A 56,431-nucleotide genomic window follows, 5' to 3' on the forward strand; every position below is an offset into this window, starting at 1 on the left:
TCGCCGCCGGTGGCCGCCACCCGCCGGGCGGTTCCGGCGACCTCGTCGGAGGCGCCGGTGACATCCTGCATGACGGCGCGCAGCTCGGCCGCCGCGGTGTTGAGCGCGCGACCGGCCTCACCGATCTCGTCGCGGCCCCGGTCGTCGATGCGAACCGTGAGATCCCGGCCGGCGAGCCGGGTCAGCGCCCCGGTCAGCGCGGCCATCCGCCGCGAGATCGGCGACGCCTGGAGGTACGCCGCGGCCGCACCCGCCAGCGCCAGCAGCACAGCGGCGATCACGAACGACGTCAGCATCGCGCTGCGCCCGTCCCGGACCGCGGTGACCGCGGCCGCGGCGTCGGCGTCGTAACCGCCCACGGTCACCGCCCACTGGTACGGCGGATAGAAGCCGACCGTGGTGGTGGTGTCCCCGGCCGGCGCCCCGGACGCACCGGGCAGCCGGTACATCGCCTGCCAGGTGCCGCCGTCGGCGAGCTCGGGAGCCTTGGTGACGATCTCCTCGACGTATTTCGTGCCGTCGGCGTCGGTCGCGTCCAGAACGGTCTGCCCGGCCATGCCCTCGATGTTGGAGGCGACGATCCGCCCGCGGTCGGCGGCGGCCGTGCTGAACACGCTCACCCAGCCGTTCGTCTGGATCTTCTGCTCGCTGATCGTGCCGGTCAGCGTGGCCAGCGCGTCGGCCTGCGGCACACCGACGAAGAGCGCGCCGATCACCGCTCCACCGGCGCTCTTGATCGGCTGGTAGACGGTGATGTACGGCGTGCCGACGACCGCCGCGACACCCCGGTACGTCTTCCCGGCCGTGATCGCCGCGGCCACCGCGTTCGCCTTGCCGTCGGCGGTCGCCGGGATGTACGTGCCGATCGCCCGGGTGCCCTTCGCGGACTTCACCGTCGTGCCCACCCGCAGCAGGTCACCGGCCGCGTTCATGCGCTGGAAGACGGTGACCGTGGCGCCGGACAGGTCCCGGGCGTCGTCGACGAAGGGAGTGGTCTGTTTCAGGTCGGTGTTCTGTCCCAGCCACGTGCCGCCGATCTCCACCCGCGGCAGGCTGACCGTCGTGGCCTCCTGGGTGACCTGGTTGGTGGCGGTCCAGGTGACCCGCCGGCCGGACATCCGCATCCCGCCGCTGCGGTCCAGGAAGGCCGCCGCGCTGGTCATGCTCTTGTCGACGCCCTGCTGCACCTCGTCGGCGACGGTACGCACCAGCGCGCTCACGTCGGCGGCGCTCTGTGCCAGGGACGCCTGGTTCTGGCGCAGCACCTCGCGTTCGGTGTTGTCGGCGAATCGTCCGCTCTGCCACGCACCGACCGCGACCAGCACGATCGCCGTGACGAGGACGCTGCCCAGACCGAGCAGGAGCAGTTTGTGCCTGATCCGGAATCCCACCCCTGGATCATCGCGCCGCCACCACCGTGCCGCCCGCTCGTTGCCGTTTTCAATGGGTACGTCGAGCAACGAGGTGGGGACGATGGGCAAGATCGTGGCGGTGGAGTACATGACTCTCGACGGCGTCTTCGAGGAGCCGGTCTGGAGCGGGCCGTACTTCAACGAGGAGCTCGGCGCCTGGCAGACCTACAACCTGGGTGAGGCCGACGCGCTGCTGCTCGGCCGGGTCACCTATGAGGGGATGAAGTCGGTCTGGCCGGAGATGGCCGCCGAGACCGGTGAGTTCGGCGCGAAGATGAACGAGATGCCCAAGCACGTCGCGACCACGACGCTCACCGAGCCGGAGTGGAACGCCACCTTCATCGAGGGCGACGTCGCCGAGGCGGTGGAGAAGCTCAAGACCGGCTCCGAGACCCTGCTGATCAACGGCAGCGCGACCCTCGTCAATTACCTGGCCAGGCACAACCTGATCGACGAGTACCGGGTGATGATCTTCCCGGTGGTGGTCGGCGAGGGCCGGAAACTCTGGGAGCCGGGCACGAGGCTCGCGCTGTCGCACACCGGCAGCTGGCGGTCGGCCACCGGCGTCGAGGTGATCACCTACGTTCCGGCGTGACCGTCCCGGCGTGACCTGCTCCCGGGAGGGGCGTCGTGTGACGCCCCTCCCGGAGAGGCCTGCTACGAGTCGCCGCCGGTCTCGCCCACCGGTGCGGCGTTGACGTCGTCGATCGCGTACTTCTTGGCCGCCTCGGCCGGCACATGCGCCGGAATCTGGCCCCGCAGTGCCAGCTCACGCAGCGTCGCCACGGTCACCGACTCGCCGTCCACGTGGAAGTGGCGGCGCAGCGCGTGCCGGGTGTCGCTCATGCCGAAGCCGTCGGTGCCCAGCGAGGTGTAGCCGTTCGGCACCCAGCGGCTGATCAGGTCGGGAACCGCCCGCATCCAGTCGCTGACCGCGACCGACGGGCCCTCGGTGGCCTCCAGCTTCTGCTGGATGTACGGCTTGCGCGGCGCGTCGCTCGGGTGGAGCAGGTTGTGCTCCTCCGCCAGGATCGCGTCGCGGCGCAGCTCGGTCCACGAGGTGACCGACCAGACGTCGGCGCTCACGCCCCAGTCCTGGGCGAGCAGCTCCTGCGCCTTGAGCGCCCACCGCATGCCGGTGCCGGAGGCGAGCAGCTGCGCCTTCGGACCGTCCTTCTGCGGGCTCTCGCTGAACCGGTAGATGCCCTTGAGCAGGCCCTCGGTGTCGAGGCCCTCCGGCTCGGCGGGCTGGATCGCCGGCTCGTTGTAGATGGTGAGGTAGTAGAAGATGTTCTCCTGCTTCTCGCCGTACATCCGGTGCAGGCCGTGCTCCATGATGTGTGCGATCTCGAACCCGAACGCCGGGTCGTAGGAGACCACCGCCGGGTTCGTCGCGGCGATCAGCAGCGAGTGACCGTCCTCGTGCTGCAGGCCCTCACCGTTGAGCGTGGTCCGCCCGGCGGTGGCGCCCAGCAGGAAGCCGCGGGTCATCTGGTCGGCGGCCGCCCACAGCTCGTCGGCGGTCCGCTGGAACCCGAACATCGAGTAGAAGATGTACAGCGGGATCATCGGCTCGTCGTGCGTCGCGTACGACGTACCGGCCGCGATGAAGCTCGCCGTGGAACCCGCCTCGTTGATGCCCTCGTGCAGGATCTGGCCGTCCGTCGACTCCTTGTAGGACAGGAACAGCTCCCGGTCCACCGAGGTGTAGGTCTGGCCGTGCGGCGAGTAGATCTTCTTGGTCGGGAAGAGCGAGTCCATGCCGAAGGTCCGGGCCTCGTCCGGGATGATCGGCACCCAGCGGGCCCCGAACTCCTTGTCCCGCATGAGGTCCTTGAGCAGCCGGACGAACGCCATCGTGGTGGCGATCTTCTGCTTGCCGCTGCCGCCCTTGAGGCCGCTGAACGCCTTCGAGTCCGGGATCGCCAGCGACTTCGCCTTGGTCCGCCGGGTCGGGATGGACCCGCCCAGCTCGCGGCGCCGCTCGACCATGTACTGGTACTCGTCGGACTTCTCGCCGGGGTGGTAGTACGGCGGGAGGTACGGGTTCTCCTCGAGCTGCTTGTCGCTGATGTCGAGGTAGAGGCGGTCCCGGAAGCCCTTCAGGTCCTCCAGGGTCAGCTTCTTCATCTGGTGCGTGGCGTTACGGGCCTCGAAGTGCGACCCGAGCGTCCAGCCCTTGACGGTCTTGGCGAGGATCACGGTCGGCTGGCCGGTGTGCTCGGTGGCCGCCTTGTACGCCGCGTACAGCTTGCGGTAGTCGTGCCCGCCGCGCTTGAGGTTCCAGATCTCGTCGTCGGTCATGCCCTCGACGAGCTTGCGGGTGCGCGGGTCGCGGCCGAAGAAGTGCTCCCGCACGTACAGCCCGGACTCGCCCTTGTAGGTCTGGTAGTCGCCGTCGGGCGTCTTGTTCATCAGGTTGACCAGCGCGCCGTCGGTGTCGGCGGCGAGCAGGGAGTCCCACTCGCGGCCCCAGACGACCTTGATCACGTTCCACCCGGCGCCGCGGAAGAACGCCTCCAGCTCCTGGATGACCTTGCCGTTGCCACGGACCGGGCCGTCGAGACGCTGGAGGTTGCAGTTGACCACGAAGGTCAGGTTGTCCAGCTCCTCGCGGGCGGCCAGGCCGATCGCGCCGAGCGACTCGACCTCGTCCATCTCGCCGTCGCCCAGGAACGCCCAGACGTTCTGCTGGCTGGTGTCCTTGATCCCTCGGTTGTGCAGGTACCGGTTGTAGCGGGCCTGGTAGATCGCGTTCAGCGGGCCGAGACCCATGCTGACCGTCGGGAACTCCCAGAAGTCCGGCATCAGACGGGGGTGGGGGTACGACGGGAGACCGCCACCCGGGTGCGACAGCTCCTGCCGGAAACCGTCGAGCTGGTGGGTGGTGAGCCGGCCCTCGAGGTAGGCCCGCGCATACATACCGGGCGAGGCGTGACCCTGGTAGAAGATGTGGTCGCCACCGCCCGGGTGGTCCTTGCCCCGGAAGAAGTGGTTCATACCTACTTCGTAGAGGCTGGCGCTCGACGCGTACGTCGAGATGTGACCGCCGACGCCGATCTCCGGCCGCTGCGCGCGGTGCACCAGCATCGCCGCGTTCCACCGGATGTAGGCCCGGATCCGCCGCTCGACGAACTCGTCACCCGGGAACCAGGGCTCACGCTCCGGCGGGATCGTGTTGATGTAGTCCGTGGACGTCAGTGGCGGCACGCCGACCTGTCGCTCCCGGGCCCGCTCCAGCAGGCGCAACATCACATAACGGGCTCTTTTCGCGCCGCGTTCGTCGATGACTCCGTTGAGCGACTCGACCCATTCGTTGGTCTCTTCAGGGTCGATGTCGGGAAGCTGGCTCGGCAGGCCATCGCTGATCACCGGGCGCTTGCGCTCCGTGGCCACAGGCAATCCTCTTGGTGTGAGTGTCGGATAGTCCGTGCGACCTAGGTGGCGAATCGCGCGGAATAGGTCTCCATCCTGCCCCCTTACGGTGTGCGTCGTCACGTCTACAGGCCGTCTCAGCGACGCTCGACACATGTACTGACCAGTAACTTTGTGGACCCGCCGGGGACTCAGCCGTTCACGAAGGAGAAACGCACCTGCCGGATCGGGTTGTCGCCGTTGGTGTCCACCAGGCAGACCGACTGCCAGGTGCCGAGGGCGATCTGGCCGTTGATCACCGGCAACGTGGCGTACGGGGCGATCCACGCCGGAAGGACGTGATCACGTCCGTGGCCCCGCGAACCGTGCCGGTGCGCCCACTTGTCCTCGGTGGGCAGCAGATCGTCGATGGCGGTCAGCAGATCGTCGTCCGACCCCGCCCCGGTCTCGATGATCGCCACCCCGGCCGTGGCGTGCGGCACGAAGACGTGCAGCAGGCCGTCCCTCTCGGACTGGACGAACGACGCCGCCTCACGGGTCATGTCCACGACAGCGGGCGAGCCGCCGGTCCGTACGGTGATCAGTTCGGAACGCATCGGCCGAGCCTATGTGTACAGATCGAGCAGCAGGAACACCGAGGCGGTGCCGGCCAGCCAGCACACACACTGCACCAGGCGCGCCACGGCCCACCACAAGATCATGTAACCGAGTACACCACCGGGCGCCGTCGCGTGTGTGCCAGATCGATCGTTCTCGCAGTGGCATCACTGGCCGCGGTCGGGAATGCTGAATTCCGTGACCACTCCGCAAAGCCTCGACGAGCGGTTCCGCGATGCGGTCTCGGCCCTGCGACCACCGGAGTCCGGGCGTGCCCCCGGCGATCCGGTCCGCGACGGCGCCGGCCTCACCGGCGCCAGCGCCCGGGAACTCTTCGACGCCCAGTTGACCAGCCGCCACCTCGACCTCGCCGCGCGCTGGCTGCGCAGCTTCAACGAGGGCTTCCACACCGGCGGGTCGTCCGGGCACGAGGGCAACGCCGCGGTCGCCGCGGCGCTGCGCGGCGACGATCCGGCCCTCCTGCATCACCGTTCGGCGGCCTTCTATTGCGTACGGGCGGCGAACCACCCCGGCGAACCCGGCCAGGACTCCGCCCACCGCCTCGAGGAGGCCGCCCGCGACGTGCTGCGCGGTGTCGTGGCCTCGGTCCGGGACCCGATCACCGGCGGCCGCGACAAGATCTTCGGCAACCCGGCCCTGCACCTCGTCCCAGCCCTCTCCGCACCCGGCGGCCACCTGCCCCGCGCCGTCGGCCTGGCCCACTCCCTGGCCCGTGGCGGCGACACCGCATGGCCCGATGACGCCATCGTGGCCGCCTCGTTCGGCGACGGCGGGGCGGGCGGAGCCGGAGCCACCTCGGCCCTGCACGCGGCCGGCCGGCTCGACCTCGCCGGCCAGCGCGTGCCCCTGCTGCTGATCTGCGAGGACAACACCCCCGGCGAGCCCGGCCCGGACGGCTGGACCGGGACGATGCTGCGTGGCCGCCCCGGCGTGCGGTACACGTACGCCGACGGGTGTGACCTGGCCGCGGCCCACGACGCGGCGGCCGAGGCGGTGGCCTGGGTGCGCGCCGAGCGCCGACCGGCCGTCCTGCACCTGTCCACGGTGCTGCTGCTGGGCCGGCCCGGCGACCCCGAGCCCGGCGACGGCCTCGACCGCGACCCCCTGATCGGCACCGCCCGCCTGCTCGTCGAGGCGGGGCTGTACGGGCCGGACGAGGTGATCACCCGCTACGACGAGATCGGCTGGCAGGTCCGCAAGGCCGCCGAGGAGGTGCTCGGCGAGGCGAAACTGGCGTCCGCCGGCGAGGTCGTCGCCTCATTGGCCGCCCGCCGCCCGCTGCGGGTCGCGCACGCCGTCGCGGAGGCCGCCGGACGGGCCCTCGGCGCGGGCGCCCCCACCCGGCTGCGCGTCTTCGACGGCCGGCTCCCCGAGGACGCCGGGCCGATGACGCTCGCGCAGACCATCACAGCCGGTCTCACCGACGCTCTGGCCGCCCATCCCGGGCTGCTGCTGTTCGGCCCCGCCACCACGCGTGGCGGCCGTCACGGCGTCACCACCGGGCTGTCCGGTGTCGACGCCGACCGGGTCTTCGACACCCCCGCCGACCCGACCACGATCATCGGGCTGGCCACCGGTGCCGGGCTGGCCGGTCTGATCCCCGTCCCCGAGCTCGACTGCCTCGCCGGGCTGCACGGCGCGGCCGAGCAACTGCGGGCCGAGGCGGCCACCATGGCGTACCTGTCGTCCGGCGCCTACCGCAACCCGCTCGTCCTGCGGGTGCCCGGCCTCGCCCAGCCGTTCGGGATCGGTGGCCACCTGGCCAACGACAACACCGTCGCCGCGCTCCGGGACGTACCCGGCCTCGTCGTCGCCGTGCCGGCCCGCGCCGCCGACGCCGCCCCGATGCTGCGCTCCTGCCTCGCCGCCGCCGAGGCCGACGGGACGGTCAGCGTCTTCCTCGAACCGGTCGCCGTCTACCAGACGAGGGACCTCTATCAGCAAGGCGACAGCGAGTGGCTGGCGCCCTACTCGGCGCCCGGCGGGTGGGCCGACGAGCACGTCCCGATCGGCCGGGCCCGCATCTACGGGCTCGGCACCGCCCAGGATCTGACCATCGTGACGTACGGCAACGGCGTCCGCATGTCGCTGCGTGTCGCCGCGCAGCTCGCCACCGAGGGATACGGCGCCCGCGTGGTCGACCTCCGGTGGATCAACCCGCTACCCGTCGCTGACCTGGTCAGGGAGGCGACGGTCACCGGCCGCGTGCTGATCGTCGACGAGACCCGGCGCTCCGGCGGCGTCGGCGAGGGCGTTCTGGCGGCACTGGTCGACGGCTCGTTCGTGGGATCCGTGCGCCGCGTGGCCGCCGCTGACGTGCCCGTTCCGCTCGGTCCTGCTGCCCAGCACGTCCTCGTGGGAGAGGATGCCATCACACAGGGTGCCCACGCCCTGCTGGCACGGTAAATTGCCACACACTCGGTGCGCCACTTGCGCACCGGCTCCGGAATGTGTGGACTACCCCCAGGTTCCGGTGCGAGTTTGACGGCACTTTCATGACGGCTAGGAGGATTTGGACAGTGAGCGCGACCGCGGGTCAGGCCGACGGCGTACGTAGCCTGGCGGACCGGTTCGGCCTGGAGCCGAACATGGTGGTCATGGAGATGGGATACGACGACGATGTCGACGAGGATCTCCGTGACGCCCTGACCGAACGCGTCGGTGACATGGTCGACGAGGACACCGACGAGGTCGTCGATGCGGTGCTGCTGTGGTACCGCGACGGCGACGGTGACCTCTTCGAGATTCTCACCGATGCCCTCGGCCCCCTCGCCGATCAGGGCGTGGTGTGGCTGCTGACCCCCAAGGCGGGCCGTGACGGCCACGTCGAGCCCAGCGAGGTCAGCGAGTCGGCCCCGACAGCGGGCCTCCAGCAGACGTCGACGGTCAACGCCGGCAAGGACTGGACCGGCGCCCGCCTGGTCACCCCCCGGGGCGCCAAGAAGAAGTAACTCACTGCCCTCTCCCACCAGGTCGGCGCCCGCTGGGCGCCGACCCTGAAGTGTTTGCCCGTTCCGATGGGTTTTAGGGTGGGGGGATGCCGATCGACGTGGGCGTGCCGGCCCCTGACTTCCTGCTCAAGGATCAAAACAACCAGGAGGTACGCCTCAGCGACTTCCGTGGTCGCAAAGCGGTCCTGCTGGTCTTCTACCCGCTGGCGTTCAGCCGCCGCTGCCACGGCGAGCTCACCGAGATCCAGGAGCACCTCCCGGAGTACAGCGGCGACCACATCCAGGTCCTGACCGTGAGCGTCGATTCGGTCTACAGCCACAAGGTGTGGGCGGAGCAGGAGGGCTTCGACTTCCCGCTGCTGGCCGACTTCTGGCCGCACGGCTCAGTCGCCACCGCCTACGGCGTCTTCGATCCCGAGCGGGGCTACGCCAACCGGGGCACATTCCTGATCGACACCGAGGGCATCATCCGCTGGGCGGAGATGAACGGCCCCGGAGAGGCCCGCGACCAGACCTCGTGGCGCACAGCCTTGGCCACCCTGACCAGCTGACCGCCCGGGCCCTCCTCGCCAGTTCGAGGCCTCGATCAGCGACAGGGTAGGATGACGACTCCGGCCGCATGCCGTGCCGGGCGCGTAGCTCAGTGGGAGAGCACTCGCCTTACAAGCGAGGGGTCGTAGGTTCGAAACCTACCGCGCCCACCAGAGCCCTATTTACCTGCGGAAACGTCATCTGACAACCGTAGGAGAGTGAAGACCGATGGGCGGAAACCACTCGCTTATGCGTTTGGACGGTCATCTCCGGAAAGTCGGCGATCGCGCGTTCTGATGGCAGATCAGGGCCGGCTGACAGGCTGCTGCCGCTTTGTGGGAGACCAGTGTGCGTGCCGAGCAGCGGTGAGGGCCGTTGTAGTGGTCAGGATTGTGATCCATAAGCGGTGTTATGCTCAGGATCCTGAGCATAAAGCAGGTGGTGACGATGCCTCGTCCAGTGTCTTCGCGGGTTCAGGCCGGTGCCGTCAGCATCGGCGAGCAGCTTGTGGTGTGGCGCAAACTGCATGGGCTTACCGCGGCTCAGGTGGCTGAGCGTGCGGGAATCTCCCGCGGCACGTTGCGGCGTGTCGAGGTGGGGGACGCGGGGGTGAGCCTTCAGGCGTTCCTCAGTGTGGCTCGGGCGCTGGGAGTGTTGGAGTCGCTGGTGACGGCACTCGATCCGTATGAGACAGACCTCGGGCGGGCTCGCGCCGACGAGATTCTCCCGCGCAGGGTCCGTCCTTGAGCCGCGTTCGCACCTATGTCGAGATCGCTGGTGTGTCTCGTGAAGTCGGCGATGCGTTCTTCAACTTTCGGCGGGGTCGGCTTACAGCGACCTTCTCGTATGCCCGCGACTACCTAGGTCTTCGTGGTGCGTACGCGATCGATCCGGCTCTCGGTCTCTCGGGCGGCTCGTGGCCGTTGCCCAACGGGCTTCCCGGGGCGTTCAGCGACGCCGCGCCCGATCGGTGGGGGCGGAATCTCATCGCCAAGCGCCTTCGTGCGCAGGCGACGGCCGAGCGACGGCCGATGCCGACCCTCGATGACCGGGACTTCCTGCTCGGGGTGAGTGACGAGACCAGGCAAGGCGCGCTGCGGTTCAAGACCGAGACCGCCGACGAGTTCCAGCATCCGGCTCCGGAGGTTCCGAAGCTGATCGCCTTGCCCGCGTTGATGCATGCGGCCGCCGCGGTCGCACGTGACGAACCGGGCAACCTGGAGGCGATCAAGACTCTGCTGGACGCGGGTACGGGCTCGCTCGGTGGGGCACGCCCCAAGGCATCGGTCCGCGACGGTGATCGTCTTCTGATCGCCAAGTTCGCTCATCATGCGGACGACTGGAACGTGATCGCCTGGGAGAAGTCGGCCCTCGACCTGGCGGCAGAGGCAGGCATCGTGGTCCCCGGCCGGAGCCTGGTCGGCGTCGAGGGGAGCTCGGTGCTGCTGCTGGACCGATTCGACAGGGAGGGCCGGCAGCGGGTCGGGTACGTGAGCGCGATGACTCTCCTGGAAGCACGTGACGGCCAGCCCCGGGATTACCTCGAAATAGCCGAGGTGATTCCGGACCATGGCTCGATGACCGTTGCCGATCTACGTCAACTGTGGCGTCGGATCGCCTTTTCCATCGCCGTACACAACACCGACGACCATCTTCGGAATCATGGATTTCTGCGCCGTGGGCCGGGTTGGACCTTGGCGCCCGCCTTCGATGTGAATCCCAATCCGGACCTGGCGGCGAACCGGGTCACCAGTATCGGGGGCGCATCTGATCCGGCCGGTGAGGTCGAGGCGCTTCTGGTTTACTCCGAACGCTTCGCCTTGACGGATGCGCAGGCGCGCGTCGTATTGCGTGAGGTGGCCGACGCGGCCCGCAGCTGGGCCGCGGTTGCCCGGCGCAACGGGGTCGCCGAGGCGGAGATCGCCAGGTTCGACCCGACGCTGACTCGGACGATCGAGGTCGTCAGTGCGTCGGCCGCTGGGGGTTAGTCATGCTGCCGACGGCGTCCGACTCCAGAGTTCGACCGGTTCTGCGATCTGCGCAACGCTATGGCCGGCGCGTCTCGGATTTGGTCTCGTCCGGCGAGGTCCGGCCATCTGCGGCGAAGGGCTACGGTGCAGGTCGCGGACGTTCGCGGGCGAAGGCGGACGGTGGGGCGCAGACCTTACCAGCGAGGGGTCGTAGGTTCGAAACCTACCGCGCCCACCTCGACCCGCATTGCCGTAGATCACGGATGCGTAATGATCTACGGCAGTCTCCGGTTGTGCGGGTGAGCGGTTGGCTGCCCGGCGGTGTTGGTCTCAGCTACCCCATTCCTCTTTCATGGCGCTCCAGCTGATTCTGGTGGCGGCTGCCAATTCGTGGGCGGCACGATCCTGTTCGATGGCCGAGCGGAAGTCGTCGCGGGTGGTCACCGCCGCGCTGGACGACCGTACGGCGGTTTGTCGTAGTTGTGTGGCGGAGACCGCGAGAAGCTCGAGTGGCTCCCGCAGTCTCTCCGGGCACCGGGCGGCAAGCTGCTCGGCGTCCATGACGAGTTTGGTCAGGTGCAGTTCTTCGAGGCCGGACTCGGTGAAGGGGCCTTCGTTCCGGACGCGCCATTCGACCCGCTGAGCCAGCCGGAGCACCTCGCTGATCTCCAGGTACTGGAACTGCGGGGAGCCGGGGCGGGTCAGGCGCTGGTCTTCGGCCTGTCGTTCGGCGCGGTCCTGGACCCGGTCGCTGACCTGGGTACGACGCTGCCAGCGCGCGATCATGACGGCTACCACCGTTGCCACGATGCCGAACAGAGTTCCGACTCCGGCGGCCAGCCAGTCGCCGGCGGTGACGCCGGTCAGTGCGGTGTTCATGGTCTCCGTCGTCCTCATTTCAGCAGCGAGAGCATGGGCGCGGTGGGGTTCAGACGCCTGGGCTCGTTCTCCTCCATGGCGCCGGTCACCGCGGCTACGGCGATGCGGGCGACGGCATGGCCGGTGATGCGGAGGAGTTTGCTGTTGAAGTGGCCCGCTTCGGTCAGTTGGACGAACAGCGGCCCGGGCCCCGGACGCTCGGAGGTCAACTGACGCCGCCACATCATCAGCGCCGTTGCCGGGCAGATGATGCCGGCGTCTCGTCTGACGGCGATCGTGAGGTACCGCACCGGCTGGCTGGTGCGGCGGAAGAGGCGCAGTTCCAGACCTTTCTCCGTCCGCATCATGTCGTCGGCGTCCAACGCGGCGATGTCGGCAGGCGTCAGGCCGAGCGCGCACGTCATTCCGAGGAGCAGTGCCGCACGGTCCCGGAGTTGTCTTTCCGGGGACCACCACTGCACGTTCCTGTTGATCGTGCGGACAAGTTTCTCCAACAGGTCGTCCGGGGCCGCGGTGAAGCCGGCAGGAGGTCGAGCCGGCGCCCTCGGGGAGACGGCCGGGGCCTGCCTGCCGTCGAGCCGGCTCTTCCAGCCCACACCGCCCGCCCGGAAGAGCCTCGATCGGCAGAGGTTGCTGCACGTGTTGCGCCGCGCGCCGCGCTCTGCCTGGATCATGAGCCGTTGACACCAGGAGCAGAACCATTCCTGTAGGCCGAGTTGCACCGCTAGAGCCAGGTAGTTCTCGGGGCGACCCGCACGGTGGACGTCCTTGAGCCTGGATGTCAGGACCCGGTCCTCGCGGAGAGTGGAAATGATCGCCTGGATTCTGGCGTCCACCGTGGATCTCTCGATGCCGAGCGCCTGCGAGAGGTTGCGGTCCGAGTACTCCAGGCCGACTCGGGCGAGAAGCAGGACCCGATCGGTCTCGTCCTCGACACGTGACAGGAGTTCCCCGAACAACGAGACGCTCGTCACGTCGCCGACAGCCGCTTCACCGGTGTGGTCCGCGGGCCGTCTGTCCATCTGACTCATCCCCACCCCTTTCCGATCGTCTCCATGAACACGAAAGGCTCCGCTCGCCAACGCGAGCGGAGCCTTGAGTCCAACGAAAAAAGCCCCAACAAAATGTTGAGGCTTGGCTGCAGGCACAGAAAACCTGCTGACGGCAGCCTATTACAAGATCACTATTTCGCAAAATGGCTGGTCAGGGCCGGATAGCGGCACTGGCTCACGTGACGTTTCACTGTTCCCATAAAAACGGCACGTAGAATCGGTCGTAGCGGCTATCGGATTTGCCTTGGGGTTGCGTAAAATGCGCGCCCGCTGAGCGGGTTCAAGGCTTATCCCCCGCCCACATCATGCCCCGGTTGTTCGCGGAAGCGCGGACCCCGGCGCTATGGATGTCCTCTTCGTGGACCGGCCCCTCCCGTCGTGATGGCTGCCGGTGAAAGGCAACCGGGGTGCAACGGTGGCCAGCTCATGTGGGGGTGGGGTGGGGTCGATTCGTAGGGGGTCCGCGGGTGACCGCGGTGGGCGGGTCCCGGCCGGTTTCCCCCTGGCGGTCTGGGCCCGCCCGGACGAGGGGCTATGCGAGGAGGCCGACGTGGGTACGGAACTGCACGCCGGGATCGACTTCGAGAAAGTGGTCGTTTCGCCGTACCCCATCAAGGGGCGCAGTGGGGTCGCCTCGCGTGAGCGGACCGGGACGCTGATCGAATATGTTCCCCGGGCGGCCAGCGGCCGCAGCCGGGAGGAACGTGTCACCTTCGCGGCTCGCCTCGCTCTTCCTCTTCTCTTCGTGTCGGCCGTGCTCGCGGCTTCCGGGTTCAGCTGGTGGCTCGCCTTCGGCGGGAGTCTCGCCCTCGTCGGTGTCGTCTGGCGGCGGCAGGCGCGGGCCGCGCAGCAGTCGGCGTTCGCTGTGCCGCGGGACACCGAGTCGCGGGTTCTGTGGTCGGTGGCGGAACGGGCCGCGTTCGCGGGGGCGCTGGATGCCTCGAAGCGGGTCCGGCGGACCTGGCCCGCGCTCGGCGACATGATCGATCCGGTTCTGGCCGATCGGTCGCTGACCCGGTCGCTCGGTGAGCTGGCCGAGGTTCTGGGGCGGCGACAGGAGCTCCGGCGGCTTCGGGAGGAATTGGCCGAGGTGTGGGGGGCCGACATTCCGGCGGACAGTCCGGCCCGGGTGGCCGCCGACGTTCAGCGTCAGCGGGCCGACGAAGTGTGGCGGGAAGCCGGGGACGCCGCCAACCGGATCCTCGGCAGCATCGACGCCGCGGCCCGGGCGGGGGAGAGCTTCATCCGGGAGCGGCGGGTCGCGGCCACGGCCCGGCACGCCGAGCAGACACTCGCCCGCGTCGCCGGGGTGCCGGCGGCCGTGGAGAGCGGGCCGGATCTCGCCGGGCGGACCGAAGCCGTGATCGAGGCCTACCGGGATCTGGCTGGGCGCGCCGACATCCAGGCCGCCGCCTGAGCCACCGGCCGACCGGGCGCGGGCCGGCAAAAGGTCGGCAAAAGGTCGGCAAGGAGGCCGGCAAGAAGGCCGGTGGGATTCACTCATGGAATTCCCCCGGAGGGGTGATGTGATCTCACCCGACTCTGAGGGAACCTTGTCCCATGACAGGTGTTCTAGTGCTCAGGCCGCCCGGCGGGACGTCTGCCGGGGGACCAGGATCGCGCCGGGCGGGCGGCCCGATCCGAGTGCGGCCACCAGTCGCTCCTGCACCTCGTCCGACGACGGCAGCCGCCACTGGCTGCGGGCCGGTGGCACCTCCCAGCGGACCTGACCTTCGGGCATCCGGCTCGGGGGCGCCGGGATCCACGAGCCGGCGCCGTGGCGGATCACGTCGAGGCGGTGTTCGAGTTCGGGGCGCAGCGGGCTTCCCGGCCGGACCAGGAACATCCAGCGGCCGTCGCCGGTCACCGCGACCGGGCCGCCGGCCGGGCCGTGTGTGCCGAGTGCCGCGGGCACCTCCAGCGCGTCGAAGGTGTTGCCGGTGGCGAGCAGCACCGTGTGCGGGTGCCGGCGCCACCAGGCGGTGATGCGGGCCGGATCGGTGCCGGCGGACGCGGCCCACGAGTCGAGGGCCGGGTGGCAACCGGTGATGGTGCAGCCGGGGCGTCCGCATTCGAAGCGATGGCCGGTCAGATAGGCGCCCGGCGTCACGGTCCAGCCGTGCGCCGCATACCGCATCGCGGCCCGGCGCAGGAGGGCTCTGTCGAGGATTGACGGTGGGACGAACGGCTGACGGCTGGTCCACTGCATAGCTCGATACCCCCGGATTCGAGTGGCTAGGCCGTATCCCTACGACGACGGACGTCGTTGGGTCCGGCAGATCCACCCTTTGCAACTTGCATGAAAAACTACGAGCATCGGTGAGCAGGCGATCACACACGCTGTGCGATCTGCGCGCACGTGAGCGGTCCACACTGCGAGTGAACACCGGATGGCTCACCAGCGGAGGGACCGCTGGTTGAGTGGGGGAGGCACCGTGGACGAGCTGCCGATCGGCCGTCGCGTCGCCTATTGGCGGGGCCGACGCAAAATGTCCCAGCAGGTGTTCGCGGACCGGCTGGGCAAGTCAAAGAGCTGGGTCGACAAGGTGGAGCGCGGGGTCCGCCGACTCGACAAGTTCTCCGTTGTCTATGACATCGCCGACGTGCTCCAGGTCGATGTCCAGCTGCTGCTGGGCAAAGAGGTGGAGCGCAAACCGGAGACGCAGAACTGCATCGACCAGGTGGAGGTCGAGGAGATTCGGGCGGCTCTGGAGCGGTATGACCAGATGAGCGCGTTCTTCCAAGCGGTGCCACATTCCCCACCGCTGACGGAGATGCGCAAAGCGGTCAGTCACGCGTGGCTGACCTACCAGCACGCCAAGTACGGGGCCTTGGCGCGCGCCCTGCCCAAGCTGCTCCGCGACGCCCAGGCGGCGGACAGTGCACACGCACACAGCGACGAGGCGCCCACGGCGGCGCACCTGCTCGGGCAGGTCTACCAGATCGCCTCGTCGGCGCTGCGCAAGGTCGGCGAGCACGAGCTCTCCTGGCTGGCGGCGGACCGCTCGATCGCGGTCTCGCAGCGGGCCGGCGACCAGTTGCTGGCCGGACTGGCCAGTTACCGGGTCGGCAGCGCGCTGCTGGCGCTCGGCCGGGTCCGCCCGTCGCTCGAGGTCAACGTCAACATAGCCAACCGGCTGGCGCCCGGACCGGACCGGGCCCGGGGCGACCAGCTGTCGGTCTACGGGATGCTGCTGCTCAACGGGGCGATGGCGGCGGCCCGGATCGGCGACAGCGCCACCGTCCGGGACCTGCTGTGCGGCGCCGACCAGGCGTCACTGGAGCTGGGCGGCGACTTCAACCACTACTGGACCAGTTTCGGGCCGACGAACGTGCAGCTGCACCGCTGTGCCACGGCGGTCGAGCTCGGCGACGGGAAACTCGCCGTCGAGACGCACGAGAACATGAACAAGGCGGGGTTCCAGGCCATGCTGCCGGAGCGCCGGGCGCACCACTATCTCGACATCGCCCGTGGTTACACACAGATCGGCGACGTCGAGAAGGCGGGCGAGATGCTGCTGGAGGGCGATCGACTCGCCCCGTCCGAGATCCGGTGCCGGCCGCTCGCCCATGAGGTCCTTTCCGACGTGCTCCGGCGTACCCGGGGCACGCCGTCGGCTCCGATCGCGGAGCTGGCCGAACAGATGGGAGTCGGTGTATGAGGTGGGTCCGCGAGTGATGACGGGTAACCCCTCACCCGGTGTGCTGTACGTGCTGGTGTGCGGCTCACCGATGGCCCGCGACGTCGGGATCCTGGTCAGCCTCGCCCAGAGCGAAGGCTGGGACGTCTGCGTGGTCACCACCCCGGACGGCCGCAAGTTCGTCGACGTGGCGGCCTTGCAGGCCCAGACCGGGCATCCGGTCCGTTCCGACTACAAGAGTCCCGGCGACCCGGACGTGCTGCCGGCAGCCGACGCGATGATCGTCGCGCCGGCCACCGTCAACACGGTCAACAAGTGGGCCGCCGGGATCACCGACACGCTGGTGCTCGGGCTCCTCGTGGAGGGGTACGGCTACGGCGTGCCCACCGCCGTGGTCCCCTACACCAACAAGGTCATGGCCCTGCACCCGTCGCTGCACGAGAGTCTCGCGAAGCTGCGGGACTGGGGTGTGCACGTCCTCTACGGCGAGGACGTGTGCCGTCTGGGCGGCCCGGGGCAGACCGATCGTTTTCGCGGCCAGTTCCCCTGGCGGCGGGCCCTGGCGGCGGTCAGCAACCCGATCGCGGCGGGCAGCCGAGTCGAGCCGGGGGCGCTTTCCTAGCGGTATAGGGTTGGCCCTCGTGACCGACTTGACCGTTCGTGCCGTGGTGGACGCCCTCGACGCGCGTTTCCCCCGGGCCTGGGCCGAGTCGTGGGACCGGGTCGGACTGGTGCTCGGCGAGTTCGAGCACCCGGTCACCCGTGTCCTCTGCGTGGTCGACTGCGTCCCGGAGACCGTCGACCAGGCGATCGAGCTGGGTGCCGACCTGATCGTCGCGCACCACCCGCTGTTCCTGAAGCCGGTGTCCTCGATCGCCCCGGACACGTTCAAGGGTGCCCTCGTGCACCGGCTGATCCGGGCCGGGGTGGCGCTCTACACCGCGCACACCAACGCCGACGTGGCCAACCCGGGTGTGTCCGACGCGCTCGCGGCACGGCTCGGCCTGACCGCGCTGCGCCCGCTGGCGCCGGCCGAGGGTGCGGCCGCCGGCGAGGGGCGTGGCCTGGGCCGCATCGGGGAGCTGCCGCAGCCGCTGACGCTGGCCGCGCTGACCCGTCTGGCGGCCGAGCGCCTGCCGGCCACCGCGGCCGGGGTGCGTGCCGCCGGCGACCCGGACGCCCTGATCGGCACGGTGGCCGTCTGTGGTGGCGCCGGTGACTCCTTCCTGGCCGTCGCCGCACGGTCGGGCGCTGACGCGTACCTCTGCGCCGATCTGCGCCACCACCCGGTGAGCGAGCATCTCGCCTCGGGTGGCCCGGCCCTGCTCGACGTCGCGCACTGGGCGAGCGAGCGTCCCTGGCTCGACGACGTGGCGGCCTGGCTGCGCGAGGTGTTCCCCGTCGAGGTCGTGGTGTCCGATCTGGACACCGACCCCTGGACCGTCCATGCGAATCGCGATGATTTGGAGATCCGCCCGTGAAGGCCGCCCCGGAAGCCCAGCGCCGTCTGCTCGACCTGCAGGCCGTCGACACCACTCTGGCGCAGCTCGCGCACCGGCGTAAGTCGCTGCCCGAGCTGGCCGAGATCGACGCGGCCGCGCGGGAGATCTCCGCGCTCGAGGACGAGCGGGTCCGTGCCCAGGTGGTCGTCGACGACCTGGACCGGGACATCGCCCGCCTGGAGAAGGACATCGACCAGGTCCGCCAGCGCAAGGACAAGGACCAGAAGCGCCTGGACGCCGGTGGTTCGCTGCGTGAGGTCGAGGGGCTCCAGCACGAGCTGGCCACGCTCAACCGGCGGCAGTCGGAGCTGGAGGACGCCGAGCTCGCGCTGATGGAGCAGAACGAGACCGCCGCGGCGGTGCTGACCGAGGTGCAGGGCCGCCTGTCGGCCGCGGTCGGGAGGCGTACGGACGCCGAGCGCCGCCGCGACGAGTCCCTCGCCGAGATCGCCAAGGAGCTGGAGTTCAAGACCCAGGCCCGGGTCCCGCTCGCCGACGACCTGCCCTCCGACCTGGTCACGCTCTACGAGAAGATCCGTTCGGAGACCGGCATGGGCGCGGCGCTGTTCCACGCGGGCCGCTGCGGCGCCTGCCGGATCGAGCTGTACGGCGCCGACCTGAACCGGGTCAAGACGGCCCCGAAGGACGACGTGGTCCGCTGCGAGGAGTGTCGCCGGATCATGATCCGTACCGCGGAGTCGGGTCTGTGAGCCAGCTCCGTGTGATCGTCGAGGCGGACGGTGGTTCCCGGGGCAATCCGGGTCCGGCCGGTTACGGCGCGGTGGTCCGTGACGCGGATTCCGGCGAGGTCCTGGCCGAGCGGTTCGCCGCGCTCGGCGTCGCCACCAACAACGTGGCGGAGTATTCGGGCCTGATCGCGGGCCTGGAGGCGGCGGCCGAGCTGAACGCCGCCCGGGTGGCCGTGCGGATGGACTCGAAGCTGGTCGTCGAGCAGATGTCGGGCCGCTGGCAGATCAAGAACGCCGGTCTGCGCCCGCTCGCCGCGGAGGCGGCCGCCCTGGTCGGCAAGTTCGCCGGGGTGACGTTCGAGTGGATCCCCCGGGAGCGCAACAAGGCGGCCGACGCGCTGGCGAACCGGGCGATGGACGGCATCACCGAGACGCCGCCGCCCGCGGCCGAGAAGCCGAAGTCGTGGGCGCCGCCGGCCTCGCTGGCGGACGCTACCCGGATCATCCTGGTCCGGCACGGTGAGACGCCGCTGACGTCGCAGGGCCGTTACTCGGGGCGGGGCGACGTCCCGCTGACCGACGAGGGCGAGGCGCAGGCCATGGCCGCGGCGGGCCGGGTGGCCGGTATCTCCCGCGACATCGCGGCGGTCCTCTCCTCACCCCTTTCGCGGTGTACGAGGACCGCGCAGCTGATCGCCGACGAGGCGGGCGGCCTGCCGGTGACCATCATGGACGATCTGATCGAGTGCGACTTCGGCGAGTGGGAGGCCAAGACCTTCGCCGAGGTGCAGGAGCGGTGGCCGGCCGAGATGTCGGCGTGGCTGGCGTCGACGAGTGTCGCCCCGCCGGGTGGGGAGTCCTTCCAGGCGGTGGCGAAACGAGTCCGCGGGGCTCTCGCGACCGTGCTCAGCGCGTACCCCGGCAAGGTCGTGGTCCTCGTTTCTCATGTGTCGCCGATCAAGTTGATCCTGCGTGACGCGCTGGCGGCCGGTGACGCCTTCCTGCACCGGCTCTTCCTGGACGCGGCGGGTGTGTCGACGATGGACGTGTGGCCGGATGGGAACATCGCGGTCAGATCGGTCAACGAGACCGCGCACCTTCGTTGACTGCATATTGACCCTCGCAGGGCGGACGTTTAGCTTCCTCGATTAGGAAACTTTCTTCAACGTTTCGCCCTGGAGGGCTCATGCGCGGTTTCACCCGCCGCTTCGTCGCCGCGGCGGCCGCCGCCACCTGTGTCGTGGCGGCCGCACCGGCTCCCGCACAGGCACACGGGAACGACAAATACACCAAGGTCGCCTACTTCACCCAGTGGGGTATCTACGGCCGCGACTTCCAGCTCGCCGACGTGCAGAACTCCGGTGCCGCGGCCCGGCTGACCCACCTGAACTACGCCTTCGGCCCGGTCACCGCCGACGGCGTGTGCGCCTCGGCCGACCCGTGGGCCGACTGGCAGACGCCGTTCTCCGCGGAGAACAGTGTGGACGGTGTGGCCGACGTCGCCGGCCAGCCGATCTCCGGCAACCTCAACCAGATCGCCGAGCTCAAGAAGAAGAACCCCAAGCTCAAGGCGCTGATCTCGCTCGGCGGCTGGACCGGCTCGGCGTACTTCTCCGACGCCGTCCTCACCGACGCGTCCCGCAAGAAGCTGGTCGGCTCCTGCATCGACCTGTGGATCAAGGGCAACCTGACCGGCCTGCCCGAGGGCGTCGCCGCCGGCATCATCGACGGCATCGACCTCGACTGGGAGTGGCCCGGTTCGTCCGGCAACGACGGCAACGTCATCCGGCCCGAGGACAAGCAGAACTTCACCCTGCTGCTCGCCGAGTTCCGTAGGCAGCTCGACCAGCTCGGCACGAAGACCAAGAAGAAGTACCTGCTCACCGCGTTCCTGCCGGCCGCCCCGGCGAAGATCGAGGCCGGGTTCGAGGTCAAGAAAATCTTCAAATACCTCGATTTCGGTACGGTGCAGGGCTACGACTTCCACGGCAGCTGGGAGCTGCGCGCCAACCAGCAGTCGGCGCTGCGCGTGCCGGCCGGGGCGCCCGACAACCCGGACTTCTCGGTCGAGAACACGATCAACGCCTGGATCGCCGGCGGGGCGCCGCGCAAGGAGCTGGTGCTCGGCGTGCCCTACTACGGTCAGGGCTGGACCGGCGTGACCGGCGGGCGCAACGGCCTCTTCGGGCCGGCCACCGGCCCGGCGCCGGGCGTCTTCGCCAACGGCTCCGAGGACTTCAAGACCCTGCAGAAGCTGACGACGCAAGGCTTCAAGATCCACCGGGACATCCGGAACGGTCACGCGTGGCTCTTCGACGGCAACACCTTCTGGACGTACGACGACCCGGCCGTCGTCTTCCAGAAGTCGCTCTACATCCGGGCCAAGGGTCTCGGCGGCGCGATGATGTGGTCGCTCGACGGTGACGACGAGAACGCGTCACTCACCAAGGCCATCTCGGCCGGTCTGCGGTAATCATTTTCATCGATGCGGCGGTGTGCCCGTTGGGCGCACCGCCGCACCCGTTCGGCGCACAGGGGATCGCTCGTTCATCCGATGTCTCGTTAGCGTGACGTGGACCACACGCAATGTGGACGGAGGAGACCCATGGCCGAGCCTGAGAGCCCGAGAACCGATAGAAGTCCCTGGAACTGGCTGCTCCTGGTGCCGATCGTGGTGCCGTTGCTGACCTTTCTGTACAACCACGACGAGCCGCGGATCGCAGGCTTCCCGCTCTTCTACTGGCTGCAGTTCGCCTTCATCCTGCTCGGCGTCGGCACCACGACGCTCGTCTACCAGATGACCAGGAGGCGGCGGTCATGAGCGATCACATCACCGAGATCGTCGTCTTCACCGCACTGTTCCTGCTGGTCAGCGGGATGGGGTTCGTCGCCTCCCGGTGGCGGGCCCCGAAGGACATGGCCCACCTCGACGAGTGGGGACTGGGCGGCCGCAGTTTCGGTGGCTGGATCACCTGGTTCCTGGTGGGTGGTGACCTCTACACGGCGTACACCTTCGTCGCCGTTCCCGCCCTGATCTTCGGTGCCGGGGCCGCCGGGTTCTTCGCCGTGCCCTACACGGTGATCATCTACCCGCTGTTCTTCCTGATCCTGATCCGGCTCTGGTCGGTGTCGCACCGGCACGGCTTCGTCACGCCGGCCGACTTCGTGCGCACCCGGTTCGATTCGCCGACCCTCGCGCTCGTCGTCGCCATCACCGGAATCGTGGCGACCATGCCGTACATCGCGCTGCAGTTGATCGGCATCGAAGCCGTCCTCAAGACCATGGGGGTCACCGGGGAGAGCACGATCGCCCGGCATCTGCCGATCATCGTCGCGTTCGCGATCCTGGCGGCCTACACCTACCAGTCCGGGTTGCGGGCCCCCGCACTGATCGCGTTCGTCAAGGACACCCTGATCTACATCGTGATCCTGGTGGCGATCATCTACCTGCCCTACAAGCTCGGCGGCTGGAACGCCATCTTCGACGCGGCCGACGCCAAGTTCCAGGCGTCCCCGGCACCCAACGACGGCATCACCCTCAACGCCAACAACCAGGTCCAGTACTTCACCCTGGCCCTCGGCTCGGCGCTCGCCCTGTTCCTCTACCCGCACAGCATCACCGGTGTGCTGGCCAGCAGGAACCGTGACGTGATCAAGCGCAACATGTCCGCGCTCCCGGCGTACAGCCTGCTGCTCGGCCTCATCGCGCTGCTCGGCTACATGGCCATCGCGGCCGGGGTGAAGCCGCTGCCCGGAGCGAAACCCGGCACCGTCGACAGCAACACCGTCGTACCGGTGCTCTTCGACCAGCAGTTCCCGGCCTGGTTCACCGGCGTGGCCTTCGCCGCCATCGGCATCGGCGCCCTGGTCCCGGCCGCGATCATGTCGATCGCCGCGGCGAACCTGTTCACCCGCAACATCTACAAGGAATACCTGCGCAAGGACGCCACCCACGCGCAGGAGGCGAACGTCGCCAAGATCACTTCACTGGTGGTGAAGATCGGCGCGGTCGCCTGCATCGTCTTCCTCGACCCGCAGTTCTCCATCGACCTGCAGCTCATCGGTGGCGTGATCATCCTGCAGACGGCGCCGGCCGTGGTCGTCGGGCTCTACACGCGGTGGCTGCACCGCGGCGCGCTCGTCGCGGGCTGGGCGGCCGGCATGGCCATCGGGTTCTGGATGCTCTGGCAGATCCCCAACGCGGCCACCGGGCGCAAGCACTTCGGCGGGTCGGCGTTCCCGCTGTCCGAGTTCGGGTTCGACAGCACGAAGACGATCTACGTCGGGTTCGTGGCGGTGCTGGTCAACGCGCTGGTCGCGGTGCTCGTGACGCTGGTGCTGCGGGCCGCCAGGACGCCGGAGGGCGTGGACGGTACGCAGGCCGGCGACTACTTCGCGGACGAGGGTGATCCCCGGATCGAGCGGCAGCGCACCACCCCGGTCGAGAAACTCTCCTCGACCTAGACGCCGCCTCGCCCCTGGCCGCGTCCGGCCGGGGGCGAGGTTACGGCATACGCGAGATGATTTTAGGTATTAGTCCGACTCGCCACAGATGGGGCTGATGCTCCGGTAGCGTCTGGTCTTGCGCCGCCCGACCATGACCCTCGGAGGAGCTCAGCGTTGCCCAGCCAGACGACCCTGACGCAACAGTTCGCCACCGAGTACGCCAAGGGCGCGGTGCCCGGCATGCTCAGGGCCATCCGGACGATCAAACGTGCCAACAACCTGATCCTCGTCGGCGCGCTCGCCGCCAGCTACCTGCACCAGGCCCACTACCTGGCCACGCTCGGCGCCGGCATGTTCGCCTGGATCGTCCCCGCCGTCTTCGACCTGGCCATGCTCTCCATGCTGACCATCGCGCACACCGCGGGCATGGCCGCCGACGCCAAACGCGCCGCCATGAAGATCCTCGCCATCGTCGTGGTCATCTCCGCCGCGGTGAACTTCGCCGCCCCCGGCCCGCTCGGTCTGCGCATCATCTTCGCCCTGGTGGTCGGCCTGGTCGCCGGCGTCGAATGGGTGGCCGCCAAGATCCGCCCCGACTTCGCCGCCATCGAGGCCCGCGAGGTCGCGGTGATCACCGAGGTCAACCCGAACCGCAAACTCGACCCCGAGGTCGCCAAGGCCCGCGCCGCGAAGGCCGCCGCCACCCGGCGCGCCAAGCAGGAAGCCGCCGAGGCGAGCGCCAAGGCGTCGGAGGAGGCGGCGCGCACGCGTGCGCTGCGGGCCGCCGAGCGGGCCAAGGCCCGCGCCGACAAGGAGGCGCTGGACCAGGCCGAGCTGGACCGTTTCCTCCGCGAGGGCCGCGTCGGCATCGAGGAGCCGGTCGGCGCCCACCGGGCCACCTGACCGCGCCGGCGGAAGGCGGCGGACGAGCCGGCCTGTACGCCGGATTCTGTTCCCGGGGACCGAGGTCACCGGTGGCGGCCATCCATCTAGGCCTGCCGTTGCCGGCAGGCTCGAGCAGCCTACCCGCAGGCTCGGGCGAGCAGCCCTCGAACGCCTGCGCCGGCCCTCGCCTCGCGGCTCGGGCCTTGCTTGGCCTTGCTCCGGGTGGGGTTTACCGAGCCACCCCGGTCACCCGGGGTGCTGGTGAGCTCTTACCTCACCGTTTCACCCTTACCGACGACGTACGCCGTACGCCATCGGCGGTCTGTTTTCTGTGGCACTTTCCCGCGGGTCACCCCGGGTTGCCGTTAACAACCACCCTGCTCTGCGGAGTCCGGACGTTCCTCGGCGGCACCACAGGGGTGCCGACGCGGCCGCCCAGCCGACTCGTCCGTCGCGCCGCAATCCTACGGTGCCGTCTCGGCTGTCCGTGCACGGCTGCCACCGCCGGGGTGTGATGACGCTGGTCACCCGCTGTCGAGGGTCTGAGCGGTGGGCGGCGCCGGCTTGCGTAGGGTCGGCTGCACCATGGATGTCACGGAGATCTTTCTGCTGGTGGTGGCCGGGGTCGCGGCCGGGGCGGTCAACGCGATCGCCGGTGGGGGTTCGCTGATCACGTTTCCCGCGCTGATCGCCACCGGCCTGCCGTCGGTCGAGGCGAACGTCACCAACTCGATCTCGGTCTTTCCCGGCTATGTGTCGAGTGTCGCCGGGAGTCGCGCCGATCTCGCCGGGCAGGGGCGGCGGCTGCGGGCGACCGTTCCGTCCGCGGTCCTGGGTGCGGTCGCCGGGTGTGCGTTGCTGCTGCTCACGCCGGCCCGGGCGTTCGAGGTTGTGGTGCCGTTCCTGGTGCTGGGGGCGGCGGCGACGCTGGCCTTTCAGGAGCGGCTGCGGGCGCTCGTCGGGCATCCGCGGAGCATGTCGCCGAGGCGGGCGGCGGTGACCTTGCGAGCCGTGGTGTTCGTGGGCGCCATCTACGGTGGCTACTTCGGGGCCGCGCTCGGCGTGATGTATGTCGCGGCCCTCGCCCTGGTCGTCGACGAACCGCTGAAGCGGATCAACGCCCTGAAGAACGTCCTGTCGGCCACCGTCGGCCTGGTGACGTTGCTGGTCTTCGCGGCGTTCGCGACGGTCGACTGGGCTGCCGCGGCCACGCTCGCGCCGGCCACGATCATCGGGGGGTACGCGGGAGCGCGTCTCGCCCGGCGCCTGTCCCAGCGGGTCCTCAAGCTCGTCATCGTCACGTTCGGGACGACGATCGGTCTCCTCCTCTGCTATCGGGCGTTCCTGGCCTGACCCCACCCGCCGCTGCGGGACGGCAGCGGTGAGTGGGGCGACGCGGTGTATCGCGGGTGGACAGGCGCCGCCGGGTCCGGGAGCAGGAGTGCCGGCCCGCTTCCGGACCCGGCGGCGGGGCCGGTCGCCAGCCGGTCCGGGGGATGTTGCCGGTCGATGGGTGGGGCCGCGGCGGCGTGCCGCGAAGGTCGGGTGGGTGCTTACGGCGTACCGGGGAGATGGAAGGCCGTGCGCTTACCACCGGGACGCGGTCGGCAAACCTGCCGGCCGGACTTTTTCGCGGCGGATGCCGCCGGCGACGGCGAGGACCACTTCGAGGGTGTCCTCCTCGCCGAGGCCGTGGAGGCTGCGGCACGGGACGGCGCGGAGGGCCTGGGGTGTCTCGCAAGCGTCGAGGCGCAGGGCGACCAGCCGGCCGACCAGTGTGGACGCCGAGGCGAGCAGCGCCCAGTCGGCCGGGGTGGCCCGGTGCTCGCCGGAGAGCAGCACCAGAACCGGGCCGGTGCTGCTGAAACGACCCTCGGCGAGGCGGGCCGCGAACGTGCTGTCGGCCGGGTCGAGGTGGACCTCGTGACCGGCGGCGCGGAGGCAGACGGTGATCCAATGTGCCCACGGCTCGTCGGCGGGGGAGTGGGAGACGAGCACGGGCACGTTCCCAGCATGACGGACGCGGCTCCACAGTGCTCGATGGGGTTTGCGTAATCCGTCGATGGCGTGGTGTGAGAATGTCGTCCGTTGACGTGCAACTTGCACAACTCATAGTGTCGGTGTCGTGACGGCGGGTGGACCCTTGTGGGAACGGGGGAGGCCAAGTCACGGGGGAATGCTGACAAAGCATCACAAATCGAGGAGCGCTCGATGACTGTCGCGATCGGGATCAATGGGCTCGGGCGAATCGGCCGAAGTTTGACCCGGATCGTGGCCTCCGTGCCGAATCCAGGCGTGGAGATCGCCGCGGTCAATGACATCGCGTCCACGGAGAAGCTGGCTTACGGCCTCCGGCGTGACAGCATCCGGGGGTCGTTCCCCGGCACGGTCACCGCGAGGGGTGACTACCTGGTGGTGAACGACCATGCCATCCGGGTGTTCCACCACGAGCGTCCGGAGAGGATCCCGTGGGCGGAGCTGGGGGTGGACGTGGTGATCGAGGCGACCGGCCGGTTCCGCGCCGGGACCACGGCCCGCAAACACATCACCCACGGCGGGGCCCGCAAGGTGGTGATCAGTGCCTCCGCCGACGACCCGGACGCGTTCCTGGTCTTCGGGGCCAACGACCAGAACTACGACCCGGTGGCGCACGACGTCGTCTCCCCGGCCTCGTGCGGGGTGAACGCGCTGACCGTGATGGCCAAGGTGCTGCTCGACCGGTTCGGGCTGAGCTCGGTGAACACCTCGGTCATCCTGGCCAGCCAGGGCTGGCAGCGGGTCCAGGACTCGGCCGTCGGTAACTCCCGTGACGATCCGCGTCTGGGCCGGGCCGGCGGGGACAGCATCATCCCGCACAACTACGTGGTCGGTGACCTGGTGCGGGTGGCGCTGCCGGAGATCGGCGAGATGCGCTACAGCTACTACTGCGTACCCACGCCGATCGGGTCGCTCGCCGAGATCTCCGGCCAGACCGGCCGCCCGGTGACCGCCGAGGAGGTGAACCGGGCGATGGCCGAGGCCGCCGCCGGCCCGCTGCGCGGCATCCTGGCCTACGACCCGGACCCCACCGTCTCCATCGATGTCAAGAACAACTCGGCGTCCTGCCTGTTCGACCCGTCCGGCACGCAGACCACCGCCGACGGCGGGGTGAAGGTGCGCGGCTGGTTCGACAACGAGTGGGGCTTCTCCAACCGATTACTCGACCTGGCGCGCCTGGTGGGCGAGCGTTTACCGGTCGGCTCCAGCCGGGTCTCCTGGAGCGTCGCCTAGGCTGGCGGCGTGGTGGTGGACCTGGCCGGCGTACGGGCGGCGGCGAAGCGTATCGACGGACGGATCCGGCGGACCCCGGTGCTCGCGGCCGGCCCGGACCTGTGGTTCAAGCTCGAGTTCACGCAGCATGCGGGCTCGTTCAAGACCCGCGGCATGATCAACCGGATCCTGTCCGGGCCGGTGTCCGGGGCGGGCGTGATCGCCGCCTCCGGTGGCAACGCCGGGCTGGCCGCCGCCTACGCCGCCCGCGAGCTGGGCCACTCGGCCGAGGTGTTCGTGCCGGTCACCGCCCCGGCGGTCAAGGTGGCGAAACTCGGCAAGCTGGGCGCGCGGGTGGTTCAGGAGGGCCGGGAGTACGCGGAGGCGTACGCGGCGGCCGTGGTGCGTGCGTCGGAGACCGGGGCGTTGTTCTGTCACGCCTACGACGACCCGGAGATGATCGCGGGGAACGGGACGCTCGGGCTGGAGCTGCAATCCGAGTTGTCGTTCGACACCGTGCTGGTCGCGGTGGGTGGGGGCGGTCTCCTCGGCGGCATCATCGCGGGACTGTCGCGGGACGTCCGGATCGTCGGTGTCGAGCCGGTCGGCTCCTGTGCGTTGTGGGCCGCACTCGACGCCGGTGAGCCGGTGGACGTGCCGGTCTCCGGGGTGGCGGCCGATTCGCTCGGCGCCCGGCGGATCGGGGACATCGGATTCGAGCTGGCGCGGGCGGCGAAGGTCGACTCGGTGCTCGTCGAGGACGGTGCCATCGTCGAGGCCCGCCGCAGACTGTGGGACGAGCACCGTCTCGTCGTCGAGCACGGCACCGCGACCGCCCACGCCGCCCTGCTCACCGGCGCCTACCGTCCCGAACCGGGCGAACGCGTTGTCGTCCTGCTCTGCGGCGCCAACACGGATCCGGCCGATCTGGCCACGTAGACGCGCCGATTCGGCGACGCTCGGTGGATGGCGGACGACGAGCCCAGGACAGGCGAACTCGACACGGACCCCGGTGCGGACGAGAAGCCCGACGAGCCCGAGGTCGCTGAGGAACCGGAGAGCGCGGAGGAGCCGGAGACCGGCGAGACCTCGGTCAAACAGTTCCGGCGGTTCGCCACGGCCGTCTGCGTGGTCGGCATGCTGGTGCAACTGCTGCTCACCGCCTACTACCTGGGGATGGGCCACAAAGCCGCCCCGCACGACCTGCCGGTCGGACTGGTCGCCGGCACCGACCAGCGCGAGTCGATCACCGCGATGCTGGAGGAGAACGGCGCGTTCGAGGTCGCCGACTACGCCTCGGCCGATCTGCTGACCACGGCGATCAAGCGCCGCGAGGTCTACGGCGGGGTTGACGTGACCGGTGACGAGCCGGTCCTCTACGTGGCCGGGGCGGCCGGGACCTCGGCGGCGTCCCTGCTGCGCACCACCTACAACAACGTGATGCAGCAGCAGAAGGCGAAGCAGGTCACGACCATGGCCCAGGCCGGCGACTCGGTGGGGATCACCGTCGCCCAGGCCCTGATCGCGACGCCCAGGGTCACCGACGTGGTGCCGCTGCCCGCCGACGACGTGAACGGGGTGTCGCTCGGATTCCTGACCCAGGCGTTGTCACTGGGCGGGACGATCGCCTCGATGGGACTGGGGCGGCTGATTCCCCGTACCCGCAGATCCTGGCGTCGTGGCGTCGCGCATCTCGCGACGCTGGTCCTCTACGCGGTGGGTTCCGCCGCCGTGGTCCTCTGGTCGATGAGCTGGTTCGGGGTCGGCGAGGGCGCCGACCGCGTCGAGATGCTCTGGATCTTCTCGCTGATCTCGCTGGCCGTGACCGGGTCGACGGCCGGGGCGGTGGCGCTGGTCGGCCCGGCAGGTGCGCTGGTCGGCGCGTTCTACTTCACGATCGGTACGGTGATCTCGGGCGCGAGCATCCTGCCGGAGTTCCTGCCGACGTTCGGCCGTGAGCTGGGTGAGCACCTGCCGACCGGGGCCGGGGTGCAGGCCGTTCGCGACAATCTCTACTTTCCGGACGCCCCGATCGGCGGGCACCTGACCGTGCTGGTTCTCTACGCGGCGATCGGTTGCCTGATCGTGCTCATCACCAACATTCTCCCGAACCGTACAGACCGGACTTCCGAGGTCGATCTGGGCCTGTGACCGGTGACCCACCGGCAACCGTGGCCACCTCATGAACCGGCGCGTACGGTCGATCCGTACTTGAAGTATCAAGTGCACAGGGAGAGGGCATGCCGGTTCGTACTCGCGTCACTGTTCCGCTCGAGTTCCCCGATGGGTACCGCACCAGCGCGGAGGTCGTCACCTTCACCGGTCTGTCCGACGGTAAGGAGCACCTCGCGCTCGCCCTCGGTGACGTCGCCAAGGCCGAGTCCCCGCTGGTCCGGCTGCACTCCGAGTGCATGACCGGCGACGTCTTCGGCTCACAGCGCTGCGACTGCGGCCCCCAGTTGCGAGAGGCCGTCGAGCGGATCACCGAGACCGGTGGCTACCTGCTCTACCTGCGGCAGGAGGGTCGTGGCATCGGGCTGTACGCGAAGCTCGACGCCTACGCCCTGCAGGACCTGGGCATGGACACCTACGAGGCGAACCGGGCTCTCGGCCACGGCGACGACGAGCGTGACTACACCGCCGCCGCGCAGATGCTGGAGGCCCTCGGCGTCGCGTCGGTCGACCTGCTCACCAACAACCCGGACAAGTCACGGCAGTTGCGTGACCTGGGTGTCGAGGTGCGGGCGGTCCGGCCGACCGGGGTGCACGCCTCCCCGGCGAACGTCCGCTACCTGCAGGCGAAGGTCGCGCACACCCAGCACACGATCGACCTCGCGCCCGCGTCCTGAGTTTCCCGCCGGTTGCGCCTCAGATTCCCTGGGGCGCGCCGAACGGGTAGGGCGTGGGTATCGAGGGAGTGAATTCGCGCATCGCGGACATCCAGAGCCGGATCCTCGCGCTTCAGGGCCAGCAGGCCCCGACCACGACGGCGCGCGCCCGGACGGAGACGCCCGCTCAGGCCAGTTTCGCCAGCCATCTCCAGAGTGCTGTCGCATCCACCGGAGCTTCGGACAAAACCTACAAACTCAACAGCAAGGGCATTCCGGAGGATCTCGCCGCGTACGGGAACGGCAAGATCCCGGCCGGCGCCCTCGGGCAGGTCGGCAACACCAACCACAGGCTGTGGGCGCCGGCCGCCGAGAACCTGAACCGGATGATCGAGGACGCCCGTCAGGCCGGCGTCAAGATCGGCATCACCGACTCCTACCGTCCGTACGCCGAACAGGTCGACCTGGCCCGCCGGAAGGGCCTCTACTCGCAGGGCGGTCTGGCGGCCAGGCCCGGCACCAGCGAACACGGCTGGGGCATGGCCACCGACCTGGACCTGAACTCCGAGGCGCTCGCCTGGATGCGGAAGAACGCCAAGAACTACGGATTCGTCGAGAACGTGCCACGGGAGTCGTGGCACTGGGCGTTCCGGCCCAACATCTAGACCCGGCAGAGGATCTCCCCGTGCGGGATGATCAGCCAGCCGTCGGGGTCGTCGGCCCACCGGCGCCAGCCGGCGGAGATCCTCTCCAGGTCGCTCCCGATCGCGGCGCCGGTGTCCACCGCGGTCGTGGCCATCGCGGAGTTGAGCACCCGCTCCTCCCACATGCCACCCCACCACTCGCGGTCCTCCTCGTCGGCGAAGCACCACACGCTCGCCGTCGCGGTGACGTCGGTGAATCCGGCAGCCCGCGCCCACGACAGCAGCCGCCGCCCGGCGTCGGGCTCACCGCCGTTGCCCCGGGCCACCCGCTGATAGAGGTCCAGCCACTCGTCCAGCTCGGGCAGCTCCGGGAACCACGTGAACGCCGCGTAGTCGCTGTCGCGCACCGCGACCAGCCCGCCCGGCTTGGTGACCCGGCGCATCTCGCGCAGCGCCGCCACCGGATCGGCCACGTGCTGCAGCACCTGGTGCGCGTGGACCACGTCGAACGTGCCGTCCGCGAAGTCGAGCCGGTGCACGTCGCCGACGGCGAAGTCGACGCCGGTCAGGCCGCGCCGCGCGATCTCGGCCCGGGCCAGGTCGAGGGCGTCCGCGGTCTGCTCCAGCGCGGTCACCCGGCCGGGTGTCACCAGCTCAGCCAGCTCGGCCGTGATCGTGCCGGGCCCGCATCCGACGTCCAACAGGGAAAATCCGGAGGAAAGATGCGGCAGCAGGTACGCCGCCGAATTCTCTGCGGTGCGCCACCGGTGTGAGCGCAAGACCGACTCGTGGTGTCCATGGGTGTAGGTCGCCATGGGTCCAACGCTAGGCCTGCTGTCCTCAAATATGGGATTACCTTCCCACTATCTGGATAAGGCGATTTCTTGCTGCGCTGTTCAGGACGTAGTTTGGTCCCCATGAGGATCGGTATCGTCGGTGCGACGGGACAGGTGGGCGGCGTCATGCGCCGCATCCTGGCCGAGCGCCAGTTCCCTGTGACCCAGCTCCGGCTCTTCGCCTCCGCACGCAGTGCGGGCCGCACGATTCCGTGGGGCGACGGCGAGGTGACCGTCGAGGACACCGCAACGGCCGACTACTCCGGCCTCGACATTGTGCTCTTCTCCGCAGGCAAGGGCAGCTCGCTGGAGTTCGCCCCCCGCTTCGCCGAGGCCGGCGCGGTCATCGTCGACAACTCGTCGGCGTACCGGATGGACCCCGACGTCCCGCTCGTCGTCGCCGAGGTCAACCCGGCCGCCGCCCGGGTCCGGCCGAAGGGGATCATCGCCAACCCCAACTGCACCACCATGGCCGCCATGCCGGTGCTGCGCCCGCTGCACGACGAGGCCGGCCTGGTCTCCTTCATCGCCACCACCTACCAGGCGGTCGGCGGCGCCGGTCTCGCCGGTGTGGCCGAGCTCGACGAGCAGGTCAAAAAGGTGGCCGACCGCGCCACTGAGCTCACCCACGACGGCTCGGCCGTCGAGTTCCCCGAGTCCAAGGTCTTCCCGAAGCCGATCGCGTTCAACGTGATCCCGCAGGCCGGCTCGTTCGTCGACGACGGCAGCTTCGAGACCGACGAGGAGCAGAAACTCCGCAACGAGAGCCGCAAGATCCTCGGCCTCCCCGGCCTGCTGGTCTCCGGCACCTGTGTGCGCGTCCCGGTCTTCACCGGCCACTCGCTCCAGGTCAACGCCCGATTCGAGCGCCCGCTCAGCCCCGAGCGGGCCCGGGAGATCCTGGCCACCGCGGCCGGCGTCGAGCTCTCCGACGTGCCGACCCCGCTTCAGGCCGCCGGTCGCGACCCGTCCTACGTCGGCCGTTTCCGCGTCGACCCCACCGCCGAGAACGGGCTGTCGTTCTTCATCTCGAACGACAACCTCCGCAAGGGCGCGGCCCTCAACGCGGTCCAGGTCGCCGAACTGGTCGCCGCCGAACTCCGCTGACCCCGGATCCGCGCGACTCACGAAATGCCGCCCCGGCACCATCCGTCCGGGGCGGCATTTTCCTTTCTTGTACGGGGTGAACCGCCGACGACCGCAACACGGACGTCCCCTGGCTGCCGCGCGACGCGGCTGCGACGTCCAGGCTCCAGCGCGTCTCACGGGCGTATGCGTCCCTCGCCGTCTCATCACTTCTTCCCGTGGGCGCATCACTGTCCCGCGTGGGCCGCATCGCTGTCTCGCGTGGGCCTCAGTGCCTCGTGCGTAGGCTTCACGGCCTCGTGCGCGGGCCTCACTGCCCTGTGCTCCGGAGGCGTGCCCGCCTCTTGCTGGGGAGCGTGACCGCCTCTTGCCGGACGCGTCGCCGCCTCTTGCCGGACGCGTCGCCGCCTCTTGCCGGACGCGTCGCCGCAACTTGCTGGGCGCGTCGACGCAACTTGCGTGGATAGTCGTCGGCGACTTGCCGCAACCCAGCGGTTGGCGAAGAAGTGCCGGATTTGTTACTTGATGACCGGTTTACCCGAGTTGACGTCCTTTTTGTTCAGCTTAACAATGGGAATTTAGGACTTTTTGCCCGAATCGGTAGCGCTTGGCCGATTTTGGCGGCACAGTGATGGAATGAACGACAGTGGGCTGGGCGGGGCGGGCTATTTCTGGTGCCTCCGCGACCACCGGGTGGAGAGCGGCGACGACGTGTGCCCAGCTCAATACCGGCTCGGTCCCTACGGCACGGCAGACGACGCGACGCGGGCACTCGAGACCGTCGAGAAGCGCAATGCCGAGTGGGATGCCGAGGACGCCCGCTGGACAGGGGAAGCCAGCTGACGTAATCCGCCGCTCCGGCCGACCGAGCCGGAGCCGCGTGTCTCCCGGCGCGGACGTGCCCGCAGTCATTCGCAAGGAGGAACACCTCGATGCCCGCTGCCAAAAAGGCCTCGACCAGGCCCGCTGCCTCAGGCGCGGGCCCCCGACCCAGAACCACCCCAACCGGTACGGGCAACCGCACGACCGCCGCCACCCCCACCTCGGCCGCCACCCCAGCCACCACGCGCGCTGCCGCTGCCACCCGTGCCGGCGCTGCCGCTGCGAAGTCCCGCCCGGCCAAGGCCGGCGCCGCACCCTCGGCGAAGAGTCCAGCGGCGAAGGGCCTGTCCACGTCGGCCGCCGCACGTTCGGCCGCGGCGGGTAAGGCCGCCGCCGGCTCGCGTTCCGCCACGTCGGCTGCGGCGGGGAAGGCTTCGGCTGCCTTGCGTTCCGCCACGTCGGCTGCGGCAAGGAAGGCCTCGGCCGGCACCCGTTCGGCCGCGTCGGGTGCACGTTCGGTCCGAGCGGATAAGGCTTCGGCTGGCTCGCGCTCCGCCGCGCCGGCCGCACGTTCGGGTGTCGCGGGAAAGGCGTCGTCGGCTGCTCCGCGTTCTGCCGCGCCGACTGCGCGTTCTGCCGCGCCGTCTGCGCGTTCTGCCGCGTCGGCCAAGTCTGCGGCGACCGTGGGGAAGGCTGGCGGGCCGGCAACGGTCAGGCAGACCGCCAAGTCGCTGGCCGCTGGCAAGCCAGCTCTCAAGCAAGCCGCGGGGAAGCCGGCGTTGAAGGCCGCCTCTGGGAAAGAGGTCGCCGGCAGGCCGGTGGTGAAGCCGACCGTAGGCAAACAGGCCGCTGGCAGCCCGATCCTGAAGCAAGCCGCTGACATGCCGGCCGTGAAGCAGGCCGTGGGCAAGCAGACCGTGGGCAAGCAGACCGTCGGGCAACCGGGCACGACGACTCCGGCGGCCGGCCGCAAGGCTGTGGTCGCGCCGGTGGCGAAGGTTGCCGCGTCGGTGAAGAAGCAGGCCGCGACCGCTTCCCCTGGCCGTAAGGCGCCGGCGGCGGTCATCGTCAAGCCTCGGAACGCTGGTTCGGCGCGTGCCTCCGGGAACGATGCGAAGTCGGCACCCGTAGCGAGCCGTGCCGCACGGACGAACGCGTCGCCGGTTGCGTCGTCCGCCGGGAAACGGAACAGGTCCGCAGCTGACGTGGTGACCGTTTCCGCCAAAAGAGGTTCCGCTGGCGCGAACTCCGGTGCCGGAACGCGAGCCGCCAAGACGGGTGCGGTTGTCGCCACCAGGTCCGGTTCGAAGTCGGCGGCTTCGGTCGGACGGACCGCGCCGAGGCCGGCGACCCCGGCGGCGCGGGCCTCGAATTCCAGCAGCACCGTGACCGGGAAGGCCACGCCTCGGACGACCGCAGCCGTCAAGCCATCGCCCGTCAAGCCATCGCCCGTCAAGCCAGCGCCCGTCAAGCCAGCGCCCGTCAAGCCAGCGCCCGTCAGGCCCCTGGCCGTCAAGCCCCTGGCGGGGAAGGCTCTAGCCGGGAAGGTTTCGACCGGGAAGGTTTCGCCCGGAGCCGTCTCCGCGGGGAAGGGCACGGTCGGCGGGCCGACGGCGCGGCGACCGGTGGCGCAGCGGCCCGCGTCCGAGCCGATCGAAGTCAAGATTCCAGCGGGCCGGAAAGCCGGAAGCCGCGCTGCTACCGGCAATGAGCCCCTCAGCGCAAAGGGCGCCGGTAGGACGAACACGCACCGGGTCGTGGCCGCCGCCAAACCCACGGCCGCCTCCAAGATCGTCTCCACGGCGAAGGTCGCGGGCGCTGCCAAGGCCGCTTCCAGCGTTAAGGCCGCTTCCAGCGTTAAGGCCGCTTCCAGCGTTAAGGCCGCTTCCAGCGTTAAGGCCGTTCCCAGCGCCAAGGCCGTTCCCAGCGTTAAGGCCGCTCCCGAGGCCAGGACCGCGGCCGGATCCAAGACCGCTCCCGCTGCCAAGGGCGTTTCTGCCGGCAGGGGAAAGGCTGCATCCAAGGCCGTTCCCGCATCGAGGCCGGGGAACGCCACGAAGGTGGGGACCGCATCGAACACCCGAACGGGCAAGGCCGCCGCGCAGCGAGTCGGTGGGAAGGCTGCCGTCGAGGTGGCCGCCGCCAAGAAGCCTGCCGGGCGAACGGTGGCGGCGGCCGGAAAGACGGCTCGGGCCGTGTCGGCTCGCGCGTCCGCGGCGAACGGGGCCGGCGCCGGCCGGGCTGTCGCAGGCAAACCGGCTTCCGGGACCAGGACCACGGCGGGTAAGGACATCGCAGGGCGGGGGAAGACCCCCGCGGGGAAGGCCGGTGGCGACCGCACGACCGGGACTGCCGCTGGTGGGCGGGCTGCCGCCGGTAAGAGCGCGGTGAAGGGATCCGGCCGGAGCGTCGGCGGCGTGACCGTACCGATCGGGTCCAAGGCCGGTCCGGCCGTTCAGCGGCGGGCCGGTGGTTCCCGGAAGGTCGCCGCGGCCATGGGTAACCAGCCGAAGAACCGGGTGACCGTGCTCACCGGCGACAGCTGGGACGACGACGGCGACGAGCGGGAATCCGCCTACCTCGCCGGGCGGATGCGCCCGGACCAGGTGGCCTCCGGCCCGCAGGGCGACGTCGAAGAGGACGCGGTCGACACGGCGTCCGGCCCGAACGTGTCGTTCGTGGGTGGATGGTTCCCGCCGCATCGTGGACCGGTCCTGCCGGACGAGGACTCCGACCAGTGGGGAGCGGACCGGCCCGACCTGGAGGCGCTCGCAGCCGGCTCGGACGAAGCCGAACCTGACGACGACGAGGACGAGAGCCTTTCCGAGTACACCGGCCCGGCCGACGCTGTCGAATCCGGATGGGTGTCCACGCTCGCGCGGGTCTCCAGTGCTGACGGACGTGAACTCGACTCGGACGACGACACCGAGGACGACGAGTCCCCGGTCGCGGTCGCGGCCGGCGAGGACGAGCCGATCGGTGGTGCGGTGCTTCGCCCGTTCGGGGAGGGCGCGGACCTCGACGACGAAGTCGAGGCCGACGGACTCGAGGCCAACGAACTCGACGAGGACGAGGACGCCGACGAAGAGGACGAGGAGTACGACGACGAGGAGGCCGCGGAGGATGAGGGCTTCGACGCGGAGGTCGTACCCGCGCTGGTCGGTGGTTCTTCCGGGGAGATCGACGAGGAGTTCGCGGAGGACGAGGCGGACGAGCTCGACGAGGTGACGGCTCCCCGGGCCGGTACCTCCAGGAGCGCCGGAAGCCGGGCCGCGTCGGACGCCGCCGCCGGGAGTGGGGCCACGAAGCGGGCACCGGCTCGGGGCACGACGGCCAAGACCGCAGCCGGCAAGGCAGCCGGAGCCGCGAGGACGGCGGCCAAGGCAGCCGGTGCGGCGGCGACGGCGATCAAGACCACGGGTTCGCGTCGCGGTACCGCTCGGACCGACGGTACCTCCGCCACGGTCGCCGAGGAGACATCCGTGCAGACGGGGCGCCCGGCGGCGAAGGCTGCCCGGAGCGCGACCAGGACAGCCGGGACCAAAGCCGTCGGTACGACCGCTGGAACCGCCGCTGTCGGGGCCGCTACCGGGGAGAAGGCGGTCAAGGCGGTCGGGAGCACCGCGGGCCGGACGGCCGGAGGGAAGACGGCCGGGACCCGGATGACCGCGTCGAAGGCCGCCGGTACGAAGTCGACCGCGGCGAAGGCGGCCGGGACCGAAGCCACCACCACCAGGGCGAAGGCGACCGGGACCAGGGCTGCCGGCAGTGGGACGGCAGCGAAGGCCACCGGTGGCACGGCGGCTACGGCCGCGGGCAAGGCGACCGGTGCCCGGGCGACGAAGGCCACCGGTTCAACGGCGGCGAAGGCTGCGGGGACCAGGTCGGCTGGGGGCGCCGGGAAGGCGACGGGAAAGGCGACCGTTGCCAGGGCCGCCGGTGGAAAGGCGACCAAGGCGGGGACGACTCCGGCCAAGGCGACTGCAACCAAGGCGACTGCAACCAAGGCGACTGCGGCTAAGGCGACTGCGGCTAAGGCCGCTGGGACCAAGGCGACGGCCAGTAAGGCTGCTGGGGCCAAGGCCACGGGTGCGAAAGTGATGGCTGGTGCAGCCACGGGTGCTGGTACCCCGGCTGGGGCCAGGGCCGCAGGTGCCAAGAAGGCGGCTGCCGGTACGGCGGTATCCAAGACTGCGGCGGCGAGGACCGCCGCGAAGGCAGCCGGGACGAAGGTGGCGGCGAAGAGAGCAGCCGCTCCGGGGACTCCGGCTTCGGCGGCCAAGACTGCCGCAGCGAAGAAGACCGCGGCGAAGGTGGCTGCCGTCAAGTCGACCGGGACGAAGGCTACGGGCGCGAGTCCGGCCAGGGTGACTCCGGCCAAGGCGACGGCCGCCAAGGGGACTCCGGCTAAGGCGACGGCCGCCAAGGGGACTCCGGCCAAGAAAGCCGTGGCTAAGGCGACAGGGGCTGCCGCGGTTAAGACGACCGCTGCCAAGAAGGCTGCGGCCAAGGTTGCCGGGGCTACCCCGCGGGGAGGCGTGGCGGCGAAGAAGACCGCCGCGAAGGCCGCGCCCGTGAAGTCCACTACGGCCAGGGCCGCCGGGAAGTCGGTCGCGCCGAGTAAGGCGGCTGCGGCTACCAAGGTCGCGCCCGCGAAGGCTGCGGCCAAGGCGACAGGCGCCAGGACCGCCGGTGCGAAGGCCACGACGGCAAAGGCGGCTGCGGCTAAGACGACCGGGTCTCAGGCGACGGCCGCGAAGGCGCCTGGAACCAGGGCAGCCGGGGCCAAGGCCACTGCGACCAAGGCGACTGCGGTTAAGGCGACCGCAGCCAAGGCGACCGCGACCAAGGCGACCGCAGCCAAGGCAACTGTGGCTAAGGCGAGCGGGACCAAGGCGACTGCGGCTAAGGCGACTGCGGCTAAGGCGACTGCGGCCAAGGCGACGGCAGCCAAGGTAACTGCGGCTAAGGCGAGCGGGACCAAGGCGACGGCGGGTAGGGCAGCTGCCGGGAAGGCGACGCCCGCGGCGAAGGCGCGCACGGCGTCTGGAACGAAGGCGGCCTCTGCTGGGGCGACGAAGGCAGCGGGAGGTAAGGCGGCAGCAACGAAGGCCGCGGGCACGAAGGCCACGGGTGTGCAGGCCACGGCGGCGAGCGTCAAGACGACCGGGCCCAAGGTGGCTGCTGCCAAGGCGACCGGGGCAAAGGCGACCGGCGCAAAGGCGACCGGCGCAAAGGCGATCGGGGCAAAGGCGGGGAACCTGAACGCGGCGGGCAAGGCTGTCGCGGGCAAGGTCACGACGGCCAAGGCGGGCGGGAACGCGGCCAAGAAGGCCGGCAGCACCGCTACCACGGCCGGGAAGTCTGCCGCGGCGAGCGGGAACGCGGCGAAAGCGGGCGGGAACGCGGCCAAGGCGACTCGGGCTTCGCGGAGTTCGGGGGTCAATTCGGGGACCTCTGGGCGTACGCCGGGAAGTGCTCGAACCGCACGCAACACGCCCCGCGGTGAGCCGGTGCAGGCTTCGCGCTCGGTGGGGCGCCGGCGCTGATCGGCGGATCGTGAGCGCGCTGTCGTGGGTGGGGACACCCCGGCAGCGCGCTCGTCGTCGTTACGGCTGGTAGGAATGACCCGTGCCGATCAAACGGGTGGTGGCGCCGCAGATCGACTTCTCGGGGCTGCGGCGGGAGCTGGGATTGCCGGACGAGTTTCCGGAGGCGGTGCTCGCCGAGGCGGCGGAGGCGGCCCGGGATACTTCGATGCCCCGGGCGGATCGTGGTGGCATCGAGTTCGTGACGATCGATCCGGCGTCGTCCAGGGATCTCGACCAGGCCATGCATCTGAGCCGGCGGTCCGGTGGCGGCTATCGGGTGCACTATGCGATCGCTGACGTCGCCTCCTATGTGCGGCCGGGTGGGCCGTTGGAGGCGGAGAGCTGGGTCCGGGGCCAGACCGTCTATCTGCCGGACGGGCGGGTTCCGTTGCATCCGCCGGTGCTGAGCGAGGATGCGGTCAGCCTGCTGCCGGGCGGCGATCGGGCCGCTGTCGTGTGGACGATCGATCTGGACGGTGACGGGGAGACCGTGGCCGTCGGTGTCGAGCGGGCGCGGGTTCGCAGCCGGGCGAAACTGGATTATGCGGGTGTGCAGCGGCAGATCGACGCGGGGACGGCGCCGGAGATGCTGACGCTGCTGCCGGAGATCGGCGGGATCCTCGCGCGGCGGGCCGCTGACCGGGGTGCGGTGAACCTTCCGCTGCCGTCGCAGGAGGTCGAGCGGGGCAGTGACGGCTGGCGGCTGGTGCTGCGGGCGCCGCTGCCGGTCGAGGAGCACAACGCGCAGATCTCGCTGCTCACCGGCATGGCCGCGGCGCGGATCATGCTGGGTGCCGGGATCGGGCTCCTGCGGACCATGCCGTCACCCAAGCCGGAGGCGGTCGAGAAGCTGCGGGCCGCCGCCGGTCCGCTGGGTATCGTCTGGCCGGACGGCGCCCGCGTCGGCACGGTCATCGCCGCCGTCGACCCGGCGGATCCCCGTGGCGCGGCCTTCCTCGGCCAGGCCGCCGAGTTGCTGCGCGGCGCGGCCTACACCGCGTTCGGTGTGGCTGCCCCGGTCGCGCCGGGCCGTGGCGGCGACTCCGGATCGGCGGTGGCCGGCGGCCGGGCCGGGAGCGGTCCGGCCGGGCGGCCGGAGGGTGGGGCCGAGATCCTGGGAGTGCCGGCGGATGCTGGGCACGGTGGCGTCGGGGCGCCGTATGCGCATGTCACGGCACCTCTGCGGCGGCTCGCCGACCGGTATGCGACGGAGGTCTGCCTGGCGGTGACCGAGGGGCGGGCGGTTCCCGGGTGGGTCGTGGACGCTCTGCCCCGGCTGCCCAGGGCGATGTCGACGACCGACCGGGTTGCGGGGGCCGCCGACCGCGGGGCCATCGACCTGGCCGAGGCGGTGCTGCTGCAGGGGCGGGTCGGTGAGGTGTTCGAGGCGGCGGTGCTGGACCGGGACGAGGCGAACGGTAAGCGGCCGGCCGGCGGGACCATCGCCCTGGACGAGCCGGCGGTGCGAGCCAAGTGCCTCGGTGACCTGCCGCTGGGGGAGCGGGTTCCGGTCCGCCTGACGGCGGCCGACCCGGTGAGCCGGACGGTCCGGTTCGAGCGGGCCTGAGCGAGGCGCGGTCCGGTTGACGGCGGACGGTCCGGTTCGAGCCGGCCTGAGCAAGGCGCGGTCCGGCTGACGGCGGACGGTCCGGCCTGAGCGAGGCGCGGTCCGGCTGACGGCGGACGGTCCGGCCTGAGCGAGGCGCGGTCCGGGAAGCGGGCGGATGCCGCCCGCGGGACCGGGTGGAAATCGGATGGGCGCAGTCGTCCGGGCGAGGGTCGTGGCCGCGCGGGACGGAGGCGGCAGGGCGGGACGGGGTCCGCTGTGGTCGGGAGGTGCGGACCCCGTACCGGATGAAGGGTTTAGAAGGTGTGCTCCGCGGCGGGGAACTCGCCGTTGCGGACCTCGTCGGCGAATTGTCGCGTCGCCTCGGTGAGGGCGCCGGACAGGTCGGCGTAACGCTTCACGAAGCGCGGCGCCTTGCCGGTGCGCAGCCCGGCCATGTCCTGCCAGACCAGGACCTGGGCGTCGGTGTCGGGGCCGGCGCCGATGCCGACGGTGGGGATCGGCAGCTCCTTGGTGATCTGTTTGGAGACCTCGCCGGGGACCATCTCCAGCACCACGGCGAACGCGCCCGCGTCGGCGACCGCCCGGGCGTCCGAGATGACCTCGGCACCCTCGTTCTCCCGGCCCTGGACGCGGTAGCCGCCGATCGCGTGCTCGCGCTGCGGCGTGAAACCGACGTGCCCCATCACCGGGATGCCGGCGCCGGTGATCGCCTCGATCTGCGGTGCCATCCGGCGGCCGCCCTCGAGCTTGACCGCGTGGCAGCCGCCCTCCTTCATGAACCGGACGGCGGTGCGCAGCGCCTGGGTCGGGCCCTCCTCGTAGCTGCCGAACGGCAGGTCACCGACGATCAGCGCGGTCTTCGTCGCCCGGACCACCGCGCGGACCAGCGGCAACAGCTCGTCGACGGTGACCGGGACGGTGGTCTCGTAGCCGTAGACGTTGTTGGCGGCCGAGTCGCCGACCAGCAGCACCGGCACGCCGGACTGGTCGAAGATCTGCGCCGTGTACATGTCGTAGGACGTGAGCATCGGCCAGCGGTCGCCGCGGACCTTGGCGTTGAGCAGGTCACGGGTGCGGACCCGGCGGGTCGGCGGGCCACCGTACAGGGTGGGGATCTCAGACATGGTGCTTCTCCTCCCTCGAGGCCGCGCGAGTGCGGTCCCCGGGTCCGCACATCGTCGCACCGTTATCCGGGCTTTCAAACACCCTCACGAAACAGGTTGGTAATAGGGAGACGACGATCACGGCCGAACGCCTTGCCGGAGATCTTGGTGCCGGGGGCCGACTGACGCCGCTTGTACTCGGCCAGGTCGATCATGCGGAGGGTACGGTCCACCAGCTCCGGGTCGTTGCCGGCCGCGATCAGCTCGTCGCGACCGAGGTCCTGGTCGACGTAGCCCTTGATGATCGGGTCGAGGATCTCGTAGTCGGGCAGCGAGTCCGAGTCCTTCTGATCCGGGCGCAGCTCGGCGCTGGGTGCCTTGGTGATCGAGTTCTCCGGGATCGGGGGCGTGCCGGGCTGCGTGTTCCGCCACCGTGCGAGCTGCCACACCATGGTCTTCGGCACGTCCTTGAGCGGATTGAACCCGCCGACCGAATCGCCGTAGAGCGTCGAGTAGCCGACCGCCAGCTCGCTCTTGTTTCCGGTGGTCAGGACCAGGTGCCCCTCCTGGTTGGAGAGCGCCATCAGGATCACGCCGCGGACCCGGGCCTGCAGGTTCTCCACGGCCAGGCCGGACAGCGACATGTTCGCCAGGAACGCGTCGACCATCGCCTGGATCGGCTCGGTGCGGTAGTCGAGGCCGGTGCGCTTGGCCAGGTCGGCGGCGTCGTCCTTGGAGTGGTCGGAGGAGTAGCCGCTGGGCAGCGAGACGCCGACCACCCGCTCCGGGCCGAGGGCGTCGACGGCGATCGCGGCGACCACCGCCGAGTCGATGCCGCCGGACAGGCCGAAGACCACCGAGCGGAACCGGTTCTTGTCCACATAGTCGCGCAGGCCCAGGACCAGGGCGGACCAGATCTCCGCGGCGTCCTCGGCGCGCTCGGCGATGCCGGCTTTCCGGACGTCGGCGGGCGGGGTCAGGACGACGTCGGTCGCCACCCGGTCGATCGCGAGTGCCGTGGGCCCGTCCGCCGGTTCCTTCAGATCGAGTTCGAGATCGTGTACGAGCAGCTCCTCGCTGAACTGCGCGGTGCGGGCGAGCAGTTCCCCGGTCTCCGAGACGATCATCGAGTCGCCGTCGAAGACCAGCTCGTCCTGCCCGCCGACCATGTTGACGAACGCCACGGCGGCCCCCGCCTCCACGGCCCGCCGCTGGACGAGCGCCAGCCGCACATCGTCCTTGTTCAACTCGTACGGCGACGCGTTGATGTTGACCACCAGGCCCACCCCGGCCTGCCGGGCGGCGGTGAACGGCCCACCGGCCTGCCAGATGTCCTCGCAGACGGTGAGCGCCACGTCGACCCCGCCGAGCCGGACCACGGTCAGCGTGTCACCGGGCTCGAAGTAGCGGTCCTCGTCGAAGACGCCGTAGTTGGGCAGGTGGTGCTTGTAGTAGGTGGCGACCACCTCGCCCCGGTGCAGCAGCGCGGACGCGTCGCGCCGGCCGCTGCCGGGGACCGCGTCGGAGCTGATCGCCGGCGGGCCGTCGGCGTCCACGTAACCGACCACGACGGCCAGCTCGCCCAGGCCGTCGGCGGCCAGGTCGGCGGCGAGCGCCCGGAGCGCCTGCCGGGACGCCTCGACGAACGAGTTGCGGAAGACGAGGTCCTCGATCGGATAGCCGGTCAGCATCATCTCGGGGAAGGCGACCAGATGCGCGCCGGCGTCCGCCGCCTCCCGGGACCAGCGCCGGACCGACGCCGCGTTGCCGCGAATGTCACCGACTGTCGAGTTCACCTGAGCGAGAGCGATCCGCAACGTGGGCATGCCCCTCATTGTTCCCCCAAGCCGGGTCTTCGGATCCCGACCCGGGCCGACGTCACAGGTGATGGTCAGCGTAGTCTCGGCTCGATAGGTAGACCTCCGAACGAGGGGTGGCAGTGGACCGACAGCAGGAGTTCGTGCTTCGCACGCTCGAGGAGCGCGACATCCGTTTTGTCCGCCTCTGGTTCACCGACGTGCTGGGCACGCTGAAGAGCGTGTCCGTGGCTCCGGCCGAGCTGGAGTCCGCCTTCGAGGAGGGCATCGGCATCGACGGCTCGGCGATCGAGGGCTTCGCCCGGGTCTACGAGTCGGACATGGTGGCCATGCCCGACCCCACCACGTTCCAGGTCTTCCCGTTCGAGGGCGGTGTCTCCGGTGAGAGCGCCCGGATGTTCTGCGACATCCTGCTGCCCGACGGCAGTGCCGCCTGGGCCGACCCGCGCCACGTGCTGCGCCGCGCCCTCGCCAAGGCCGCCGAGAAGGGCTTCACCTTCTACACCCACCCCGAGGTCGAGTTCTTCCTGATCCAGGACGGGGCCAACGACGGGTCCGTGCCGATCCCGGTCGACACCGGCGGTTACTTCGACCACACCACCCACGCGGTGGCCCGTGACTTCCGTCGCCAGGCCGTGCTCGCCCTGGAGCGGATCGGCATCTCGGTCGAGTTCAGCCACCACGAGGTCGCGCCCGGCCAGCAGGAGATCGACCTGCGCTACGCCGACGCCCTCACCACCGCCGACAACATCATGACGTTCCGGCACGTGGTCAAGGAGGTGGCGCTCTCCCAGGGCGTCAAGGCCACCTTCATGCCGAAGCCGTATACGGATCAGCCCGGCTCGGGCATGCACACCCACCTGTCGCTGTTCGAGGGCGAGCGCAACGTCTTCTACGACAGCGAGGACCCGCAGAAGCTGTCGAAGACGGCACGGTCGTTCATCGCCGGTCTGCTGGTGCACGCCCGGGAGTACACGGCGGTCACCAACCAGTGGGTCAACTCGTACAAGCGGCTGTTCCCGCTGCAGTTGCCGGACCGGATCACCGAGTCCCCGGCGTTCGTCAGCTGGGGCCACCTCAACCGGTCGGCGCTGGTCCGCGTCCCGGCGTTCGGCAAGCCCAACTCGGCTCGCGTCGAGGTGCGCTCGATCGACTCGGCCGCCAACCCGTACCTGGCCTTCGCGGTCATGCTCGGCGCCGGCCTGAAGGGCATCGAGGAGGGGTACGAGCTGCCCCCCGGCGCCGAGGACGACGTGTGGTCGCTGTCCCCGGCCGAGCGCAAGGCCGCCGGCTACGAGGCGCTCCCGGAGAACCTGTCCGAGGCGATCGACGTGATGGCCGGCTCCGAGCTGATCGCCGAGGTGCTGGGCGAGCACGTCTTCGATTTCTTCCTGCGCAACAAACGGGCCGAGTGGGAGCAGTTCCGCCGCGAGGTCACCCCCTACGAGCGCCAGCGGTACCTCGGCGCGCTGTAACAGCCGTACCGGAAAGGGCCTTCCCGTGATCGGGAAGGCCCTTTCCGTCTGTGCGGCGCCAGGCGGCGACGGTGTCCGAGCCGTCACCGCCTGGCTGGTGCGGTTGCCGGGCGCTGGGTGGGGGCGACCCTAACCGGCAACCGACCGCTAAAGGCACCCGGCGGACCGCCCGTTCCCCAGATCCGGTCCGCCGGGTGCCGGCTTCATCTGCGCGGCCCCGGTGTGTTGCTGGGGCTCGCGCTCGCGCTCGGCCGTGGTTTCGGCGACCACTGGCCGCCGCTGTCCGGGCGCTGCTCGTCGTTCCTGTCGCCCTCGGAGCCCCCGGTGTCACCCTCGAAGCCACTGCCCGGATAGTCCGGGCGGGGGCTCGACGTGCTTCCGAAGGCGCTGCTGCCGGGGCTGTTGCGGGGACGGCTGCCGCAGAACTGCTCGACCCGCTCCCGGTCCTTCTCGCCGGCCCGTTTCACCAGCTCGCCGAAGCGGCCGTCGTTGAGCGCACGGGTGCGGGTGTCCCGGTCGTGGAGGTTGAACTCCTGGCAGAGCTCGCTCACCCGGTCCGGGTGGATCGTGGGGGTGGCGGCGGGCTGCGGCACGGTGGAGGTCGCCTGCTTCGGCGTCTCCGCGGCCGTCCGGCTCGCCGGGGTGGAGACGGTGGGGGTGTCGTCGCCGAGCGGACCCGGCAGGGCGCCCGTGTTCGCCGCCAGGGCCACACCGCCGATCGTCGCCGACGTGCCGAGCGCGACCACCGCGACCTTGAGGGTGAGCAGCCGGGCCACCGCCGACCGGAGCAGTCCGGAACGCCGTCGCGGCGCGGGGGCGAGCCCGGCGGCGCGGAAGGCCGCCATCACGTCGGCCTCCCCGGCCAGCTCGCGGGCCGTGGCGGGCGCTGCCGCCGCCGCCAGCACCGGCTCGAGCGGGTGCCCGGTCCGGTCGCCGCGCAACAGGCGGTCGGCGGTCCTCCGGTCCATCTCGCTCCACTCCTCGGGGCTGGTCATCTCATCTCCTTCAGCGCCGCGGTCGCCGAAGTTGTCACCGGGTCGGTCCAGGAGACCGGCCGGTGCTGTTCCGGCGGGCGTTGCGGTGCCTCCGGAGGCAGCCGCGCGGCGAGCTGTTTGAGCCCGCGATAGGCGGCGGTACGGACCGCGCCGGCCCGCCTCCCGAGGATCCTGCCGGTGGTCTTGGCGTCCAGCCCGACCACCACCCGCAGCATCACCGCCTCGGCCTGCTCCGGCGGCAGCGTCGCGATCAGTGCCAACGCCGCGTCGGTGGTGACCAGCTCCATGGCCCGGTCGGCGGTGTCGTCGGCGGCGCTCAGCTCGGTCAGATATTCGACCGGGGCGCTCGCCTGCGGCCGGCGGCGCTGGGCCCGCAGCAGGTCCATGGCGCGGTGCCGGGCGATGGTGGCGGTCCAGCCCCGGAACCCGTCCCAGTCGCCGGAGAAGGTCCGCAGGTCGCGGGCGATCTGGAGCCAGGCCTCGGAGGCGACGTCCTCGGCGTCCTCGGCGACCAGCACGCGCAGGTAGCGCAGCAGGGCCGGCTGCTGGGTGCGGTAGAGAAGGCGGAACGCCGCCTCGTCACCACGCTGAGCCGCCTGCACGACGGCGTCGAGGCCCTCCGGTGCCACCATCCAACGACCTCCGCGCCTCACATCGGCCCCGCACACCGCATGCGGGCTCCCCTGGTACAGCGCCGGGTGATGAAAAAACGTCACCGTGGCGTCAGGCGTCCGATCGACTCGGTAGATCCGCTCCGATACGGTCTTGTGCGGACCACATCTGACTAGGGAGAAGTCGTGCTGGAAGATCTGCTCGCGGGTGCCGGGCGCAGCATAGTGTTCGGCGGTATCGGCATCGGGTTGATGGCTGTCGGGTTCGTTCTGATCGACGTGCTCACTCCCGGCAAGCTGCGGGACCTGATCTGGGTGGAGCGCAACCCCAATGCGGCGCTGCTGCTGGCGGCCAACCAGCTGGGCATCGCCGCGATCGTCTTCACCTCGATCTTCACCACCTACGACTCGTTCGGCCAGGGGCTCGCCTCGACCGCTCTCTTCGGCCTGATCGGCATCGCCATCATGGGCCTGGCCTTCCTGGTGCTCGACTGGCTGACCCCGGGCAAGCTCGGCGAGGTCATCTGCACCCAGGACCGGCACCCGGGCGCCCTGGTCAGTGCCGCCTCCCACTTCGGCGCGGCCCTGATCGTCTGCGCCTGCATCTCCTGACCCGCCCGGCTCACGCGCCGCGACCGAAGTCGCCGATCGCGCCGGCGGTCCCGAGCCGGCGGATCCGGGGCATGTCCTCGGCGATCGCCCCGGCCGCCAGGATCACCGGGACCACCGCGAGCTGGGCCACCGCGACCAGGTGTCCCAGCGGTACGACCGCAAGCACCAGCACGGCCGCGGCCAGCCGGTACGCGGCACCGGGAATCCCGAGCAGCCGCAGGAAGGCGGCGTGGCCGACGAGGTAGAGGGCCACGCCGCCGGAGAGCGCGACCGCCGGCCCCCAGTGCAGCGGCTCGAAGGCGTGACCCACCGTCTTCTTGATGCCGACCGCCGCGACGACGATGCCGAGCAGCATCGGCAGGTGTGCGTAATACCACCCGTTCAGAGCGAGACGGGCCCGCCGGGCCGGTTCGGCCGCACCGGCCAGCACGTGCTCGGCCCGCTTGTCGTCGCCGGCGAAGTAGAACCACCACAGGTAGTAGGCGATGCCCAGGGCCAGCACGGCGACCAGGATCGCCCCGCCGTCCAGGTGCACCTCGCGGAAACCCAGGCCGATCGCGATGATCGACTCACCGATCGCGATGATCATGACGAGGCTGTGCCGCTCGACGAAGTGGCCGGCGGTGATCGAGTGCATCTCGGCCGGGTGCACGTAACCCGCGACGATCTGCACCAGCGGTGCCGCGGCCCAGCACAGGTGCCGCCACGGCTCGGGCAGCAGACCACCGGTGAGCACCAGGACGGCGGCCAGCAGGTTGAGCGGACCGAGGACGCGCATCATCCGGCGGGCGGCCGGGCCGGCCTGCAGGAACAGCACCAGGTGCACGGCGTTCACCACCACGTAGCTGGCCCCGAAGATCCAGCCGTACTCCCCGAACGCCTCGGGTACCGCCAGCGCCATGACCAGGAAACCGGCCATCCCGGCGAGCAGCAGCGTCCGCCGGGTCGTGGTGGTCGGCGCGACGGCGTTCGTCAGCCAGGCGTAACCCGAATACATCCACCAGATCACGAAGAGGATCAGCGTCACGTCGAGCAGGCCGGCCGGGGACAGATCGTGCGCGAGGGCGTCGGCGAGCTGGGTGACCGTGAAGACGAAGACGAGGTCGAAGAACAGCTCCAGAGTGGAGACCCGGATGGCCGCGGACGGCTGCTGCGTCATGGGGCGCAGCCTAGGACAGCGCCGGTTCTGTCGTACCCCCGCTTTAGGCTCGTGGGGTGAATCGAACCGATCGGCTGTATGCGCTCGTCGAGGAGCTGAGGGCGATCGCTCCCCGGCCACGCAGTGCCCGCTGGCTGGCCGAGCGGTTCGAGGTCAGCGTGCGGACCGTCGAGCGTGACATCTCCGCGCTGCAGCAGTCCGGCACCCCGATCTGGGCCGAGACCGGCCGCACCGGTGGCTACTGCCTGGATCGCGCGCACACCCTGCCGCCGGTCAACCTGACGCCGGAGGAGGCGGTGGCCATGGCGCTCGCCCTGCGCAGCATGGCCGGCAGCCCGTTCCGGCAGCCCGCGGCCAGTGCCCTGCGCAAGGTGCTCGCCGCGATGCGCCCGGAGGACGTGGCGGCCGCGCACGACCTGGCCGCCCGCATCCAGCTGGCCGGTGACACGACGCCGATGACCCTGCCCCGCCTGGCCGGTGGCCCGCTGCCGGTCGGCTGCGTGCTGCGGATCGGCTATGCCGACAAGGCCGGCGCGGTGACCCTGCGCGACATCGAGCCGCTGGGCTATGTCGGGGTCAACGAGCGGTGGTATCTGATCGCCTGGTGCCGGCTGCGCGAGTCGGTGCGGGTGTTCCGGGCCGACCGGATCAGCTCGGTGACGCCGACCCGTGAGCCGGCGCCACCGCGATCGCTCAGCGAGGCCGGTGTGCGGATCCCGCACCGGCTGCGCCCGCTGAGCCTGACCTGACCCGGCGTCAGCTCGCCGGTGGGGTGAAGACCTGGAACTGGTTGCCCGACGGGTCGAGCAGGTGGGCGATCTCGATCCCGGCCGCCGACGTGCGCCGGACCAGGACCTTGCCGCCGGCCGCCTCGGCCGCGCGGCAGGTGGCGTCGGTGTCGGCGACCAGCACCGAGAAGACGGCGTGGTTCGGGCCCTGCCCGCCGGTGTCCGCGAGCCCGCCCTGGATGCCGCCCTCGGCCGGGGTGCTGATGATGCGGTAACCGGGCACCGCGTCGTCGAACGTCCACCCGAAGAGGCCGCCGTAGAAGCGTGCGGCCTCGTCCGGCCGGTCGGTGCCGATCTGGAACCAGCCGATTCCGTTCACTGCGGACATGTTGTCTCTCCTTCGTTCTGTGGGACCTCTTCACTCTGGAGCCCCGGCCCGACACCGTCCTGTCGGTGTTTCCGCGCTTTGGCAAGATCACCCGAATGGAAGACATCAGCCTCGAACCGGTCACCGCCGGCAACTGGCGCGACTGCGCGGCCCTCACCGTCCATCCCGGCCAGAGGGACTTCGTCGCGGAGGTCACCTACTACCTCTGCATGTGCCACTACGGCGACACGTGGAACCCGCTCGCCGTGGTCCGTGGCGGTGTGGTGGTCGGGTTCGTCATCTGGGCGGTCGACGACGACGGCAGCCGCTGGATCGGCGGTCTCGTGGTGGACGCGGAACACCAGCGGCAGGGCATCGGCCGCGAGACCGTCCGGCAGCTCCGGGAGCGGCTGATCGCCGAGCCGGGCACCCCGAACGTGGCGCTCAGCTACCAGCCGGCCAACACCGCGGCCCGCGACCTCTACCTGTCCCTCGGGTTCGTCGAGACCGGCGAGACCGAGGACGACGAGGTGATCGCGCGCTGGGCCCCCTAGCGCCTGCCCTCCCCGAATAGCCTCGGTTAGCCTCAACCTGTGGGCACCGCACTAGTCATCGAGAACGACCCCAGCGACGATCTCCGGCGGCTCGGGGACTGGCTGGCCGAGGGTGGGCTGGAGCTCACCGTGCTCCGGCCGCACGCCGGCGACCCGCTGCCGGAGAGCCTGGACGGCTATCTGGCGCTGATCGTGCTGGGCGGTGATCAGAACGCGTTCCCCGACACCACAGGTGTGCCCGGCGCGCCCTGGTTCCCGGCGCTGGAGGGGCTGCTGCGCAAGGCGGTCCGGTTCCGGGTGCCGACGCTCGGCGTCTGCCTGGGCGGGCAGCTGCTGGCCCGGGCGCACGGTGGTGCCGTCGAGCGCAGCACGGCCGGCCCGGAGATCGGTCCCGGGCTGGTCGCCAAGCGCGACGCCGCCGACACCGACCCGCTGTTCAAGTGGGTGCCGCTGCTGCCCGACGTGCTGCAGTGGCACCGCGACGAGATCACCGCGCTGCCGGCCGGCGCGGTGCTGCTCGCCGCGTCCACCCGCTACCCGAACCAGGCGTTCCGGATCGGCGACCGGGCGTGGGGTCTCCAGTTCCACATCGAGTGCGACGCCGCGATGATCGCCGACTGGGCGAGCGCCGACAGCGCCACGCTGGCCGAGCTGGGCTACGACGCGGAGGCCGTGGTCGAGGCCACCTCGGCGGCGCTCGCCGATGTCGAGGAGGTGTGGCAGCCGTTCGCCGTCCGGTTCGCCGCGCTGGCGCACGGCCGGCTGGCCGACGCCGACATACCGAACCCCGGGACCGGCCGGACCCTGCCACTGCTGGGGCAGTGATGACCAGGCCCACCCGCCTCGCCCGGTACGGTTTCGCCGACAACGGTGCCCGCGCCACCGACCTGCTCGGGCCGGGCGGGCTGCGGCTGTGGGACCCGGAGGCGCAGGCGCCCGTCGACGAGCAGGCGGCGGTCCTGCTCGACGCGCTGTCCAAGGCCGCCGACCCCAATCTCGCGCTGCGCCAGCTGCACCGGGTGGTGGAGTCGGCGGAGCGCGGCGGGGCCAAGGCGGCCGAGGAGCTGCTCGGTGAGCTGGTCACCGACCACGGGCTGCGGCGGCGGCTGATCGCGGTGCTCGGTGCGTCGTCGGCGCTCGGTGACCACCTGGTGGCCAACACCGAGCAGTGGCGCACGCTGGCGACCGGGAGGAGCGGTCTGCCTCCGGAGGCCGACGGCGGGCTGGCCGATTTCGATCAGCTGACGGTGCCGGCGCTGCGGACGGCGTACCGGATATCGCTTCTGCGCATCGCCGCCGCGGACCTGACGGCGGGCCGCGGGCTGGAACCGACCATGGACGCCCTGTCCCGGCTGGCCGACGAGACCCTGGCCGCCGCCTACGCGATCGCCGTCGCCGGCCTGCCGGCGTCGACGCCGGAGCCGCGCCTCGCGGTCGTCGCGATGGGCAAGTGCGGCGGCAACGAGCTCAACTACGTCTCCGACGTCGACGTGATCTTCGTGGCGGCCGGTGACGAGGACCTGTCGGCCGGCACCACGATCGCCGCGCGCCTGATCGAGATCTGCGGTCAGGTGGCCTGGCCGGTGGACGCCGCGTTGCGCCCCGAGGGCAGCCGCGGCCCGCTGGTCCGCACGCTCGCCAGCCACCAGGCCTACTACCGGCGCTGGGCCCGCACGTGGGAGTTCCAGGCGCTGCTCAAGGCGCGCCCGGCCGCCGGTGACCTGGCCCTGGCGCAGGAGTGGATCGCTGATCTGGCTCCGCTGGTCTGGCACGCGGCCGAGCGGCCCGAGGCGGTCGCCGACGTCCGCGACATGCGTCGCAAGATCATCGACAACGTGCCGAAGAAGGAGCTGGACCGCGAGATCAAACGCGGTCCGGGTGGCCTGCGCGACATCGAGTTCGCGGTGCAGCTGCTCCAGCTCGTGCACGGGCGGGCGGACGAGACACTGCGCTCCGGCGGGACGCTCCCGGCGCTGCGCGCCCTGGTCACCGGCGGCTACGTCGGCCGCGAGGACGGCGAGACGCTGCTGCGTGGTTACCGTTTCCTGCGCGGCGTCGAGCACCGGCTGCAACTGCAACATCTCAAACGTACGCACACCGTGCCCGACGACCCGGCCGGTCTGCGCTGGCTCGCGGCCGCTCTCGGCTACACCGCGCTGCCCGGCCGGGACGCCGTCGAGTCGTTCCGCTCCGACTGGGTCGGTCACGCCGCCAACGTCCGCCGCCTGCACGTGAAGCTGCTGTACCGCCCGCTGCTGGAGGCTGTCGCCCGGGTGCCGGCCGAGGAGCTGCGGATGACCCCGGAGTCGGCCCGCAAGCGGCTGGAGATCCTCGGATTCGCCGACCCGGTGGGTGCTCTGCGTCATCTGGAGGCGCTGACCGGCGGCGTGACCCGGACGTCGGCGATCCAGCGGACCCTGCTGCCGATGCTGCTCCAGGATTTCGCCGACGCCCCCGAACCGGACCGTGGCCTGCTCAACTACCGCCAGGTCTCGGACAAGCTGGGCAGTACCCCGTGGTACCTGCGGTTGCTGCGGGACGCCGGCCCGGTGGCCCGCCGGCTGGCCCGCGTGCTGAGCCTGTCGCGGTACGCCACCGACCTGCTCACCCGCGACCCGGAGGCGTTGCGCCTGCTGGCCGAGGACGCCGAGCTCCAGCCCCGGCCCCGGGAGTCGCTGCGGGACGGGTTCGCCGCGGCCGGCGACCGGCACACCGACCCGGTGAAGGCGATCGCCGCGGTCCGGGCGCTGCGCCGTCGTGAACTGTTCCGGCTGGCCTGCGCGGACATCCTGAGCCAGGGCGGCGACCTGGCCCCGGACCGTCCGCTGGGCGTCGACGCGATCGGCATGGCCCTGTCCGACGTCACCGACGCGACGCTGAACGCGGCGTTGCGGATCGCCCGGCGCGCCAAACCGGCCCCGGAGGGCCTCCGGTTCGCGGTGATCGGCATGGGCCGGCTGGGCGGCTACGAGATGAGCTACCCGTCCGACGCCGACGTGCTGTTCGTCTACGAGCCGCCGGCGGGTGTGCCGGAGGGCGAGGCCAGCGCGGCGGCGCGTGCCGTGGCCGAGGAGATGCGCCGGCTGCTGAACGCGCCGGCGCCCGACCCGGCTCTCGGCGTCGACGCCGACCTGCGCCCGGAGGGCCGGCAGGGGCCGCTGGTGCGCAGCCTGGCGGCCTACCGGCACTACTACGACCGCTGGTCGAAGGTGTGGGAGGCGCAGGCGCTGCTGCGGGCCCGGTTCGTCTGCGGCGACGCCGATCTGGGGCGGCGGTTCGAGCAGCTGGCCGACGGCGTCCGCTATCCGGCCGGTGGCCTGACCCGTGAGCAGGTGACCGAGATCCGCCGGATCAAGGCCCGGGTGGAGACCGAGCGGCTGCCCCGTGGCGCCGACCCGAACACGCACACCAAACTGGGCCGGGGCGGGCTCGCCGACGTCGAGTGGGCGGTGCAGGTCACCCAGCTGCGGCACACGCACGCGGTTCCGGAGCTGCGCAAGACCCGGACCCTGGAGGCGCTGGAGTCGGCGTCGGTGGCCGGTCTGATCAGCGAGGCGGACGCGGCCGAGATGACCGCCGGGTGGACGCTGGCGGCGCAGGTGCGCAACGCGTTGACCCTGGTCCGGGGCCGTCCGACCGACCAGCTGCCCCGGCACGGGGTCGAGCTGGCGGGCGCGGTGCTCCTTCTGGGCGGCGGCGATCCGGGTGAGTTCGTGGATCGCTACCTGCGGCTGACCCGGCGGTCCCGGGCGGCGATGGAACGGGTGCTGGAGAGCTGACCGCGGAGTGGTCGATCGCGGAGTGGCGGATCAGCACGGCCGGTTCGTGCCGTCGCCCCGCAGCATCCGGTAACCGTCACCGTGGGCGCTGAGGAGGTAGGTGACCTCCCAGCGTGTGCAGGTCTCGCCCCGGCGTCCGGGTGGCCCGTGGCCCGCCTGCTGCTCGCTGCGGAAACTCACCTCGGCGCGGAGCCGCCCGGCGGTCACCTCGGTCAGGCCGTGCAGCACGACGTCGGAGTCCCGGCTGGTCGACGTGCCGTCGGCGAACGCCCGCAGCTGGCCGGGCACACCCGGATCGAGGTCGCCGGCCGGGTCGAGGATCGTCGCCACGGCCCGGTAGTCCCGCTCGTTGATCCCGGAGAAGTAGGTGTCGAGCATCACGGCGACGGCGGCCGCGCGCGGGTCGTCGACGCGGCGGTGCACGGTGACCAGGCCCGCCGGGGTGTTCTCCAGGATCGGCGGGGTGCTCCGCATCGTCGCCTTCTCGGTGCGGGGTTTCCCGGAGCCGAACAGGCGCGGGCCGCCGATCACCGCCGCGAGGGCCAGGGTTCCGACGAGGACGGCCAGCGGCAGGGCGGGAAGGATCCGGCTGCGGGCCGGCGGCGACGAGCACGCCCGGCAAGCCTCCGTCCCACCGTTGGTGCGTTCCCCGCATACGACGCAGATCCACATCCGGCTCGTCCTCCCCTGCCAGTCCCAACGACGGCGGCGGATGGATGAGCCGGAGAGTCACCCGGTCGCGGCGGTTATCACCCGGGTGAGCGCCTCGTGCACGCGGCGAAGCTCCTCGATCGGCATGCCGAGCCGCTCGACCACGGCGTGCGGGATCCGCTCGGCGTCGGCCCGCAGCGCCCGGCCCCGCTGGGTCAGGGTGATGGCCAGGCTGCGCTCGTCGGCACGGTCCCGCTCGCGACGCAGGTAACCGATCGCCTCCAGGCGCTTGAGCAGCGGCGACAGCGTGCCCGGATCGAGTTGCAGGAGCTCGCTGAGACGGCGCACGGACAGCGGAGAGTACTGCCAGAGGGCGAGCATCACCAGATATTGCGGGTGGGTCAGGCCCATCGGCTCGAGCAGGGGACGGTAGATCGCCACGACACTGCGGGCGGCCACCGACAGCGCGAAGCAGACCTGCTGCTCCAGCGCCAGGGGGTCGTCGACCGGATCACTCATCGGTGGTCAGCCTACCAAAAATTGGTGTACAAATGATTGGCACACCAACGGTCTTCGGGAGGCGTCATGTCGGGGTTCAAGGCCTGGTTCCACCGGACGTTCGACGACTGGTTCTTCCGCTCCATGATCGGGCCCGCACAGACCAAGGGTGCGGTGCACGGCGCCGACCACTTCGCCCGGGAGCAGTGGAAACGCGACCTGGAGAACCGGAAGCGCTACACCCGTGAGCAGCGTGAGCGCAAGCGTGCGGAGCGTGCCGCTCGCCGGTGACCGCAGGCCGCCGCAGGCCACCACGGTAGGGTCGGCGGCGTGGAAAGTGCTGCATGAAGCGAAAAGCGATGGTCATCGGCCTGGCGTCGATCACGGTGGGACTGATCGTTCTCGCGGTGTTCCGTAACTCGTACTTCGACTCGCGGGTCTACCACGGGGCGATCGTGTACTGGTTCCGTGACGGCGGCATGGTCTACGACTTCCTCCGGCCGGGTACGCCGTACGGCTTCACCTACCCACCCTTTGCCGGCCTGGTGATGTCCCCGATGGCGGTGCTCCCGCTGTTGCTGGTGATGATCCTGGCGACGATCGGGACGGTGATCACCACCGCCCTGCTGGTGTGGTGGCTGGCCGGGCCGGAGTTCGAGCGCCGCGGCTGGCCGGTCAGGTTCTCCTTCGCGATCGCGCTCTGTCTGGCGCTGGCCTTCGAGCCGGTCCGCGAGACGATCAGCTTCGGTCAGGTGAATACGCTGTTGCTGGCCCTGGTGGCCGGCGACATGCTGCTCGGGCTGGACAAGGGCCGCAAATGGGCGGGTGTCGGCATCGGCCTGGCCACCGCGATCAAGCTGACGCCCGGCGTGTTCATCCTCTACCTGCTGGTGACCCGGCGCTGGCGGGCCCTGTGGACGGCGATCGGCACTGCCACCGGCGTCACCCTGCTGGCCGGCGCGATCTTCCCGGACGAGTCGCGCGAGTTCTGGACCTCGGCGTTGTGGGACACCAACCGGGTGGGCCTGCTGCACTTCCTGTCCAACCAGTCCGAGCGCGGTCTCCTGGCCCGGTTGCCGATCGACACCGTCGAGTCGAAGGTGTGGCTGGTGTGTGTGCTGGCCACGCTCGGGGTCTGGGGGTGGCGGGTGGCGCGGGCCCGTGCGGATGTGGTCGGCGGGCTGGCCCTGACCGGGGTGCTGGGCTGCCTGATCAGCCCGGTCACCTGGATCCACCACTGGGTGTGGGTGATTCCGGCGCTGGTGCGGTGCCTGTTCCTGTTCGACTCCGCCCGGGTGCGGTTCGCCCTCGGCCTGTCGGCCTACCTGTTGATGACGTCGCACGTCACGTGGCTGTGGGACAAGGCGCCACGTCCGCCGCTGGAGCTGCTCGGCGGCAACGTTTATGTCTGGTTCGGGCTGGCTCTGCTGCTCTGGACACCCGTCGGCACCCGTCGTTCGTCTGACGTCCATGAACGGGACAAGATCATCGCGTAGTCAGGGCTC

At 70.5% G+C, this 56,431-nt stretch carries 49 protein-coding genes, 1 tRNA gene, 1 other RNA gene and 1 pseudogene; 35 read left to right on the forward strand and 17 right to left on the reverse strand.

The window, feature by feature from the left end:
* A pseudogene (locus tag ACFO0C_RS03640) lies at nucleotides 1–1,502 on the reverse strand (Cache 3/Cache 2 fusion domain-containing protein); the annotation flags it as partial.
* Between ACFO0C_RS03640 and ACFO0C_RS03645 the strand changes: the two are divergent.
* Nucleotides 1,474–2,007 (forward strand): dihydrofolate reductase family protein, encoded by a 534-nt coding sequence (locus ACFO0C_RS03645; RefSeq protein WP_378065050.1) that lies wholly within the window; start codon nucleotides 1,474–1,476, stop codon nucleotides 2,005–2,007. The pseudogene ACFO0C_RS03640 and the gene ACFO0C_RS03645 overlap by 29 nt on opposite strands.
* A gap of 62 nt (nucleotides 2,008–2,069) precedes the next feature.
* Here the strand turns inward: ACFO0C_RS03645 and aceE are convergent, their stop codons facing one another.
* Together aceE and ACFO0C_RS03655 are read right to left on the reverse strand one after the other, a co-directional pair.
* Nucleotides 2,070–4,808, reverse strand: coding sequence for a pyruvate dehydrogenase (acetyl-transferring), homodimeric type (gene aceE, locus ACFO0C_RS03650; protein WP_378065051.1), 2,739 nt, complete (start codon nucleotides 4,806–4,808; stop codon nucleotides 2,070–2,072).
* A 170-nt stretch (nucleotides 4,809–4,978) separates the two neighbouring features.
* Nucleotides 4,979–5,383, reverse strand: coding sequence for a YjbQ family protein (locus ACFO0C_RS03655; protein ID WP_378065052.1), 405 nt, complete (start codon nucleotides 5,381–5,383; stop codon nucleotides 4,979–4,981).
* A 187-nt stretch (nucleotides 5,384–5,570) separates the two neighbouring features.
* Between ACFO0C_RS03655 and ACFO0C_RS03660 the strand changes: the two genes are divergently transcribed.
* From ACFO0C_RS03660 to ACFO0C_RS03685, 6 genes are all read left to right on the forward strand, one after another.
* The gene (locus ACFO0C_RS03660; RefSeq protein WP_378065053.1) at nucleotides 5,571–7,811 is read left to right on the forward strand and encodes a transketolase C-terminal domain-containing protein; all 2,241 of its coding nucleotides are present in this window, start codon (nucleotides 5,571–5,573) and stop codon (nucleotides 7,809–7,811) included.
* Nucleotides 7,812–7,924: 113 nt separating this feature from the next.
* A complete protein-coding gene (locus ACFO0C_RS03665) occupies nucleotides 7,925–8,356 on the forward strand; it encodes a DUF3052 domain-containing protein (protein WP_378065054.1) in 432 nt (143 codons plus the stop codon).
* Nucleotides 8,357–8,442: 86 nt separating this feature from the next.
* The gene (locus tag ACFO0C_RS03670; protein ID WP_378065055.1) at nucleotides 8,443–8,907 is read left to right on the forward strand and encodes a peroxiredoxin; all 465 of its coding nucleotides are present in this window, start codon (nucleotides 8,443–8,445) and stop codon (nucleotides 8,905–8,907) included.
* A gap of 78 nt (nucleotides 8,908–8,985) precedes the next feature.
* A tRNA-Val gene (locus ACFO0C_RS03675) sits at nucleotides 8,986–9,060 on the forward strand.
* Between the two features lie 274 nt (nucleotides 9,061–9,334).
* Nucleotides 9,335–9,634 (forward strand): helix-turn-helix domain-containing protein, encoded by a 300-nt coding sequence (locus tag ACFO0C_RS03680; protein ID WP_360337215.1) that lies wholly within the window; start codon nucleotides 9,335–9,337, stop codon nucleotides 9,632–9,634.
* Entirely contained in the window at nucleotides 9,631–10,875 is a 1,245-nt protein-coding gene (locus tag ACFO0C_RS03685; RefSeq protein ID WP_378065056.1) for a type II toxin-antitoxin system HipA family toxin, read from the forward strand. The genes ACFO0C_RS03680 and ACFO0C_RS03685 overlap by 4 nt, the downstream gene beginning before the upstream one ends.
* A gap of 312 nt (nucleotides 10,876–11,187) precedes the next feature.
* On the opposite strand, the gene ACFO0C_RS03690 is transcribed toward ACFO0C_RS03685, so the two are convergent.
* Nucleotides 11,188–11,754: a hypothetical protein gene (locus ACFO0C_RS03690; RefSeq protein WP_378065057.1), complete on the reverse strand. Its 567-nt coding sequence runs from the start codon at nucleotides 11,752–11,754 to the stop codon at nucleotides 11,188–11,190.
* Nucleotides 11,751–12,767: a hypothetical protein gene (locus ACFO0C_RS03695; RefSeq protein ID WP_378065058.1), complete on the reverse strand. Its 1,017-nt coding sequence runs from the start codon at nucleotides 12,765–12,767 to the stop codon at nucleotides 11,751–11,753. Before ACFO0C_RS03695 ends, ACFO0C_RS03690 begins: the two co-directional genes overlap by 4 nt.
* A gap of 571 nt (nucleotides 12,768–13,338) precedes the next feature.
* Here ACFO0C_RS03695 and ACFO0C_RS03700 point away from each other — a divergent pair.
* Nucleotides 13,339–14,205: a hypothetical protein gene (locus ACFO0C_RS03700; RefSeq protein WP_378065059.1), complete on the forward strand. Its 867-nt coding sequence runs from the start codon at nucleotides 13,339–13,341 to the stop codon at nucleotides 14,203–14,205.
* A gap of 162 nt (nucleotides 14,206–14,367) precedes the next feature.
* On the opposite strand, the gene ACFO0C_RS03705 is transcribed toward ACFO0C_RS03700, so the two are convergent.
* Entirely contained in the window at nucleotides 14,368–14,997 is a 630-nt protein-coding gene (locus ACFO0C_RS03705) for a bifunctional DNA primase/polymerase (protein ID WP_378065060.1), read from the reverse strand.
* Nucleotides 14,998–15,223: 226 nt separating this feature from the next.
* Here ACFO0C_RS03705 and ACFO0C_RS03710 point away from each other — a divergent pair, with 226 nt between their 5' ends.
* From ACFO0C_RS03710 to ACFO0C_RS03750, 9 genes are all read left to right on the forward strand, one after another.
* On the forward strand, nucleotides 15,224–16,450 hold the full coding sequence (locus ACFO0C_RS03710; protein ID WP_378065061.1) for a helix-turn-helix domain-containing protein: 1,227 nt from the start codon (nucleotides 15,224–15,226) through the stop codon (nucleotides 16,448–16,450).
* A gap of 16 nt (nucleotides 16,451–16,466) precedes the next feature.
* Nucleotides 16,467–17,051, forward strand: coding sequence for a flavoprotein (locus ACFO0C_RS03715; RefSeq protein ID WP_378065062.1), 585 nt, complete (start codon nucleotides 16,467–16,469; stop codon nucleotides 17,049–17,051).
* A gap of 10 nt (nucleotides 17,052–17,061) precedes the next feature.
* Complete coding sequence (locus ACFO0C_RS03720) at nucleotides 17,062–17,910, forward strand: Nif3-like dinuclear metal center hexameric protein (RefSeq protein WP_378065063.1); 849 nt, start codon at nucleotides 17,062–17,064, stop codon at nucleotides 17,908–17,910.
* Complete coding sequence (locus ACFO0C_RS03725; RefSeq protein ID WP_378065064.1) at nucleotides 17,907–18,641, forward strand: zinc ribbon domain-containing protein; 735 nt, start codon at nucleotides 17,907–17,909, stop codon at nucleotides 18,639–18,641. The genes ACFO0C_RS03720 and ACFO0C_RS03725 overlap by 4 nt, the downstream gene beginning before the upstream one ends.
* Nucleotides 18,638–19,726, forward strand: coding sequence for a histidine phosphatase family protein (locus tag ACFO0C_RS03730; protein WP_378065065.1), 1,089 nt, complete (start codon nucleotides 18,638–18,640; stop codon nucleotides 19,724–19,726). The genes ACFO0C_RS03725 and ACFO0C_RS03730 overlap by 4 nt, the downstream gene beginning before the upstream one ends.
* 80 nt (nucleotides 19,727–19,806) lie before the next feature.
* A complete protein-coding gene (locus ACFO0C_RS03735) occupies nucleotides 19,807–21,093 on the forward strand; it encodes a glycoside hydrolase family 18 protein (protein WP_378065066.1) in 1,287 nt (428 codons plus the stop codon).
* A 132-nt stretch (nucleotides 21,094–21,225) separates the two neighbouring features.
* Nucleotides 21,226–21,441: a DUF3311 domain-containing protein gene (locus ACFO0C_RS03740; protein WP_378065067.1), complete on the forward strand. Its 216-nt coding sequence runs from the start codon at nucleotides 21,226–21,228 to the stop codon at nucleotides 21,439–21,441.
* Nucleotides 21,438–23,084, forward strand: coding sequence for a monocarboxylate uptake permease MctP (gene mctP / locus ACFO0C_RS03745; protein WP_378065068.1), 1,647 nt, complete (start codon nucleotides 21,438–21,440; stop codon nucleotides 23,082–23,084). The genes ACFO0C_RS03740 and mctP overlap by 4 nt, the downstream gene beginning before the upstream one ends.
* A gap of 156 nt (nucleotides 23,085–23,240) precedes the next feature.
* Nucleotides 23,241–23,969, forward strand: coding sequence for a DUF2637 domain-containing protein (locus tag ACFO0C_RS03750; protein WP_378065069.1), 729 nt, complete (start codon nucleotides 23,241–23,243; stop codon nucleotides 23,967–23,969).
* 19 nt (nucleotides 23,970–23,988) lie between these two features.
* Here ACFO0C_RS03750 and rnpB read toward each other — a convergent pair.
* An RNA gene (gene rnpB, locus ACFO0C_RS03755) (RNase P RNA component class A) lies at nucleotides 23,989–24,398 on the reverse strand.
* A gap of 138 nt (nucleotides 24,399–24,536) precedes the next feature.
* Between rnpB and ACFO0C_RS03760 the strand changes: the two genes are divergently transcribed.
* Nucleotides 24,537–25,304: a sulfite exporter TauE/SafE family protein gene (locus ACFO0C_RS03760; RefSeq protein ID WP_378065070.1), complete on the forward strand. Its 768-nt coding sequence runs from the start codon at nucleotides 24,537–24,539 to the stop codon at nucleotides 25,302–25,304.
* A gap of 234 nt (nucleotides 25,305–25,538) precedes the next feature.
* Here ACFO0C_RS03760 and ACFO0C_RS03765 read toward each other — a convergent pair whose 3' ends face one another.
* Entirely contained in the window at nucleotides 25,539–25,955 is a 417-nt protein-coding gene (locus ACFO0C_RS03765; RefSeq protein WP_378065071.1) for a toll/interleukin-1 receptor domain-containing protein, read from the reverse strand.
* 207 nt (nucleotides 25,956–26,162) lie between these two features.
* Between ACFO0C_RS03765 and ACFO0C_RS03770 the strand changes: the two genes are divergently transcribed.
* From ACFO0C_RS03770 to ACFO0C_RS03790, 5 genes are all read left to right on the forward strand, one after another.
* Nucleotides 26,163–27,221 carry a type I glyceraldehyde-3-phosphate dehydrogenase gene (locus ACFO0C_RS03770; RefSeq protein WP_378065072.1) on the forward strand — a complete coding sequence of 353 codons (1,059 nt, stop codon included), beginning with the start codon at nucleotides 26,163–26,165 and terminating at the stop codon, nucleotides 27,219–27,221.
* Between the two features lie 9 nt (nucleotides 27,222–27,230).
* Nucleotides 27,231–28,139, forward strand: coding sequence for a serine/threonine dehydratase (locus tag ACFO0C_RS03775; protein WP_378065073.1), 909 nt, complete (start codon nucleotides 27,231–27,233; stop codon nucleotides 28,137–28,139).
* 27 nt (nucleotides 28,140–28,166) lie between these two features.
* Nucleotides 28,167–29,351, forward strand: a complete 1,185-nt coding sequence (locus tag ACFO0C_RS03780) for a hypothetical protein (RefSeq protein ID WP_378065074.1) — start codon at nucleotides 28,167–28,169, stop codon at nucleotides 29,349–29,351.
* Nucleotides 29,352–29,440: 89 nt separating this feature from the next.
* On the forward strand, nucleotides 29,441–30,049 hold the full coding sequence (locus ACFO0C_RS03785) for a GTP cyclohydrolase II (protein ID WP_378065075.1): 609 nt from the start codon (nucleotides 29,441–29,443) through the stop codon (nucleotides 30,047–30,049).
* A 53-nt stretch (nucleotides 30,050–30,102) separates the two neighbouring features.
* The gene (locus ACFO0C_RS03790) at nucleotides 30,103–30,693 is read left to right on the forward strand and encodes a M15 family metallopeptidase (protein ID WP_378065076.1); all 591 of its coding nucleotides are present in this window, start codon (nucleotides 30,103–30,105) and stop codon (nucleotides 30,691–30,693) included.
* On the opposite strand, the gene ACFO0C_RS03795 is transcribed toward ACFO0C_RS03790, so the two are convergent.
* A complete protein-coding gene (locus tag ACFO0C_RS03795; RefSeq protein WP_378065077.1) occupies nucleotides 30,690–31,487 on the reverse strand; it encodes a class I SAM-dependent methyltransferase in 798 nt (265 codons plus the stop codon). The genes ACFO0C_RS03790 and ACFO0C_RS03795 overlap by 4 nt on opposite strands.
* Nucleotides 31,488–31,589: 102 nt before the next feature.
* Between ACFO0C_RS03795 and ACFO0C_RS03800 the strand changes: the two genes are divergently transcribed.
* From ACFO0C_RS03800 to ACFO0C_RS03815, 4 genes are all read left to right on the forward strand, one after another.
* Nucleotides 31,590–32,615, forward strand: coding sequence for an aspartate-semialdehyde dehydrogenase (locus ACFO0C_RS03800; RefSeq protein ID WP_378065078.1), 1,026 nt, complete (start codon nucleotides 31,590–31,592; stop codon nucleotides 32,613–32,615).
* A 615-nt stretch (nucleotides 32,616–33,230) separates the two neighbouring features.
* A complete protein-coding gene (locus ACFO0C_RS03805; RefSeq protein ID WP_378065079.1) occupies nucleotides 33,231–33,437 on the forward strand; it encodes a hypothetical protein in 207 nt (68 codons plus the stop codon).
* 662 nt (nucleotides 33,438–34,099) lie between these two features.
* Nucleotides 34,100–38,965 (forward strand): hypothetical protein, encoded by a 4,866-nt coding sequence (locus ACFO0C_RS03810; protein ID WP_378065080.1) that lies wholly within the window; start codon nucleotides 34,100–34,102, stop codon nucleotides 38,963–38,965.
* Between the two features lie 82 nt (nucleotides 38,966–39,047).
* Nucleotides 39,048–40,574 carry an RNB domain-containing ribonuclease gene (locus ACFO0C_RS03815; protein ID WP_378065081.1) on the forward strand — a complete coding sequence of 509 codons (1,527 nt, stop codon included), beginning with the start codon at nucleotides 39,048–39,050 and terminating at the stop codon, nucleotides 40,572–40,574.
* Between the two features lie 296 nt (nucleotides 40,575–40,870).
* Here ACFO0C_RS03815 and panB read toward each other — a convergent pair whose 3' ends face one another.
* On the reverse strand, nucleotides 40,871–41,701 hold the full coding sequence (gene panB / locus ACFO0C_RS03820) for a 3-methyl-2-oxobutanoate hydroxymethyltransferase (RefSeq protein ID WP_378065082.1): 831 nt from the start codon (nucleotides 41,699–41,701) through the stop codon (nucleotides 40,871–40,873).
* A gap of 74 nt (nucleotides 41,702–41,775) precedes the next feature.
* Nucleotides 41,776–43,506: an NAD+ synthase gene (locus ACFO0C_RS03825; RefSeq protein ID WP_378065083.1), complete on the reverse strand. Its 1,731-nt coding sequence runs from the start codon at nucleotides 43,504–43,506 to the stop codon at nucleotides 41,776–41,778.
* A 113-nt stretch (nucleotides 43,507–43,619) separates the two neighbouring features.
* Between ACFO0C_RS03825 and glnA the strand changes: the two genes are divergently transcribed.
* Complete coding sequence (glnA, locus tag ACFO0C_RS03830; RefSeq protein WP_378065084.1) at nucleotides 43,620–44,972, forward strand: type I glutamate--ammonia ligase; 1,353 nt, start codon at nucleotides 43,620–43,622, stop codon at nucleotides 44,970–44,972.
* A gap of 203 nt (nucleotides 44,973–45,175) precedes the next feature.
* On the opposite strand, the gene ACFO0C_RS03835 is transcribed toward glnA, so the two are convergent.
* The gene (locus ACFO0C_RS03835) at nucleotides 45,176–45,967 is read right to left on the reverse strand and encodes a hypothetical protein (protein WP_378065085.1); all 792 of its coding nucleotides are present in this window, start codon (nucleotides 45,965–45,967) and stop codon (nucleotides 45,176–45,178) included.
* Complete coding sequence (locus tag ACFO0C_RS03840; RefSeq protein ID WP_378065086.1) at nucleotides 45,964–46,599, reverse strand: RNA polymerase sigma factor; 636 nt, start codon at nucleotides 46,597–46,599, stop codon at nucleotides 45,964–45,966. The genes ACFO0C_RS03835 and ACFO0C_RS03840 overlap by 4 nt, the downstream gene beginning before the upstream one ends.
* Before the next feature lie 165 nt (nucleotides 46,600–46,764).
* Between ACFO0C_RS03840 and ACFO0C_RS03845 the strand changes: the two genes are divergently transcribed.
* The gene (locus ACFO0C_RS03845) at nucleotides 46,765–47,190 is read left to right on the forward strand and encodes a DUF350 domain-containing protein (RefSeq protein WP_378065087.1); all 426 of its coding nucleotides are present in this window, start codon (nucleotides 46,765–46,767) and stop codon (nucleotides 47,188–47,190) included.
* 10 nt (nucleotides 47,191–47,200) lie between these two features.
* Here the strand turns inward: ACFO0C_RS03845 and ACFO0C_RS03850 are convergent, their stop codons facing one another.
* Nucleotides 47,201–48,349: a low temperature requirement protein A gene (locus ACFO0C_RS03850; protein ID WP_378065088.1), complete on the reverse strand. Its 1,149-nt coding sequence runs from the start codon at nucleotides 48,347–48,349 to the stop codon at nucleotides 47,201–47,203.
* A 56-nt stretch (nucleotides 48,350–48,405) separates the two neighbouring features.
* Here ACFO0C_RS03850 and ACFO0C_RS03855 point away from each other — a divergent pair, with 56 nt between their 5' ends.
* The gene (locus tag ACFO0C_RS03855; RefSeq protein ID WP_378065089.1) at nucleotides 48,406–49,098 is read left to right on the forward strand and encodes a helix-turn-helix transcriptional regulator; all 693 of its coding nucleotides are present in this window, start codon (nucleotides 48,406–48,408) and stop codon (nucleotides 49,096–49,098) included.
* Nucleotides 49,099–49,105: 7 nt separating this feature from the next.
* Here the strand turns inward: ACFO0C_RS03855 and ACFO0C_RS03860 are convergent, their stop codons facing one another.
* Complete coding sequence (locus ACFO0C_RS03860) at nucleotides 49,106–49,465, reverse strand: VOC family protein (RefSeq protein WP_378065090.1); 360 nt, start codon at nucleotides 49,463–49,465, stop codon at nucleotides 49,106–49,108.
* Between the two features lie 95 nt (nucleotides 49,466–49,560).
* Between ACFO0C_RS03860 and ACFO0C_RS03865 the strand changes: the two genes are divergently transcribed.
* From ACFO0C_RS03865 to ACFO0C_RS03875, 3 genes are read left to right on the forward strand one after another with little or no spacing between them, the layout of a single operon-like run.
* Nucleotides 49,561–49,998 carry a GNAT family N-acetyltransferase gene (locus tag ACFO0C_RS03865; protein WP_378065091.1) on the forward strand — a complete coding sequence of 146 codons (438 nt, stop codon included), beginning with the start codon at nucleotides 49,561–49,563 and terminating at the stop codon, nucleotides 49,996–49,998.
* Nucleotides 49,999–50,037: 39 nt separating this feature from the next.
* Complete coding sequence (locus ACFO0C_RS03870; RefSeq protein WP_378065093.1) at nucleotides 50,038–50,823, forward strand: type 1 glutamine amidotransferase; 786 nt, start codon at nucleotides 50,038–50,040, stop codon at nucleotides 50,821–50,823.
* On the forward strand, nucleotides 50,823–53,777 hold the full coding sequence (locus tag ACFO0C_RS03875) for a bifunctional [glutamine synthetase] adenylyltransferase/[glutamine synthetase]-adenylyl-L-tyrosine phosphorylase (protein ID WP_378065094.1): 2,955 nt from the start codon (nucleotides 50,823–50,825) through the stop codon (nucleotides 53,775–53,777). Before ACFO0C_RS03870 ends, ACFO0C_RS03875 begins: the two co-directional genes overlap by 1 nt.
* 30 nt (nucleotides 53,778–53,807) lie before the next feature.
* Here the strand turns inward: ACFO0C_RS03875 and ACFO0C_RS03880 are convergent, their stop codons facing one another.
* Nucleotides 53,808–54,449: a hypothetical protein gene (locus ACFO0C_RS03880; RefSeq protein ID WP_378065096.1), complete on the reverse strand. Its 642-nt coding sequence runs from the start codon at nucleotides 54,447–54,449 to the stop codon at nucleotides 53,808–53,810.
* A gap of 57 nt (nucleotides 54,450–54,506) precedes the next feature.
* Entirely contained in the window at nucleotides 54,507–54,947 is a 441-nt protein-coding gene (locus ACFO0C_RS03885) for a MarR family winged helix-turn-helix transcriptional regulator (RefSeq protein ID WP_378065097.1), read from the reverse strand.
* Between the two features lie 66 nt (nucleotides 54,948–55,013).
* Here ACFO0C_RS03885 and ACFO0C_RS03890 point away from each other — a divergent pair, with 66 nt between their 5' ends.
* A complete protein-coding gene (locus ACFO0C_RS03890) occupies nucleotides 55,014–55,217 on the forward strand; it encodes a hypothetical protein (RefSeq protein WP_378065098.1) in 204 nt (67 codons plus the stop codon).
* A 53-nt stretch (nucleotides 55,218–55,270) separates the two neighbouring features.
* Nucleotides 55,271–56,422 (forward strand): glycosyltransferase 87 family protein, encoded by a 1,152-nt coding sequence (locus tag ACFO0C_RS03895; protein ID WP_378065099.1) that lies wholly within the window; start codon nucleotides 55,271–55,273, stop codon nucleotides 56,420–56,422.
* Nucleotides 56,423–56,431 lie beyond the last annotated feature (9 nt).

It is taken from the genome of Actinoplanes subglobosus (assembly GCF_042650585.1).
GTDB classification, from domain to species: domain Bacteria; phylum Actinomycetota; class Actinomycetes; order Mycobacteriales; family Micromonosporaceae; genus Actinoplanes; species Actinoplanes subglobosus.

Coding starts and splice junctions, on each gene's coding strand:
- ACFO0C_RS03780 (WP_378065074.1), top strand. CDS start 28,167: ATGGCGGACGACGAGCCCAGGACAGGCGAACTCGACACGGACCCCGGT.
- ACFO0C_RS03890 (WP_378065098.1), top strand. CDS start 55,014: ATGTCGGGGTTCAAGGCCTGGTTCCACCGGACGTTCGACGACTGGTTC.
- ACFO0C_RS03695 (WP_378065058.1), bottom strand. CDS start 12,767: ATGAGTCAGATGGACAGACGGCCCGCGGACCACACCGGTGAAGCGGCT.
- ACFO0C_RS03885 (WP_378065097.1), bottom strand. CDS start 54,947: ATGAGTGATCCGGTCGACGACCCCCTGGCGCTGGAGCAGCAGGTCTGC.
- ACFO0C_RS03735 (WP_378065066.1), top strand. CDS start 19,807: ATGCGCGGTTTCACCCGCCGCTTCGTCGCCGCGGCGGCCGCCGCCACC.
- ACFO0C_RS03770 (WP_378065072.1), top strand. CDS start 26,163: ATGACTGTCGCGATCGGGATCAATGGGCTCGGGCGAATCGGCCGAAGT.
- ACFO0C_RS03805 (WP_378065079.1), top strand. CDS start 33,231: ATGAACGACAGTGGGCTGGGCGGGGCGGGCTATTTCTGGTGCCTCCGC.
- ACFO0C_RS03715 (WP_378065062.1), top strand. CDS start 16,467: ATGACGGGTAACCCCTCACCCGGTGTGCTGTACGTGCTGGTGTGCGGC.
- ACFO0C_RS03825 (WP_378065083.1), bottom strand. CDS start 43,506: ATGCCCACGTTGCGGATCGCTCTCGCTCAGGTGAACTCGACAGTCGGT.
- ACFO0C_RS03705 (WP_378065060.1), bottom strand. CDS start 14,997: ATGCAGTGGACCAGCCGTCAGCCGTTCGTCCCACCGTCAATCCTCGAC.
- ACFO0C_RS03840 (WP_378065086.1), bottom strand. CDS start 46,599: ATGGTGGCACCGGAGGGCCTCGACGCCGTCGTGCAGGCGGCTCAGCGT.
- ACFO0C_RS03680 (WP_360337215.1), top strand. CDS start 9,335: ATGCCTCGTCCAGTGTCTTCGCGGGTTCAGGCCGGTGCCGTCAGCATC.
- mctP (WP_378065068.1), top strand. CDS start 21,438: ATGAGCGATCACATCACCGAGATCGTCGTCTTCACCGCACTGTTCCTG.
- ACFO0C_RS03740 (WP_378065067.1), top strand. CDS start 21,226: ATGGCCGAGCCTGAGAGCCCGAGAACCGATAGAAGTCCCTGGAACTGG.
- ACFO0C_RS03760 (WP_378065070.1), top strand. CDS start 24,537: ATGGATGTCACGGAGATCTTTCTGCTGGTGGTGGCCGGGGTCGCGGCC.
- ACFO0C_RS03875 (WP_378065094.1), top strand. CDS start 50,823: ATGACCAGGCCCACCCGCCTCGCCCGGTACGGTTTCGCCGACAACGGT.
- ACFO0C_RS03850 (WP_378065088.1), bottom strand. CDS start 48,349: ATGACGCAGCAGCCGTCCGCGGCCATCCGGGTCTCCACTCTGGAGCTG.
- ACFO0C_RS03860 (WP_378065090.1), bottom strand. CDS start 49,465: ATGTCCGCAGTGAACGGAATCGGCTGGTTCCAGATCGGCACCGACCGG.
- ACFO0C_RS03865 (WP_378065091.1), top strand. CDS start 49,561: ATGGAAGACATCAGCCTCGAACCGGTCACCGCCGGCAACTGGCGCGAC.
- ACFO0C_RS03660 (WP_378065053.1), top strand. CDS start 5,571: ATGCTGAATTCCGTGACCACTCCGCAAAGCCTCGACGAGCGGTTCCGC.
- ACFO0C_RS03795 (WP_378065077.1), bottom strand. CDS start 31,487: ATGGCGACCTACACCCATGGACACCACGAGTCGGTCTTGCGCTCACAC.
- ACFO0C_RS03880 (WP_378065096.1), bottom strand. CDS start 54,449: ATGTGGATCTGCGTCGTATGCGGGGAACGCACCAACGGTGGGACGGAG.
- ACFO0C_RS03785 (WP_378065075.1), top strand. CDS start 29,441: ATGCCGGTTCGTACTCGCGTCACTGTTCCGCTCGAGTTCCCCGATGGG.
- ACFO0C_RS03645 (WP_378065050.1), top strand. CDS start 1,474: ATGGGCAAGATCGTGGCGGTGGAGTACATGACTCTCGACGGCGTCTTC.
- ACFO0C_RS03690 (WP_378065057.1), bottom strand. CDS start 11,754: ATGAGGACGACGGAGACCATGAACACCGCACTGACCGGCGTCACCGCC.
- ACFO0C_RS03655 (WP_378065052.1), bottom strand. CDS start 5,383: ATGCGTTCCGAACTGATCACCGTACGGACCGGCGGCTCGCCCGCTGTC.
- panB (WP_378065082.1), bottom strand. CDS start 41,701: ATGTCTGAGATCCCCACCCTGTACGGTGGCCCGCCGACCCGCCGGGTC.
- ACFO0C_RS03670 (WP_378065055.1), top strand. CDS start 8,443: ATGCCGATCGACGTGGGCGTGCCGGCCCCTGACTTCCTGCTCAAGGAT.
- ACFO0C_RS03835 (WP_378065085.1), bottom strand. CDS start 45,967: ATGACCAGCCCCGAGGAGTGGAGCGAGATGGACCGGAGGACCGCCGAC.
- ACFO0C_RS03800 (WP_378065078.1), top strand. CDS start 31,590: ATGAGGATCGGTATCGTCGGTGCGACGGGACAGGTGGGCGGCGTCATG.
- ACFO0C_RS03895 (WP_378065099.1), top strand. CDS start 55,271: ATGAAGCGAAAAGCGATGGTCATCGGCCTGGCGTCGATCACGGTGGGA.